61 protein-coding genes, 1 pseudogene and 1 riboswitch (1 of these 63 running past the window's edge) are annotated in these 55,670 nt (G+C 73.2%); of the genes and pseudogenes, 38 read left to right on the top strand and 24 right to left on the bottom strand.

The genetic code is table 11. The annotated features are described in order from the left end of the window. Together lpdA and ELR47_RS19355 are read right to left on the bottom strand one after the other, a co-directional pair. On the bottom strand, positions 1-1,402 hold the 5' portion of the coding sequence (lpdA, locus tag ELR47_RS11300) for a dihydrolipoyl dehydrogenase (protein ID WP_370469421.1). Its footprint begins 23 nt before the window's first position; only the first 1,402 of its 1,425 coding nucleotides appear in the window; its start codon is at positions 1,400-1,402; its stop codon lies off the left edge, out of view. Between the two features lie 222 nt (positions 1,403-1,624). Continuing rightward, positions 1,625-1,840 (bottom strand): annotated as a pseudogene (locus ELR47_RS19355) (biotin/lipoyl-containing protein); the annotation flags it as partial. 312 nt (positions 1,841-2,152) lie between these two features. On the opposite strand from ELR47_RS19355, the gene gcvT reads away from it, so the two are divergent. Then, complete coding sequence (gene gcvT, locus ELR47_RS11295) at positions 2,153-3,253, top strand: glycine cleavage system aminomethyltransferase GcvT (RefSeq protein WP_205745208.1); 1,101 nt, start codon at positions 2,153-2,155, stop codon at positions 3,251-3,253. A gap of 16 nt (positions 3,254-3,269) precedes the next feature. Here gcvT and ELR47_RS11290 read toward each other — a convergent pair whose 3' ends face one another. Then, the gene (locus ELR47_RS11290; RefSeq protein WP_130649988.1) at positions 3,270-4,415 is read right to left on the bottom strand and encodes a phospholipase D-like domain-containing protein; all 1,146 of its coding nucleotides are present in this window, start codon (positions 4,413-4,415) and stop codon (positions 3,270-3,272) included. Positions 4,416-4,573: 158 nt separating this feature from the next. After that, positions 4,574-5,503 carry a YihY/virulence factor BrkB family protein gene (locus ELR47_RS11285; protein ID WP_165404024.1) on the bottom strand — a complete coding sequence of 310 codons (930 nt, stop codon included), beginning with the start codon at positions 5,501-5,503 and terminating at the stop codon, positions 4,574-4,576. Between the two features lie 222 nt (positions 5,504-5,725). Between ELR47_RS11285 and ELR47_RS11280 the strand changes: the two genes are divergently transcribed. Then, positions 5,726-6,547: an SDR family NAD(P)-dependent oxidoreductase gene (locus ELR47_RS11280; RefSeq protein WP_130649986.1), complete on the top strand. Its 822-nt coding sequence runs from the start codon at positions 5,726-5,728 to the stop codon at positions 6,545-6,547. Positions 6,548-6,589: 42 nt separating this feature from the next. Here the strand turns inward: ELR47_RS11280 and nadA are convergent, their stop codons facing one another. Beyond that, positions 6,590-7,849, bottom strand: a complete 1,260-nt coding sequence (gene nadA / locus ELR47_RS11275) for a quinolinate synthase NadA (protein WP_130649985.1) — start codon at positions 7,847-7,849, stop codon at positions 6,590-6,592. A 200-nt stretch (positions 7,850-8,049) separates the two neighbouring features. Between nadA and ELR47_RS11270 the strand changes: the two genes are divergently transcribed. Together ELR47_RS11270 and ELR47_RS11265 are read left to right on the top strand one after the other, a co-directional pair. Continuing rightward, positions 8,050-9,087 (top strand): glycerate kinase, encoded by a 1,038-nt coding sequence (locus tag ELR47_RS11270; RefSeq protein ID WP_165404023.1) that lies wholly within the window; start codon positions 8,050-8,052, stop codon positions 9,085-9,087. A 165-nt stretch (positions 9,088-9,252) separates the two neighbouring features. Beyond that, positions 9,253-9,603, top strand: coding sequence for a HesB/IscA family protein (locus ELR47_RS11265; RefSeq protein WP_130649983.1), 351 nt, complete (start codon positions 9,253-9,255; stop codon positions 9,601-9,603). Between the two features lie 83 nt (positions 9,604-9,686). On the opposite strand, the gene ELR47_RS11260 is transcribed toward ELR47_RS11265, so the two are convergent. Beyond that, positions 9,687-11,798: a heavy metal translocating P-type ATPase gene (locus tag ELR47_RS11260; protein ID WP_130649982.1), complete on the bottom strand. Its 2,112-nt coding sequence runs from the start codon at positions 11,796-11,798 to the stop codon at positions 9,687-9,689. 202 nt (positions 11,799-12,000) lie between these two features. On the opposite strand from ELR47_RS11260, the gene ELR47_RS11255 reads away from it, so the two are divergent. Next, entirely contained in the window at positions 12,001-12,507 is a 507-nt protein-coding gene (locus tag ELR47_RS11255; protein ID WP_205745207.1) for a DUF305 domain-containing protein, read from the top strand. 12 nt (positions 12,508-12,519) lie between these two features. Here the strand turns inward: ELR47_RS11255 and ELR47_RS11250 are convergent, their stop codons facing one another. Beyond that, on the bottom strand, positions 12,520-12,795 hold the full coding sequence (locus ELR47_RS11250) for a hypothetical protein (protein WP_130649981.1): 276 nt from the start codon (positions 12,793-12,795) through the stop codon (positions 12,520-12,522). A gap of 214 nt (positions 12,796-13,009) precedes the next feature. Between ELR47_RS11250 and ELR47_RS11245 the strand changes: the two genes are divergently transcribed. Beyond that, positions 13,010-13,549 carry a hypothetical protein gene (locus tag ELR47_RS11245; RefSeq protein ID WP_130649980.1) on the top strand — a complete coding sequence of 180 codons (540 nt, stop codon included), beginning with the start codon at positions 13,010-13,012 and terminating at the stop codon, positions 13,547-13,549. Here the strand turns inward: ELR47_RS11245 and ELR47_RS11240 are convergent. After that, positions 13,543-13,794: a sulfurtransferase TusA family protein gene (locus tag ELR47_RS11240; RefSeq protein WP_130649979.1), complete on the bottom strand. Its 252-nt coding sequence runs from the start codon at positions 13,792-13,794 to the stop codon at positions 13,543-13,545. The two genes, ELR47_RS11245 and ELR47_RS11240, sit on opposite strands and share 7 nt — an antisense overlap. 63 nt (positions 13,795-13,857) lie before the next feature. On the opposite strand from ELR47_RS11240, the gene ELR47_RS11235 reads away from it, so the two are divergent. The 3 genes from ELR47_RS11235 to ELR47_RS11225 all read left to right on the top strand — a co-directional run bounded on the left by ELR47_RS11235 (position 13,858) and on the right by ELR47_RS11225 (position 16,125). Further along, positions 13,858-15,078: a recombinase family protein gene (locus ELR47_RS11235; protein WP_165404022.1), complete on the top strand. Its 1,221-nt coding sequence runs from the start codon at positions 13,858-13,860 to the stop codon at positions 15,076-15,078. Continuing rightward, positions 15,048-15,689, top strand: a complete 642-nt coding sequence (locus ELR47_RS11230) for a hypothetical protein (RefSeq protein WP_130649977.1) — start codon at positions 15,048-15,050, stop codon at positions 15,687-15,689. Before ELR47_RS11235 ends, ELR47_RS11230 begins: the two co-directional genes overlap by 31 nt. Positions 15,690-15,903: 214 nt before the next feature. Continuing rightward, positions 15,904-16,125: a hypothetical protein gene (locus tag ELR47_RS11225; RefSeq protein ID WP_130649976.1), complete on the top strand. Its 222-nt coding sequence runs from the start codon at positions 15,904-15,906 to the stop codon at positions 16,123-16,125. On the opposite strand, the gene ELR47_RS11220 is transcribed toward ELR47_RS11225, so the two are convergent. The 9 genes from ELR47_RS11220 to ELR47_RS11185 all read right to left on the bottom strand — a co-directional run bounded on the left by ELR47_RS11220 (position 16,109) and on the right by ELR47_RS11185 (position 23,945). After that, on the bottom strand, positions 16,109-17,170 hold the full coding sequence (locus ELR47_RS11220; protein ID WP_130649975.1) for a hypothetical protein: 1,062 nt from the start codon (positions 17,168-17,170) through the stop codon (positions 16,109-16,111). The two genes, ELR47_RS11225 and ELR47_RS11220, sit on opposite strands and share 17 nt — an antisense overlap. A 250-nt stretch (positions 17,171-17,420) precedes the next feature. After that, complete coding sequence (locus ELR47_RS11215; protein ID WP_130649974.1) at positions 17,421-18,065, bottom strand: hypothetical protein; 645 nt, start codon at positions 18,063-18,065, stop codon at positions 17,421-17,423. A gap of 116 nt (positions 18,066-18,181) precedes the next feature. Beyond that, positions 18,182-18,928, bottom strand: a complete 747-nt coding sequence (locus ELR47_RS11210; protein WP_130649973.1) for a hypothetical protein — start codon at positions 18,926-18,928, stop codon at positions 18,182-18,184. A gap of 495 nt (positions 18,929-19,423) precedes the next feature. Beyond that, positions 19,424-19,669 carry a hypothetical protein gene (locus tag ELR47_RS11205; RefSeq protein WP_130649972.1) on the bottom strand — a complete coding sequence of 82 codons (246 nt, stop codon included), beginning with the start codon at positions 19,667-19,669 and terminating at the stop codon, positions 19,424-19,426. Further along, a complete protein-coding gene (locus tag ELR47_RS11200) occupies positions 19,666-20,154 on the bottom strand; it encodes a hypothetical protein (RefSeq protein ID WP_130649971.1) in 489 nt (162 codons plus the stop codon). Before ELR47_RS11200 ends, ELR47_RS11205 begins: the two co-directional genes overlap by 4 nt. 601 nt (positions 20,155-20,755) lie before the next feature. Then, positions 20,756-20,905 (bottom strand): hypothetical protein, encoded by a 150-nt coding sequence (locus ELR47_RS18385; RefSeq protein WP_165404021.1) that lies wholly within the window; start codon positions 20,903-20,905, stop codon positions 20,756-20,758. Beyond that, positions 20,902-21,126 (bottom strand): helix-turn-helix domain-containing protein, encoded by a 225-nt coding sequence (locus ELR47_RS19350; protein WP_130649970.1) that lies wholly within the window; start codon positions 21,124-21,126, stop codon positions 20,902-20,904. Before ELR47_RS19350 ends, ELR47_RS18385 begins: the two co-directional genes overlap by 4 nt. Before the next feature lie 416 nt (positions 21,127-21,542). Then, the gene (locus ELR47_RS11190; protein ID WP_130649969.1) at positions 21,543-22,655 is read right to left on the bottom strand and encodes a universal stress protein; all 1,113 of its coding nucleotides are present in this window, start codon (positions 22,653-22,655) and stop codon (positions 21,543-21,545) included. 15 nt (positions 22,656-22,670) lie between these two features. Then, positions 22,671-22,780: riboswitch (cyclic di-AMP (ydaO/yuaA leader) on the bottom strand. Positions 22,781-22,787: 7 nt separating this feature from the next. Further along, positions 22,788-23,945 carry a cysteine desulfurase family protein gene (locus ELR47_RS11185; protein WP_130649968.1) on the bottom strand — a complete coding sequence of 386 codons (1,158 nt, stop codon included), beginning with the start codon at positions 23,943-23,945 and terminating at the stop codon, positions 22,788-22,790. 115 nt (positions 23,946-24,060) lie between these two features. On the opposite strand from ELR47_RS11185, the gene ELR47_RS11180 reads away from it, so the two are divergent. Then, complete coding sequence (locus tag ELR47_RS11180) at positions 24,061-24,516, top strand: response regulator (protein ID WP_165404020.1); 456 nt, start codon at positions 24,061-24,063, stop codon at positions 24,514-24,516. Between the two features lie 84 nt (positions 24,517-24,600). Here ELR47_RS11180 and ELR47_RS18380 read toward each other — a convergent pair whose 3' ends face one another. Next, positions 24,601-25,335: a response regulator gene (locus tag ELR47_RS18380; RefSeq protein ID WP_165404019.1), complete on the bottom strand. Its 735-nt coding sequence runs from the start codon at positions 25,333-25,335 to the stop codon at positions 24,601-24,603. Positions 25,336-25,545: 210 nt separating this feature from the next. On the opposite strand from ELR47_RS18380, the gene trpD reads away from it, so the two are divergent. From trpD to ELR47_RS11160, 3 genes are read left to right on the top strand one after another with little or no spacing between them, the layout of a single operon-like run. Continuing rightward, entirely contained in the window at positions 25,546-26,610 is a 1,065-nt protein-coding gene (trpD, locus tag ELR47_RS11170; RefSeq protein ID WP_130649965.1) for an anthranilate phosphoribosyltransferase, read from the top strand. Further along, a complete protein-coding gene (locus ELR47_RS11165; RefSeq protein WP_130649964.1) occupies positions 26,603-27,028 on the top strand; it encodes a tRNA-binding protein in 426 nt (141 codons plus the stop codon). The genes trpD and ELR47_RS11165 overlap by 8 nt, the downstream gene beginning before the upstream one ends. Further along, positions 27,025-27,495: a hypothetical protein gene (locus tag ELR47_RS11160; RefSeq protein ID WP_130649963.1), complete on the top strand. Its 471-nt coding sequence runs from the start codon at positions 27,025-27,027 to the stop codon at positions 27,493-27,495. The genes ELR47_RS11165 and ELR47_RS11160 overlap by 4 nt, the downstream gene beginning before the upstream one ends. 374 nt (positions 27,496-27,869) lie before the next feature. Here ELR47_RS11160 and ELR47_RS11155 read toward each other — a convergent pair whose 3' ends face one another. Then, complete coding sequence (locus ELR47_RS11155; protein WP_165404018.1) at positions 27,870-29,627, bottom strand: DEDD exonuclease domain-containing protein; 1,758 nt, start codon at positions 29,625-29,627, stop codon at positions 27,870-27,872. A 197-nt stretch (positions 29,628-29,824) separates the two neighbouring features. Further along, positions 29,825-30,082: a WhiB family transcriptional regulator gene (locus tag ELR47_RS18925; RefSeq protein WP_240730354.1), complete on the bottom strand. Its 258-nt coding sequence runs from the start codon at positions 30,080-30,082 to the stop codon at positions 29,825-29,827. Between the two features lie 190 nt (positions 30,083-30,272). Between ELR47_RS18925 and ELR47_RS18375 the strand changes: the two genes are divergently transcribed. After that, on the top strand, positions 30,273-30,911 hold the full coding sequence (locus tag ELR47_RS18375) for a TetR/AcrR family transcriptional regulator (RefSeq protein ID WP_229730606.1): 639 nt from the start codon (positions 30,273-30,275) through the stop codon (positions 30,909-30,911). A 55-nt stretch (positions 30,912-30,966) separates the two neighbouring features. On the opposite strand, the gene mutM is transcribed toward ELR47_RS18375, so the two are convergent. Beyond that, positions 30,967-31,800 (bottom strand): bifunctional DNA-formamidopyrimidine glycosylase/DNA-(apurinic or apyrimidinic site) lyase, encoded by an 834-nt coding sequence (gene mutM, locus ELR47_RS11145; RefSeq protein ID WP_130649961.1) that lies wholly within the window; start codon positions 31,798-31,800, stop codon positions 30,967-30,969. A 153-nt stretch (positions 31,801-31,953) separates the two neighbouring features. Here mutM and ELR47_RS11140 point away from each other — a divergent pair, with 153 nt between their 5' ends. The 12 genes from ELR47_RS11140 (at position 31,954) to ELR47_RS11085 (ending at position 43,567) form a co-directional block, all read left to right on the top strand. After that, the gene (locus ELR47_RS11140; RefSeq protein WP_130649960.1) at positions 31,954-32,556 is read left to right on the top strand and encodes a DUF309 domain-containing protein; all 603 of its coding nucleotides are present in this window, start codon (positions 31,954-31,956) and stop codon (positions 32,554-32,556) included. A gap of 21 nt (positions 32,557-32,577) precedes the next feature. Beyond that, on the top strand, positions 32,578-32,823 hold the full coding sequence (locus tag ELR47_RS11135; protein ID WP_130649959.1) for a hypothetical protein: 246 nt from the start codon (positions 32,578-32,580) through the stop codon (positions 32,821-32,823). 65 nt (positions 32,824-32,888) lie between these two features. Next, positions 32,889-34,055, top strand: coding sequence for an NYN domain-containing protein (locus tag ELR47_RS11130; protein ID WP_130649958.1), 1,167 nt, complete (start codon positions 32,889-32,891; stop codon positions 34,053-34,055). Positions 34,056-34,115: 60 nt separating this feature from the next. Beyond that, a complete protein-coding gene (locus tag ELR47_RS11125) occupies positions 34,116-35,441 on the top strand; it encodes a M48 family metalloprotease (protein ID WP_165404016.1) in 1,326 nt (441 codons plus the stop codon). Next, entirely contained in the window at positions 35,438-36,568 is a 1,131-nt protein-coding gene (locus ELR47_RS11120) for a glycosyltransferase family 4 protein (RefSeq protein ID WP_130649956.1), read from the top strand. Before ELR47_RS11125 ends, ELR47_RS11120 begins: the two co-directional genes overlap by 4 nt. Positions 36,569-36,635: 67 nt before the next feature. Next, entirely contained in the window at positions 36,636-37,421 is a 786-nt protein-coding gene (locus tag ELR47_RS11115) for an alpha/beta hydrolase (RefSeq protein WP_165404015.1), read from the top strand. Continuing rightward, entirely contained in the window at positions 37,418-37,909 is a 492-nt protein-coding gene (locus ELR47_RS11110) for an SRPBCC family protein (protein WP_130649954.1), read from the top strand. Before ELR47_RS11115 ends, ELR47_RS11110 begins: the two co-directional genes overlap by 4 nt. Before the next feature lie 87 nt (positions 37,910-37,996). Beyond that, a complete protein-coding gene (locus ELR47_RS11105) occupies positions 37,997-39,202 on the top strand; it encodes an ArsA family ATPase (protein ID WP_205745206.1) in 1,206 nt (401 codons plus the stop codon). Continuing rightward, on the top strand, positions 39,199-39,645 hold the full coding sequence (locus tag ELR47_RS18370; RefSeq protein WP_165404014.1) for a hypothetical protein: 447 nt from the start codon (positions 39,199-39,201) through the stop codon (positions 39,643-39,645). The genes ELR47_RS11105 and ELR47_RS18370 overlap by 4 nt, the downstream gene beginning before the upstream one ends. A gap of 27 nt (positions 39,646-39,672) precedes the next feature. Continuing rightward, entirely contained in the window at positions 39,673-40,638 is a 966-nt protein-coding gene (locus ELR47_RS11095; protein WP_130649952.1) for an ROK family protein, read from the top strand. Then, positions 40,635-41,420, top strand: a complete 786-nt coding sequence (locus ELR47_RS11090; RefSeq protein WP_130649951.1) for a hypothetical protein — start codon at positions 40,635-40,637, stop codon at positions 41,418-41,420. The genes ELR47_RS11095 and ELR47_RS11090 overlap by 4 nt, the downstream gene beginning before the upstream one ends. Next, positions 41,417-43,567, top strand: coding sequence for a prolyl oligopeptidase family serine peptidase (locus tag ELR47_RS11085; RefSeq protein ID WP_130649950.1), 2,151 nt, complete (start codon positions 41,417-41,419; stop codon positions 43,565-43,567). The genes ELR47_RS11090 and ELR47_RS11085 overlap by 4 nt, the downstream gene beginning before the upstream one ends. Before the next feature lie 20 nt (positions 43,568-43,587). Here ELR47_RS11085 and ELR47_RS11080 read toward each other — a convergent pair whose 3' ends face one another. Next, on the bottom strand, positions 43,588-44,040 hold the full coding sequence (locus ELR47_RS11080) for a hypothetical protein (protein WP_130649949.1): 453 nt from the start codon (positions 44,038-44,040) through the stop codon (positions 43,588-43,590). 211 nt (positions 44,041-44,251) lie between these two features. Here ELR47_RS11080 and ELR47_RS11075 point away from each other — a divergent pair, with 211 nt between their 5' ends. Then, positions 44,252-45,088, top strand: coding sequence for a lysophospholipid acyltransferase family protein (locus tag ELR47_RS11075; protein WP_130651345.1), 837 nt, complete (start codon positions 44,252-44,254; stop codon positions 45,086-45,088). Between the two features lie 27 nt (positions 45,089-45,115). Here ELR47_RS11075 and msrB read toward each other — a convergent pair whose 3' ends face one another. Then, the gene (gene msrB / locus ELR47_RS11070; protein ID WP_130649948.1) at positions 45,116-45,517 is read right to left on the bottom strand and encodes a peptide-methionine (R)-S-oxide reductase MsrB; all 402 of its coding nucleotides are present in this window, start codon (positions 45,515-45,517) and stop codon (positions 45,116-45,118) included. A gap of 26 nt (positions 45,518-45,543) precedes the next feature. Beyond that, a complete protein-coding gene (locus tag ELR47_RS11065) occupies positions 45,544-46,170 on the bottom strand; it encodes a hypothetical protein (RefSeq protein ID WP_130649947.1) in 627 nt (208 codons plus the stop codon). Between the two features lie 258 nt (positions 46,171-46,428). On the opposite strand from ELR47_RS11065, the gene ELR47_RS11060 reads away from it, so the two are divergent. From ELR47_RS11060 to ruvB, 11 genes are all read left to right on the top strand, one after another. Beyond that, positions 46,429-47,265, top strand: a complete 837-nt coding sequence (locus ELR47_RS11060; protein ID WP_165404013.1) for a CDP-alcohol phosphatidyltransferase family protein — start codon at positions 46,429-46,431, stop codon at positions 47,263-47,265. Continuing rightward, a complete protein-coding gene (locus ELR47_RS18365; protein WP_165404012.1) occupies positions 47,262-48,290 on the top strand; it encodes a phosphatidylinositol mannoside acyltransferase in 1,029 nt (342 codons plus the stop codon). Before ELR47_RS11060 ends, ELR47_RS18365 begins: the two co-directional genes overlap by 4 nt. Then, positions 48,287-49,426, top strand: a complete 1,140-nt coding sequence (locus ELR47_RS11050) for a glycosyltransferase family 4 protein (RefSeq protein ID WP_165404011.1) — start codon at positions 48,287-48,289, stop codon at positions 49,424-49,426. Before ELR47_RS18365 ends, ELR47_RS11050 begins: the two co-directional genes overlap by 4 nt. A gap of 103 nt (positions 49,427-49,529) precedes the next feature. Beyond that, entirely contained in the window at positions 49,530-50,435 is a 906-nt protein-coding gene (pdxS, locus tag ELR47_RS11045) for a pyridoxal 5'-phosphate synthase lyase subunit PdxS (RefSeq protein ID WP_130649944.1), read from the top strand. 86 nt (positions 50,436-50,521) lie between these two features. Continuing rightward, on the top strand, positions 50,522-51,127 hold the full coding sequence (gene pdxT, locus ELR47_RS11040; protein WP_130651343.1) for a pyridoxal 5'-phosphate synthase glutaminase subunit PdxT: 606 nt from the start codon (positions 50,522-50,524) through the stop codon (positions 51,125-51,127). Then, the gene (locus tag ELR47_RS11035) at positions 51,124-51,402 is read left to right on the top strand and encodes a hypothetical protein (RefSeq protein ID WP_130649943.1); all 279 of its coding nucleotides are present in this window, start codon (positions 51,124-51,126) and stop codon (positions 51,400-51,402) included. The genes pdxT and ELR47_RS11035 overlap by 4 nt, the downstream gene beginning before the upstream one ends. A gap of 6 nt (positions 51,403-51,408) precedes the next feature. Further along, positions 51,409-52,302: an AEC family transporter gene (locus ELR47_RS11030; RefSeq protein WP_130649942.1), complete on the top strand. Its 894-nt coding sequence runs from the start codon at positions 51,409-51,411 to the stop codon at positions 52,300-52,302. A gap of 100 nt (positions 52,303-52,402) precedes the next feature. Further along, on the top strand, positions 52,403-53,161 hold the full coding sequence (locus tag ELR47_RS11025; RefSeq protein ID WP_130649941.1) for a YebC/PmpR family DNA-binding transcriptional regulator: 759 nt from the start codon (positions 52,403-52,405) through the stop codon (positions 53,159-53,161). Positions 53,162-53,227: 66 nt separating this feature from the next. Then, positions 53,228-53,905, top strand: coding sequence for a crossover junction endodeoxyribonuclease RuvC (gene ruvC / locus ELR47_RS11020; protein ID WP_205745204.1), 678 nt, complete (start codon positions 53,228-53,230; stop codon positions 53,903-53,905). Further along, positions 53,906-54,535 carry a Holliday junction branch migration protein RuvA gene (ruvA, locus tag ELR47_RS11015; protein WP_130649940.1) on the top strand — a complete coding sequence of 210 codons (630 nt, stop codon included), beginning with the start codon at positions 53,906-53,908 and terminating at the stop codon, positions 54,533-54,535. After that, positions 54,532-55,626: a Holliday junction branch migration DNA helicase RuvB gene (ruvB, locus tag ELR47_RS11010; protein ID WP_130649939.1), complete on the top strand. Its 1,095-nt coding sequence runs from the start codon at positions 54,532-54,534 to the stop codon at positions 55,624-55,626. Before ruvA ends, ruvB begins: the two co-directional genes overlap by 4 nt. Positions 55,627-55,670 lie beyond the last annotated feature (44 nt).

Here is a 55,670-nt window from a genome sequence, read left to right as displayed (position 1 = left end):
CCAGGGCCAGGTGCGCCTCGCCGATCGCCTCGCTGAACGACGGGTGGGCGTGGATCAGGTGCGCCACGTCGGTGGGCAGCGCCTCCCAGTTGTAGATCAGCTGCCCCTCACCGATCAGGTCGGTGGCCCGGGGGCCGACGATGTGCACGCCCAGGATCCGACCGGCGCCGCCCTCGGCGTCGTCGTCCTTCTCCGCGACGAGCTTGAGCATGCCGGTCGCCTTGGCCATCGCCGCGCGGCCGAGCGCCTGGAACGGGTACTTCTCCAGCACCACCTCGAAGCCGGCGCCCTTGGCCTGCTCCTCGGTGTAGCCGACCGAGGCGACCTCCGGGTGCGAGTAGGTCACCCGCGGCACGCCCTTGTAGTCGATGGGCAGCACCTCGAGGCCGGCGAGCTGGTCGGCGACCAGGAAGCCCTCCGCGAACGACGCGTGCGCGAGGCCGAGCGTCGGGATCACGTCACCGACCGCGTAGACGCCCTCGACCGAGGTGCGGCAGTACTCGTCGACGGCGACGAAGCCGCGGTCGTCGAGCTCGATGCCGACGTCCTCGAGGCCGGCACCCTCGGTGACCGTGCGGCGGCCGACGGCGACCAGCAGCAGGTCCGCCTTGAGCTCCTCGGTGCCCTTCTTGGTCTCCACCTCGCACTTGACGGTACGCGAGGTCGTCTCCACGCCGGCGAGCTTCGCCCCGGTCATCGCGGTGATGCCGCGCTTGCGGAAGGCCCGCTCGACCTCCTTGGAGGCGTCGGGGTCCTCGAGCGGCAACAGGCGCGACTCGAGTTCGACGATGGTGACCTCGACACCGAAGGCGTTCCAGGCGGTGGCGAACTCCATGCCCACGGCCCCCGACCCGAGCACGATCGCCTTCTTCGGCAGCTTCGTCAGGTGCAGGGCGTGGTCGGAGGAGATGATGCGCTTGCCGTCGAACGGCGCGAAGGGGAGCTCACGCGGTGCCGAGCCGGTCGCGACGACCACGGCCGGGGCCTTGATCGTGCGGGTCTCGCCGCCCTCGAGCTCGACCTCGACGGTGTCCTTCGCGGTCAGCTTGCCGGTGCCGTGCAGCGTCTCGACCTTGCGGCCCTTGAGCGCGCCCTGCAGGCCCTTCCACATCTTGTCGACCACGGCGTCCTTGTGGGCGTTGAGGGCCTTGACCTCGATGCCCTGGTAGTCGAGCGTGACGCCGAAGTCGGCCGCCTCCTGGGCGAACTCCGCCACCTCGGCGGTCTGCAGGACGGCCTTGGTCGGGATGCAGCCCCAGTGCAGGCAGGTGCCGCCGACCTTGTCCTTCTCGATCAGCGCGACCTCGAGGCCGAGCTGGGCGGCGCGCAGAGCGGTCGAGTACCCGCCGGTGCCGCCGCCGAGGACGATGACGTCGAAGTCGTGGTCCTCGCCCTTGCGGATCCGCTCGGCGGCGGGCTGCTCGCCACCCGACGGACCCGACGGCGTGCCCTCGGCCCCGCCGACGTACTCCGCGCCGCCCGAGGCCGGCGCGCCCTGGGCCGGAGCGTCCTGGCCGCTGTCGGTCGGCTGGGCCTGGGGTGCCTGACGGTCCTCGCCCGTGGTGTCCGTGTCCCCACCGTCGCCGTCGCCGCCGGTGGCGGCGCCTTCACCGATGACGGCGATGACCTGACCGACCTCGATGGTGTCGTCGACCTCGGCGCGCAGTTCCTGCACGGTGCCGGCGACCGGCGAGGGGATCTCGGTGTCGACCTTGTCGGTCGAGATCTCGACGATCGGCTGGTCGACGTCGATCTCGTCGCCGACCTCGACCAGCCAGGCGGTGATGACGCCCTCGGTGACGGACTCGCCCAGCTGGGGCAGTTCGACCTCGGTGGCCACGTGGGGCTCCTCGTGTACGCGGCGACGCTGCTGGTGGCCGCAGGGGGACGGGACGGAGGAGGAGCGGCGCGCTCCCCCCGTGCGGGAAGCTTGCGGGCCTCGGCACGGTCCGTGGTGCACCACGCCGATCGGGGATCGTTCGTGGGACCGCGGTGGGCCGACGCCCGAGCGTGGGGTCCGCGACCGGGTGGCGCGCGGACCCGCGCGACTGCCCGGAACCTAGCCGACGGGGCCGGGGGGCTGCAGACGACCGGGTGGCCGCGCGACGGACTACCGTCGTCGTCCGCCGACGCCCGCCCGTCAGGAGCCTGCGTGACCGACCTGCGTCCGACGCCGCTGACGCCGCTGCACGAGGCGGCCGGGGCCAGGCTCGCTCCGTTCGCCGGCTGGTCGATGCCGATGCGGTTCGCCGGCACCGTCGCCGAGCACGAGGCCGTCCGCGTCGACGTGGGCGTGTTCGACGTCTCGCACCTCGGCACGGTGTTCGTGACCGGGAGCGGCGCCCGCGACGTCGTCGCGGCCAGCTTCACCAACGACCCGGCGCGGTTGGGCGACGGGGACTCGCAGTACACGCTGTGCTGCGACGAGCGTGGTGGGATCGTCGACGACCTGATCGTCTACCGGCTCGCGGCCGACCGGTGGCTCGCCGTGCCCAACGCCGCCAACACGGCGGCGGTCGCGGATCGGCTGCGTTCCCGGGCCGGCGAGGACGTCGAGGTCCTCGACCAGAGCGCCGACTGGGCGATCCTGGCCGTCCAGGGCCCTCGATCGCTGTCCGTGCTGCACGAGGCCCTGACCGCGCTCGGTGGTGACCTCGACCCCGCCGCCGTACCCCACCTCGGCATCGTGCGCACGCCGGTGGGCGACGCCGAGGCCTACGTGTGCCGGACCGGCTACACCGGGGAGGTCGGCGCCGAACTGGTGGTGCCCGCGGTCTCCGCCGTCGGCCTGTGGCAGGCGCTGCTCGTGGCCGGTGCCACGCCCTGCGGTCTCGGTGCCCGCGACACGTTGCGCCTGGAGATGGGGTACCCGTTGCACGGCAACGACCTGTCCACCGAGGTGCTGCCCGGCGAGGCGCGGCTGGGCTGGGCCGTCGAGCTCGACCGCGACGACTTCGTCGGTCGCGATGCGCTGGTGGCGGCGAGGGAGGCCGGCCCGGCCCGGCGGCTGTGGGGGCTGCGGGGGACCGGCCGGCGCCCGCCCCGTGCCGGCATGTCGGTGCTCGACGGGGACCGTGAGGTCGGTCGGGTCACGTCCGGGTCGTTCTCACCCACGGCCGGGATCGGTGTCGGGCTGGCGCTGCTCGACGCGTCGATGGCGCCGGGCGACCGCGTCGAGGTCGACGTGCGCGGCACCCCGGTGCCCTTCGAGGTCGTCCGTCCCCCGTTCGTGGAGCGCGACCCGAAGGGCTGAGCCGGCGGCGCGGGCGTCAGGTCCAGTGGTCGATGAGTGTCACGAGCTTCTGCGGCGCCCAGCGGGCCGGGCTGCGTTGGTTCCAGGTCTCGTCGACGCGTTCGGCCCGGGTGAGGTCCTGGTCGGTGTGCCGGTCGAGTTCGGCCGTCAGCGCGGCGTCGAACAGGACCACGTCGACCTCCTCGTCGTGGGACAACGAGCGGGTGTTGAGGTTCGACGAGCCGACCACGCTCAGCTGTCGGTCGACGGTGAGCACCTTGGCGTGCAACATCGTGGGCTGGAACTCCCACAGCTCCACCCCGCCCGCCAGCAGGTCGTCGTAGACGCTCTCGGCGGCGAGCCGGGCGATCTCCTTGTCGGTCTGCGGGCCGGGGTGCAAAATCTGCACCTGCACGCCGCGGGCGACCGCCCGCGTCAGCGCCTCGATCATGGCCGGATCGGGGGCGAGGTAGGCCGTGGTGATGCGGACCCGTTCCTGCGCGAGGTCGAGCAGCGCGCGTCGCAGCAGCGCACCGTCGGACCAGCCGTGCTCGGACTCGCCCCGTATCACCATCGCGGTCGTGTCGCCGTCCTGCGGTTGCTCGGGGAAGCGGTCGGCGTCGTCGAACAGCACGTGCTCGGCGTCCATCCAGTCGTCGACGAACGCGGCCCGCAGTCCGTCCACGACCGGTCCCTGCAGGCGGACCTGGGTCTCCCGCCAGCCCGTGCCCTCGTCCGAGGAGCCGTCCCACTCGTCGGCGATCCCGACGCCGCCGGTGAACGCGACCTGTTCGTCGCAGATCAGCACCTTGCGGTGCGTGCGGTGCCCGGGGTCGTTGCCGGGAACCAGGGGACGGAACCAGTGCAGCAGCACGCCGGCGTCCTCCATGGAGGCGATGACGTCCTTCTCGACGTGCCGGGCGCCGAGCGAGTCGAGGATCACCCGGCAGCGCACACCGGCCCTTGCCCGGCGGCACAACGACTCGGCGAAGTGCTCGGCGATCTGCCCCTTCCAGTACACGAAGGTCAGCAGGTCGACCGTGCGCTGCGCGGTGTCGATCGCCTCGAGCATGGCCGGGAAGATCTCGACGCCGTCGCGCAGCAGCTCGACGACGTTGCCCTCGGTGGCGGGTACCCCGAGCAGGCCCTCGAGGGCCCGGCGGTACCGCTCCAGCGACTCCACGCCTCGTCCTCGTCGCCACGCGCCGGGCGGCGGTGCTCACGACCGGCGCACGCTACTGCGGCCGGGGCCGGCACCGGAGCCGGCCGCGAGAACGGGCCGACCCACGGACGCTGGCCGCACCGGTCCGCAGCTCGGCTGGGCCATCGGCGCCACGCTGCTCAGCCGCCGTCGCCGTCGCCGGTGCCCGCCTCGGGGTCGAGGGCCAGCACCCCCTGGTAGCCGGCGAGCAGCAGCGCGTTGGCGACGAACAGCCACAACCCCAGCAGCACCACGATCGCGATGGTGCCGCCACCGAAGCGCTCCTCGGTGTCGGCGACGTTGAGGTAGACCACGAAACCCACCGAGAACAGCGCCGTGAGCGCGGCGGTGAGCACCGCCCCGCCGGCGGTCCCGCGCCAGCCCAACGACGCGGGGGCGAAGGTGCGATAGACCGTCGCGGTCACCACGCCACCGAGCACGGTCGCCCCGAGCAGGGCCAGCACCCAGCCGAGCAGCGTCGCCAACGTCCCGTCCCCGGACAGGGTGCTCAGGACGAAGGCGAGCGGCAGGCCGGCCAGCATCAACGTCGGCAGCAGCAGCACCAGTGCCAGTCCGCGCAGACGTCCGCGCAGGCCGGGGGCGGACTCGTCCTCACCGCTGGCGCGCAGCAGCGCCCGTCGGAGTCCCGCGCCGTAGGCCGTGGCGGGCCAGAGCGTGAAGACGATGGTGGCGATCGTGAACGAGCCGCCGTTGTCGGCCAACTGCTCGAGGAACTCGCCGCTGCCCTCGGGGCCCGACTCGGCAGCCTGGTCCAGGAAGGTGTCGAGCGCCTCGTCGCCCGCGACCGCCTCCACCGCGGCGAAGGTGAGCAGCAGCAGGGGCAGGGCCGACACCAGGCCGAAGAACGCGAGGCTGCTGGCCTGCGAGATCAGGTCGCGGTCGGCGAGTCGCTGCACGAGGTTGCGCACCCGTCGCGGCAGGCGATCGAGCAGCCCGGACACGGTCGAGCGTGCCCGCGAGGTCGCCGTCCCGGCGGGGCCGCCCGCCGATGCGTCGTCGTCCGCGTTGCGGTGTTCCCGTCCGCCCACCGTCGCCTCGCGTCCCTCCATCGTCGACGTCGTGTCCGCCGCCCGACGTCGTGTCCACCGCCCGGGGCTCGCGGCGGCCATGGGCGCACGCTAGGCCAGGGGCGGGCGCATCGACGGGCTCCCATCGTCCGGACGGCATGGCCGTCGGCGCCGTCGGCCGTCACTCGGGACACTGATCGGTCCGCGACGCAGATCCGACCGCAGGTCCGACCTCGGGTCCGACCTCCAAGCCCAGGAGCCCCCATGGCCGGTCCTCACGTGTTGATCACCGGTGTGGGTTCCGGGATCGGTCGCGCCACGGCGCTGCACCTGGCCGGCCGCGGGTTCACGGTCACCGGCGCCGTCCGCGACCCGGCGGACGGCGACGGGCTGCAGGCGCAGGCCGCAGCGGCGGGCGTCGCCGTCGAACCGGTCGTGCTCGAGTTGACCGACCCCGAGGCCTGCGAGGAGGTCGCCGGCCGTCGCCCCTGGTTCGGACTCGTCAACAACGCCGGCTACTTCAACGCCGGTCTGGTCGAGGACGTCGCTCGCAGCGACGCCCGGCGACAGCTCGAGACGATGGTGCTCGCGCCCCTGCACCTCGCGCAGGTGGTCCTGCCCGCGATGCGTGCCCAGGGGCAGGGACGGATCGTCAACGTCAGCTCCGGCATCGTCCACCTGGCGGCGGCGGGCACCGGCTGGTACCAGGCCAGCAAGCAGGCGTTGTCGGCGGCGAGCGACGCGCTGCGCGCCGAGGTCGCGGGTGACGGCATCGAGGTGGTGCTGATCGAACCTGGCGGCATCAACTCGGAGATCTGGTCCAAGGCCGAGCGTGACCTGATGGAACGACGCGGGGGCAGCGCCCGGCCGCAGGGCTACGAGCGGGCGCTGCGCCTGCTGCGTGCGCTCGACGGGCGCATGCACCCGCCGACGCTGGTGGCCGAGGCGATCGGGGACGCCCTGACCGCCCGGCGGCCGCGCACCCGCTACCGGGTCGGTCGGGAGGTGGCCCTCATGCGGGCGACCCGGTACCTGCTGCCCGACCGGCTGCGCGATCGGGCACTGCGGACCCTGCTCGGGATGTGAGCGCTCGAGCGCGGCGGGCGCGGCGGTCCGGTCCCGGTGGGCTCAGGACGCGGTGCCCACGACGGCCGTCAGCGACGCCCCGTCGCCGGGCAACGCCAGCATGCGCTCGAGGGCGACACGGGCCCAGCGTCGGGTGGTCGCGTCGACCCGGACCTCGTTGACGACCTCGCCGGCGACCAGTGCTTCGAGCACCCACACCAGGTGGGGCAGGTCGATGCGGTTCATCGTGGCGCAGAAGCACACGGTGTCGTCGAGGAAGACGACGTCCTTGTCCGGGTGCTCCTCGGCGAGCCGCTTGACGAGGTTCAGCTCGGTCGCGATCGCGACGGTCGCACCGGCCGGGGCCTGTTCGACCCAACGGATGATCTGCCCGGTCGAGCCGACGCGGTCCGCCTCGAGCACCACCTCGTGGCGGCACTCGGGGTGGACGAGCACCTCGACGCCCGGACGCTCGGCGCGGATGCGCTCGACCATGCTCGGCTGGAACCGCGCGTGGACCGAGCAGTGTCCCTTCCACAGGATCACCCGGGCCTCGCGCAACTGCTCGTCGGTGAGCCCACCGTCGGGCTGCCACGGGTCGTACACCACGCAGTCGTCGAGCGACAGACCGAGCGAGAGCACGGCGGTGTTGCGCCCGAGGTGCTGGTCGGGCAGGAACAGGACCTTGCCGTCGTCCCCGCCACCGGGTGCCTGTTCGAAGGCCCAGCGCATCGCCGCCGGGGCGTTCGACGAGGTGCAGATCGCGCCACCGTGCTCGCCGCAGAACGACTTGATCGCCGCCGTCGAGTTCATGTAGGTGAGCGGCACCGTCTGCGCCGCGACACCGGCGCGCTCCAGCCGGGCCCAGGCGTCGACGACCTGCCGGCCCTCCGCCATGTCGGCCATCGAGCAGCCCGCGGCCAGGTCCGGCAGGATCACCGTCTGGTCCTCACGACCGAGGATGGAGGCCGACTCGGCCATGAAGTGCACGCCGCAGAACACCAGGTAGGGCGCTTCGGCCGTGGCGGCCTGCCGGGAGAGCTCGAAGGAGTCCCCCCGCGCGTCGGCGAACTCGATCACCTGGTCGCGCTGGTAGTGGTGCCCGAGAACCATGACACGCTCGCCGAGTGCCGCCTTGGCGTCCCGGGCCCGCGCCGCCAGCGTCGGGTCGTCGGGCGCCGGCAGGTCACCGGCGCAGACGACGCCGCGCTCGGCGCCTCGATCGGCGCCGCGGCCGAGCAGCAGCAGTGGCGAGCCGATCGGGATCGTGGGCACGGAGGTGGTGTTGCGCGCGGGCGCAGCGGCAGGGCGGGCAGCGGTCACGGCAGGTCCTCTCGTGGCGCGCAGACGCCGCAGGCAGCAGCGAGGGAGGCGCTGGGGGGCGGTCGCGCAGTTGTGGTCAAGTTGACCATTACCGGCAGGGTACCGGAAGGTCGCCGATCGGCGAGAAGCGGCGCGTGAGTAGGCTGACGGGTCGGTGCCGCCCCGTCGGGGCCGGGCCGGTCGGCGTCGGTGGAGGGTCCGTGAAGGTCGGTGCGCAGGTCGGTGCACGGGTGGTGTTCGTGACCGAGTCGATCGCCGGGGTGTCCGCACCCGCCGTTGCCGCCGCCCTGGCGGAGGCCTGGCGGGAACGCCGCCCCGACGACGACGTGGCGACCCTCGCCGTCTCCGACGGCGGACCGGGGCTCATCGAGTCGCTCGCCCGGCCCGGCGACACCGAGCTCGTCACGGAGGTCGCCGGCCCGCACGGGCACCCGCTCGAGGCCCCGTTGCTGCTGCGCGAGGACGCGACGGCGGTCGTGGAGGCCGCACGGGTGGCCGGCGCGGGGCTGGCGCCGGAGCCGGAGCAGCAGGTCCGGACCGCGCTGGCCACCACGTACGGTGTCGGGGAGTTGCTGCGGGCCGCGCGTGACGCCGGCGCGCGGCGGATCCTGGTGGGCGTGGGCGGTGTGGCCGCCGTGGACGGCGGCACCGGGGCCCTGACCGGCCTCGGGTTCCGGCTGCGGGTCACCGACGGCTCCGGTCTCAAGATCGGCGCCGACGACCTGCACCGGGTGGCCGCGATCGAGCGGGGCTGGTCCGAGGACGTCGAGGACCTCGAGGTCGTGGTCCTCACCGACACGGACGCGACGCTGGCGGGCGCGGCTCCCGAGGTGGCGCCCCCGACCGCCGACGACCTGGTGAACTGGGCCGCGGTGGCCGAACGCGACCTCGGGCGGCCCGGTCTCGCCGGACGGCCCGGCACCGGTGCGGGCGGTGGTACGGCCTTCGGGCTGGCCGCTGGCCTCGGCGCCCGTCTGGCCGACGGCGTCGAGGTCGTGTGGGAGGCGATCGACGGGGACGCCGCGCTCGCCCGCGCGGACCGGGTCGTGCTCGCCACGGTCGCGGGCAGCAGGTGCGACCGCGGGGTCCGGGCCCGGCTCGCGGCCGCTGGACGGCGGGCGCTGGTCGTCGCGCCGCCGCAGTCGCCGCCGGCGGCCGACGCCCGGGAGTTGCTCGCGGCCGTCGGAGCGGCACTGGACGCGTCGGGAACGACCGTCGCCGAGAGCGTGGCGGACTGACGCCGCCAGCGGCTGGTGCCGCAGGCCGCAGACGCACCGCCCCCGCGTGAGCCTCTGCGGCCGGCCCGGCGGGACCGCGTCCACCGTCGATACACTCGACGCCGTGCTGCCCGCCGTCGAACTGGCCGGCAGGTCCCATGCCTTCGAGCAACAGGAGTAACGCCGATGAGCGCCGACACCGTCGAGAGCTCGATCGTCCTCACCGAGACGGCCGCGGAGAAGGTGCGCAGCTTCCTCGCCGACCAGCCGGACGTCGACGACGTGGCGCTGCGCGTCGCGGTGCAGGCGGGCGGCTGTGCGGGCTTCCGCTACGCCCTGTTCTTCGACGACCGTCAGCTCGACGGTGACGTCGAGGAGCAGCAGCACGGCATCCGCATCCGCATGGACAAGATGTCGACCCCGTACCTCGCCGGGGCGGTCATCGACTGGAAGGAGTCGCTCGAGGCCTCCGGGTTCTCGATCGAGAACCCCAACGCCTCCGGCTCCTGTGCCTGCGGCGACAGCGCCACCTTCTGATCGCGCGGCGGCGCGGCTCCCGTCGACAGGGAGCCGCGCCGCCGTCGAACCCGGCCCTCTCGAGCGGCGTGGGCCCGGGCCGCTCAGGCATCGAGTTCGTGCAGACGCACGCGGCGCAGCAGCTGGGCGTTGAGGGCGACGACGATGGTGGAGGTGCTCATCAGCACCGCACCGAGGGCCATCGGGAGCACGAGCCCGGCCCAGGCGAACGCGCCGGCCGCGAGCGGGATGGCCACGAGGTTGTAACCGGCGGCCCACCACAGGTTCTGCACCATCTTGCGGTAGGTCGCGGCGGACAACGTGCGGATCGCGACGACACCGCGAGGGTCGTCGGATGCGAGCACGATGCCGGCGGACTCGATGGCGACGTCGGTGCCGGCACCGATGGCGATGCCGACGTCGGCGCGTGCCAGCGCGGGAGCATCGTTGACGCCGTCGCCGACCATCGCGACGGTCAGTCCCCGCGCCTGGAGTCCCGCCACCTCGGCGTCCTTGTCCTCCGGGAGGACCTCGGCGAACACCTCGTCGATGCCGAGCTCGGCGGCGACCGCCTCGGCGACCGGGCGGGCGTCACCGGTGATCATCCCGACGGTGATCCCGGCGGCGTGCAGTCGATCGACCGCCTGGCGCGAGACGTCGCGGATCTCGTCCTCGAGGCTCAATGCCCCGATGACCCGGCCGTCCCGCACGACGTGCAGCACCGCGGCGCCGCGTCCGGTCCAGCCGTCGGTCGTCGCGGCCAGGTCGTCGGGGACCACGAGCTGGCGTTCACGCAGCAGCGCCGGGCCACCGACGGCGACCCCGACGCCGTCGACCACGGCCTCGACGCCGCGGCCGGTCCGGGAGCGGAAGTCGGTCGCGGTGGGCAGGTCGCCGACCTCGGTGCGTGCGTGTCGATGGATGGCCCGGGCGAGTGGGTGTTCCGAGTCCGCCTCGACCGCGCCCGCCAGCCGCAGCACCTGCTCGGGCTCGACCCCGTCGATCGTCGCGGTGTCGGTCACGACGTGTTCCCCGCGCGTCAGGGTGCCGGTCTTGTCGAACAGGACCGCATCGACGGTGCGCATCCGTTCGATCGCGAGGCGGTCCTTCACCAGGATCCCGGAGCGGGCGGACTTCGCGGTGGAGATGGAGGTCACGAGGGGGATCGCCAGGCCGAGTGCGTGCGGGCAGGCGATGATCAACACCGTCACGGTGCGGTCGACGGCGAATGCGGGCTCGCCGAGCGCGACCCACACGGTGGCCGTGATCGCCCCGGCGACGAGCGCGACGTAGAACAGCAGTGCCGCGGCCCGGTCCGCGAGCGCCTGGGTGCGGGAACGGGACGCCTGCGCCTGCGTGACGAGTCGCTGGATGCCCGCGAGCGCGGTGTCGTCGCCGATCGCGTCGACCGCGACGCGCAGGGACGCGTCGGCGGAGACGGTGCCAGCGACCACCCGGTCGCCGGAACCGCGAGGGACGGGACTCGACTCGCCCGTCAGCATCGACTCGTCGACGTCTCCCGCGCCGTCGACGACGGTGCCGTCCGCCGGGACGCGGGCACCGGGGCGGACCAGGACGATGTCGCCGGGCCGCAGGTCGGCGACCCCGACGGTCTCGACCTCGCCGTCGGGCCCGACCCGCTCGGCGTCGTCGGGCAGCAGTTCGGCGAGCGCGGCCAGGGCGCCCTGGGCCTGACCGATGGCCCGCATCTCGAGCCAGTGGCCGAGCAGCATGATCACGATCAGCAGGGCGAGCTCCCACCAGACCTCCTGGGAGAACCAGCCGAGGAAGGTGGCCAGGGACGCGGTGTAGGCGACCGTGACCGCCATCGAGATCAGCAGCATCATGCCCGGCCGACGGTCGCGGGCCTCCTGCCATCCGCCGATCAGGAACGGCCACCCGCCGTGGAAGAAGATCACCGAGCCGAGCACCGGAGCGAGCAGCTCCGAGCCGGGGAAGCTCGGCGCGGTGTAGCCGGCCCACTGCTGGACGGGCTGCGACCAGACCACGACCGGGACCGACAGCAACAGCGTCAGCCAGAACCGGTCGCGGAACATCGCGGCATGATCACCGTGAGCGTGGTGTTCGTGTGCCCGACCGGGTCCGGCCGGCCGCTGGCGTTGCGTCGTGTCCGCGTGGCTCGTCCCGTCATCGACACCGGCGTCGTGGTCGTGGCCGGCGATCCCAGGCGTGTGGCGGGGGGTTCGGGTGCTCATGCGCGCCTCCGGTCATCGCTCATACACTACCCCTGTAGGGTATGCCGTCAAGATCGTGGCACTTCCCCGTACGCGAACGAGCGCCGGCACCAGCCGGCGGAAGGAGACGATGATGGCGACGAACGGGCACGAGGATCGCGAGGGACGCGCTCACGGGCACGGGGGCGGACACGACCTCCGGACGTACCTGCGCTTCGGCGCGATGATCCTAACCGCCATGGTGGTGATGTACGGGGTGATGTTCGTCAGCTCGTGGGAGCTGAGCCACGTCCGGTTCAGTCAGAGCCGCGTGTTCATGGTGCTGACGATGGGCGGCACGATGGGGCTGATCATGTTCGCCTGGATGCTCGACATGTACCGCAACACCAGGGCGAACGTGGCCATCGTCACCGCGAGCGTGGTGTTGCTGGGGGTCGGCGTGACCCTCGACCGGAGTCAGGTCACGGTCGATGACACCGCGTTCCTGAGCGCGATGATCCCGCACCACTCGATGGCCATCACGCGGTCCGAGCGGGCCGGTCTCGAGGACGTCCGTGTCTGCGAGCTCGCGATCGAGATCAGCGAGGCGCAGCGACGCGAGATCTTCGAGATGGACTGGTTGATCGAGGACATCGAACGCCATGGCATCGCGGCCACCGCCGACGAGGCCACGCAACGACCGCTCCCGCCCTACCGCGAACCCGCCGAACGTTCGTGCCCCACCGACTGAGTCCGGGCACGGTCAGTTGCGCCATCCCAGCAGGGCGGCGGTCAGTCGACCGTTACGTTCGGTGAGCCGCGCCCGCGTCTCCGAGGGCACGTCCCGCCACTGCAGCCGCCGCAACCGTCCGACGTTGTCCTCGAGTTCCCGACGAGCGGCACGGACACAGTCCAGGGAACAGCAGCCCGGGGTCTCGAGCGGCGCGCCACAGGCCACACAGCCGGCCGTGTCCCGCGCATCCGCGTGCGCTGCCCGAGGCTCGGCCGAGCCGGGAACGTGCGGACGCGACAGGGACATGGAGGCGGGCCTTCGAACAGCCGGACAGATCCGGTCAGGCCCCCCGTCTCGACGCCCGTCCATCGCGCAAGATATCGGCCGACCGGTCGGGTGACCACGAACAGTGGTCTGCTGACCGCACGATCGGTAGGGTCGGCTCGGGAGTGCGGGAATCCGCGTGGCGCGGCCGCGGCGGCCGACGCCGGACGGCCCGTGCGACCGTGAGGACACGCGCGTGGACGACGACAGCGGCTGGAACGACCTGCTCGTGGGTGGGTGGCACGCCGGTGTGCGTGACGCGGTGGTGGTGCGGGTGGAACGGGCCAGCGTCGGTCACCACGGTGAGCTCGTGCGCACGCTCAGCGATCCCGACGGCGCCCGCTACGCCTGGGTGGAGTCGCTGCACCGTCGGGTGCTCGGCGCGATCCGCGCCGAGACCGGTGCCGACCTCGACGAGCTCGGGTCGCAGGCAGCCTGGGCGTGCTACGAGGACGTGTGGGAGCGCCTGCGGGTGCGCTGGGGCCGGGGAGGCCGGCTCGCCCGGGTCCCGCTGGGCGGCGAGCCCGACGTGGTACGCCTGCTGCACTCGCTGCCGCCCTCGGCCGCGGAGGCGGCCGGGGCCGACATCTCGTGCGAGCCGCCCGACCCGTTGTGGTTGCACGGACGGCTGCTGGTCGACCTCGAAGGTCTGGCCGGACACGTCGCCGCCAGCCCGGACGACACCGACCTCCGGATCCTGGCCGGGCTGCTGCGGGGAGCGTGCCGACGTCAATGAGCCCGACGGACCTCGAAGTGCCACACGCGGTCCCGCTCGACCTGCCCGGTCAGCTCCTGGCGCTGCATCCGGCACCACACCGGGACGTCGACCTTCGCGGCCGGGTCGGTCGCGAGCAACCGCACGATCTGCCCGACCGCGACACCCTCGACCGCCTTGGCGAGCTCGATCACCGGCATGGGGCAGCTCATCCCGCTCGCGTCGACCTCGACGGCGACCTCGCGTCCGGTCGGGGCGTCGGTCATGGCGTCGTCTCCTGCGGTCACCCGTGATCGACTGTGGCACACTACCGATCGCAGGAGGCGCCCGTGGCCAGCATCAGAGCAGGAATCTACGTCCGGATCAGCCAGGACCGAGACGGCACCCAGCTCGGCGTCGAACGGCAGCGGGAGGACTGCGCACGTCTGGTCCAGCGGGAGGGCTGGGAGGTCGGCGAGGTCTACGTCGAGAATGACACGTCGGCGTCGGGAAAGAAGCCTCGGGAGCAATACCAGCGGATGATGGATGACCTGGCTCGCGGGCGTATCCAGGCCGTAGTCGCGTGGCATGCCGACCGTTTGCACCGCCAGCCAAGGGAACTCGAGGACTTCATCGAGGCGATCGAAGCGTCAGGTGCGGCCGTTCGCACGGTAACCGCAGGAGACCTCGACCTCTCGACGTCTGCAGGGCGCCTCCTAGCGCGCATGTTGGGAAGCGTCGCTCGCCACGAGTCGGAGCGGCACGCGGAGCGTGTGTCGCGGAAGATGCTGGAGCTGACGAAGGCCGGGAAGTACACGGGCGGTTCGCGATTGTTCGGTTACCACACCGGCCTGTGCTGCCCAGGCCCCGACTGCACGAAGCCGGACGCGCGGGTGCACGGTCCGCGCCGCTCGGCGACACACGAGCCCTGCGGGTGCGCTGGTGGAGGCTGCCGCGCCTTCGACGTCGTCCCGGAGGAGGCCGCCGCGATCCGTGAAGCCGCCCGTCTGCTCCTGGCCGGCAGTTCCCTGTTCGCGACGTCCCGCTGGCTCAACGAGCAGGGCTTCCGGACGACGTCGGGCAGCCGCTGGTCCACCGACGGTCTGAAACGGACGATCACGAATCCGCGCCTGTCCGGGCAATTGGTTTACAAGGGCGAAGTGATCGGTGACGCGCCGTGGGAGCCAATCCTCGACCGTGCCGCCCACGAGCAGCTGAAGGTAAGGTTCGCCCCGGCGAAGCGGAGTCGTCCCGCGCGCAGCCGTCTCCTGACCGGCATCGCGGTATGCGGCATCTGTGGTGCTCGCCTGGTCGGCAGCTACAACGCCCGCCGTGTGCCGATCTACCGGTGCCCGCCTGAGGGGGACCAGACGGTGCGGGAGAACTGGCGCGGCTGCGGCGGCGTGTCGATCGTCGGCCCGCAGACGGACGACGAAATCCGAGACCGCCTTTTGTCGGTGCTAGAGGGGGACGGGCTGACGGCGGCGATGGCGGCGGCGTCCGCTACTCGGAGTGGAAACAGCGGCTGGCAGACCGGCTGGTGGCGGACGAGGCGGCGCTGGTCGAGCTGACTAACGACCACTACGTCGAGCGCGCTATCGGGAAGGCAGCCTTCCTGGCGGCGAAGGCCAAGTTGGACGGGCGGATCGCCGAGGCCAGGCGGGAACTGTCAGCGGACGACCACACGTCGGCGCTGGTCGGGCTGCCGTCGGACGCGGAGGGGCTGCGCCGGGCCTGGAACGAGGGCGGCATCGGTCCGGACCCGGACGGCCTGGACGACGAGCAGGCGGCGAAACGGCAGCGTGCCCGGGTCGCTTGGCGTCGTGCGGTCGTGGTTGCGATGTGCGAGCAGATCACGATCCGGAAGGCCGAGAAGAAGGGCCAGCCGTGGAAGCGCAACGGATCGCGGTCACCTGGCGTGTCTGACTGGTGTGCGGCGGGCGTAAGGGTCCCCTGGCGTCGGCATCGCACATCAGCGGTCTGTTCCGATATGGGGCGAAAAACGCTTGCGATGCTGGTCGGCGCACCAAAGGCTGCAGAACTTCACGCCTTGGTCGATAAGTCCTCCACCGGAGATGGTGGTGGATCCGCACTGGACACATCTCGGGAGGACGAATGTCCCCCCGAAGTGGAGAAGGGCCAGAAGGCATACGACTTGCGGCCAACCGGAAAGGCTGTCTAAGAAGGTTATTGCCGCTGCAACCGCGACCAAGATGCTGAAAATCTCAGCAACTCCCTTCGCGATCTCGGACGCGCTCAACTGCGGAACCTCGACTCGACACAGACGTCTTGTGTGCGACGCCAGCCGACATCCGTCCGACGCGCGCAGCCTTGTGTCGCGATCAGTCGGCGTGTTTTCGTCCGACGTAAGGGGATATACGACGAAAGGCACCCCGGTGACTGAGAAGACCGAAAAGAAGACGGCCCGGACCCCGCGCGACTGCGAGTGCAGCTGCGGCGAGCAGACGAAGGGGGGACGCTTCCGCCCTGGCCACGACGGCCGGCTGAAGGGGCACCTGATCCGGGACTACCGGGAAGCCACCACGGCGGCTCAGCGGAAGAGGGTCGCGGCGAAGTTCGAGGCGCTTGGCTGGTCGCACTTCATCCCGAAGGTCTGACCGGCCGTGATGCGGGCACTCCCACCGACGCTGGCGGGGGCGTCGCTGTGTCACCCTCGAAGCCGTACGCGATCGGTGCGACCAGCGTTCCGGTCCCCGCCGGGGCCTCGGCCGAGTAGGGCAGCGCGGAGAGATCGCGCGCGTCGGTTTCGAGGAGGTGCGGTTGAGCGAACTTGGCGGTTGACTCGATAGCGTCCTTTACGCTGAGGTCCCGCCGCTCAGCAAAGATCTGTGCGACTTGACGATGCTCGGGGGCAGGGAGATCTCGGTCCGCTGGTAGTCGAAAGTCGGACTCCATGAGGGACTGTACGATCCTCCAGCCTTCCCAAAAGATCAACATGAACGTCGGGTCATACGGCACCGGGCAGACGATCAAATTTCGTGATTCATCCTTCCTGAGTGCGTCAGACCTGCCGTACTGGGCCGGAACGATCGCTACCCGCAGTCCGTGGGCCCCTTCCAGCTTGCGTGGGTTGATCCGGACGCTGGTGCCAACCCAATGCTCACGCTCGGGTGCGCCTAGGAAAAGGTCCGCTTTCCACAGCCCGCGGATGCTCTGCGGCAGATTTGGGCGTGTGCTCGGCCGTCTGAAGGCTGCAGCCAGTTGGTTTAGATAGTTCTTCAGCTTGACCGGCTGACCCCGATTCCCCGAAAGGACGCGCGAGTCATCCGTGATGAGATCGAGCTGCGTGTTGATGAGCCGTTGCGATCCTGCCTTCTCCATCGCGAAGAAAATCGATGACGGCCGGTCAGTCTTGATTCGACACAAGGAAAGCGCGTCACTCACCCGGTCGAGGATCGCCTCGTTGCCGTTCGCCATGGCATCGTGTACGGCGTACTCGAAAGCTACCCCGACATCCCCGTCACCTTCGTTACGGAGAACTCCTAGCATTCGGAGTGGGATGTCCTCCCGCGATTCGACACCTTGAAGGCGCTCAGCCGAGATCGAGTGCAGTACGGAGGCGATGATCGGTCGGGCCACTGCTGTGAGAGCCGTCACCGGCTCGGCGACCTCATTCCGTTGCTTCTCTTCACGTACCTGCACGGCCCCCACGCTCCTCGCCTGCCCGAGGAGCACGATAGCGCGTGCGGTGTGCCACGTCGCTGCAGGGGTGCCTTCGGGCGGCGTACACACCACCGACGGGCGCGCTGACGGCGCCCGGCGGGCCGGCGGCGCGGCCGCCCCGCCCGGACATATGTCTCCGACTTAACGGGATAGCCCTCCCTTGAGTCGGAGCGGGCGCTCAGCTATGTACGCCCCGGCCGGGGGGTCGAGCGCAAGGGAAAGCAACCCCTTAAGTCGTCAGTCCGCTGACGAGCAATGTCAGCAGTGAACTAACGACTGCAATGATGGCGCCGACGACTATTCGGTCGCTGTTTCTTCTCCAGAAGGAAGGACGCGTCGGCCGCTCCTGCATGTACACAGCAGATCCGCGCAAAGTGAAGTAATTGAAGACCGAAATCAAGATTGTGAAGGTAACACCGAAGATGGGGAAGAAGCCCGCGCCACCCCAATCCTGCGCAGCAAGCGCTATGAGAGCAGCTAGCGAACCAAGAAAGTAAGGGTTCAGCAGAGATCGCACCCACTCAGGCCGCTGGCTTGATTGCATTATGGTCTGGATGCGGAACGCGGCGGCGCCGAAAGCATCATTGTTGCCGCCTGTGACGCTCAGCCGGCCGCCGAATCCCGTCACTCTGAGGTATACATTTTCGAGTCTATCGCTAAGTGAGAACGTGATCGACTTGACCTTGAAGCGCGTTTCCGCATCGACAATTTCATCAATAGTGTCACCTTCAAACTTGTCAGTCTTGATCGTCAGCTTCCCACGGTCCGATTTGGCCGACTGCAATATCGACTCGATCTCGCGTAGGTCGGCAGGCCAAAGACGGACTTGGTCGTACATCCGTCCTAAGCCATCGTCATGAGGTCGCGTCGCCATGCGCGAACCCTAGCCGCCGAGGACAGCGACGCGCCCCGGCCGGAGCAGGAGGGGCCGGGGCGCGTGCCGCCGTCAGCCGCCCGAAGGACGAGGCGGTGACGGCAGGTCAGTTGCGGCTAGCTCAGACCGAGCCGGTAGCGCGAGGCCACCAGGCGGGCGTCGATCTGGCCGGCGATCTTGTGACGGCGGAGGCCGACCCAGGCGCTGGCCGCCTGACGCTGAGACCCCTGGCCGTGCGTGGCCAGACCGGCGATGGCAGCCGTCTCGATGTCGGCGAAGTCGCGGACGTTGTCGAAGCCGCGCGACTGAAGGTAGGCGCGGCCCCAGCGGCCGAGCAGCTCGCTCGCCAGGTCGCCGTTACGGCCGGCGAGATCGACTGCGGCGGCAGGTACCTGCGTCGGGTCGAGCTGGTCGAGGGTCAGCCGGATTTCGTCGCGGGCCAGCTGCCGGGACGTCGGGTTGGCGTCCGGGCTGCCGACGGCAGCGGCACGGAGGTTGGCCTCCAAGACGGCCAGATGGGTGCGTGCCCGCTCGATGGCGTCGTTGACCTCCGACTCGCCCTGGTCGCGGGTTTCCCGGACCACCCGCTCGCGGTGCTCCTTCGGCAGCGCATCGTTGCTGGCCGTGTCGCGGATTCGGCTGTGCGCGCCGTTGGCCTTCAGCTGCGCGGCGTTGAGCGCGCCGGTCATTGCCCGCCACGCCTCCTGCACCGGCTGCGGCATGCCGGCCAGCGAGCCGGTCTCGAAGGCGCCGAGGGCCTGGCCGACCTTGCTGTCGATGTCGTCGAACATCCGGTCGAAGCGGTCCTGCTCGGCCTTCAGTGCGGCCTCGGCGTCGTGCGGGACGAGGGTGTCAGTGTTCACGATGGGTCTCCTTACGTGGTCTCGGTTGGGTCCGGCCGCAGCCGGTGCAAGGGGGCGGTTCTGCCTTCAGGTCGACGGGGAACTGGCAGTAGGCGCAGGTCAGGCGGCTCACGCTGTCCCTCCCTGGCCGTGGTACTTGCAGGGCGCCTCAGGGCCGACCTTCTGGCGGCACGGGCGCCCGTCGCGGGTCGCCGCGCCACACCGGCTGGTGGTGGGCCGTTCCGACACGTGGGGGCCTTCGACTCGAGGCCGCACACCACGGCGGCGGCGCTTCGACTTCACGGCCGGGCAGCCGGGCTGGTGACGCCAGCGAGGTCCGCTGCCCCGAAACGTCAGGTCGAGCGGGCACGCGCAGCCACGTTCCCGTGACCGGACCAGCTGCCGGGCCATCCGCCGCGACGTCGCCGCAGCGGCCGACTCCGACGGCTCGTACGCCGCGTTCTCGTGCACGCGCGATTTTGTGGCGCTCTCTGTTTCGCTTCCGCTGGCCATCGCTCAGTTCCTCTGTTGGAGGCTGGCGAGCCGGCGGCAGCGGTGCTCGTGTCCGTAGCTGACGACCCAGGTGCCGTGCACGAAGGCGATGTCGACGTCGGGTGTGCAGGTGCAGCCGCCGAAGGGGGCGAGCTTGCGGGCGATGGTGAGCCGGTCGCCGTGACGGCCGTCGGCGTCGGAGGGGCCGAAGGTGTCGCTGGCTTCGCCCGCTGGCATTTCCAGCAGGTCGGGGAGGGGCGGTGTGGTCATCGGCCTGCTCCTGGGACGGCGTCGGCGAGTTGCCGTCGCAGCTGGTCGGGGTCCTGGTCGAGGATCAGTTCGGCTTCGGCGAAGGGGTTGGGAGGCGAGAAGTTGCGCTCGATCCAGGTGAGGGCGTGGGCCAGGTGGGCGGCGTTGACGAGGCCGAGTTCGCGTCTCAGGCGTTGGCTGAGGGCGACGCGAGACCGGGTTTGGTCGCTGAGTTCCCGAGCCGGTGGGTCGACGAACTGCAGGTGCGCGACTTGGGCCTGGCGCTCGGCACGCTCGGCTGCTTTGGCGGCGGCCTGACTGGCGGCTGCGGAGATGCGCTTGGCGAATGCGGCGATCGGGAAGCGGACTCCTTCGGCGTCGAGCGGGGTCGGCTTGTCGTGGAGCCGTCGAAGTTCGCTGTCCCGCAGTCCCGCTCGGGTTGCAGCGGTGAGGGCTTCGGTCATCTGACTTCGAGCCTTGCCGTCCGTTTCGAGGGCGGCGGTCATTCGGCGACCGAGGGCGCCGGACGGCCGGATCGCATCCCAGCGGTTGCTGAGTTCTGACTGGTCAGCCCCCCCTGCCTTTGCCTGCTCGCACGCAGGCGTGGGTGTGTCCGCAGGCGCGGGCGCGGGGGGGGTCTTCTCGGAGAACTCCTCGGGAAACTCCTCGGTGGGGGGTCCCGGGACCCCCACCCTGGGGGTCCCCCCACCCCCACCCTGGGGGTCCGGGGACCCCTGGTCCGCCGTACGGGGGTCCGGGGACCCCCGCCCTGCCCATCCCGGATCGAGCGGGTCGACCCAGTTGTGCGGCGCGGGGAGGAGGGCGAGCCGCCCCGGCCGTCCCTTCTGCCCCTTGGTGGCCGCCACGCCTGGCACGTGCTCGATCAGGCCGAGTTCCGTGAGGCGGCGCAGGCTTCGCCGGACGTCGCTTCTGTCGGCACCGCACGCGGCGACGACCTGACTGAGGGAGACGTCGTCGGCCAGGCGCGACCAGGAGGCTGTCGTAGCGAGCACGCCGAGCAGCGCCCGATGGTCAGCGACGGTCAGCCGTGCAGACCCAGCCTGTGCGATCAGGTACCGCGTGGCGCGTCCGACCTCGGCGATCCGGTCACGCGGCACGTCGGGCCTCCACGAAGTAGCCAGTCGCGTCAGCAGCGAGGAACAGCGCGGCGAGGCGGGCGAGGGTGGCCGGGTCGGACACCTTCTCGGGCAGCCCTTGGGTGGCCCGCTCGGCGGCAGCGAACTCGGCGGCCGTCATCGGACCGCCTCTCCGGGCACCAGCCGCCGAACTCGCTTCGCCAGGGCAGGGCCGCCACGCTGCGCGATGGCGTCCCAGAGGGCCGGGCGGGGGCGCGTGTCGCCTCGAAGCCAGTGCTGGACCGTCCGCTCACTGATGCCCAGGTCGCGGGCGAGGTCGGCGGCGGAGATACCGGCCCCGTGGAGGGCGCGGACGGCGGGGGAAAGGGACAACAGACTCATCGCAGATGGTCCCCGGTCCGAGGCCGTAGCCTCGTCTCAGCGACCCCTCTGCGCGTCCCAGCCTCTGCGCGCCCCGTAGGGTTTCGGGAGATTCCCCCGCTTTTGGCGGGGCGTCGGGGCAGAACCGACTACCCCATGGAAGCACCCGCTGTCGGGGCACGCAATGTGGCGTATTACTTCTCGCACGGCCCTATTGCGGGCCGCTCAGCGTCCGAGACGGCCGCGTCGGCGCGCGACGGACGCCCGTCAACAGTGGTGTGCTTGCCACGCATAGGGCCACCCGTCCTCATGGTCGCCCGGTCTGCTGCTCGCCGGTCCTGATGTGGCCCGGCGCAGGCGCCACCGGTCGGTGTCGACCGGGTCGCGACGGGGCGTTCCCCGCGAGGCGCAGGCTACCGAGCGCGCACGGTGGGGGATCAACCGCGTTCGACGACAGGTTCCACGTCGTAGCTGATCTCGGCGCCGCGGAAGGCCGGCGCGTCGTGCACCGCCTCCATCACGCAGGCGATGGCGGCGTTCACGTTCGGCGCCTCGACCGTCACGGTCGCCCGCACGTGCGGATGGGGATCACCTGCCGGCCACCACGCCATCACCTGGTCGGTGGCTCCTGCCGCGCGCAGTACCCGTCCGAGGTCGTCGGGGCGGACGCCGTCCCCCGGGAGGCGGGCGGTGACGACGATGCGCACGGCCCGCAGGTCGTGCGGTCCCGATGGGACCGGCGCCGGGACGCCGGCAGCGTCCACCGCCTCGGCCAGCCCCTCCTCCCGCGTCGGGCCGGCGTCGATCGCGACGAGCAGGGTCGCCTCGGGTGCCGCCCAGGCGAGATGGGTGGTCGCCGCGCGCAGGCCCGACACCGTCGGGGCGACCGGCGCCACGATCACGTCCTCGGCGCGGGCGAACGCCCCGACGGCCTGGTCGGTCCGCCGTGGGTCGTGATGGATCCGGTCGCCGAGGCGTTCGAGCTCGGGTGGCAACTGCACCGCTCGGGCGCCGGTCCGCAGCACGGTCGCGGGCTGCGGGGTCGTGGCGTCGAGCCGCGCCGCGAGCCGCGCGGCGAGGTCCAGGCCACGGTCGCCACCCGGAAGCAGGTGGTCGGCGCTGACGGGCAGCAGCACGCGCCGGAAGGGCACGACGCCGAGGCGGACGACCGCCAGGGGAGCGGCACAACGGCCCACGATGGTGTCGAGCAGTCGCCCGAAGACGTTGGTGGTCGAGCTCTGCCCACGCCAGCCCATCAGCACCAGGGCGGTGGCGTCCGCCGCGACCGCGGACAGCACCCCCTCGGCCACGTCGTCGGCCTCCAGCACCCGGCCCGCGACCCGATGGGCGAGCTCGGCACCGACCTCCTCGGCTTCGGCCACGCTCGCCAGTGCCTCGGCCCGCTCGCCGGAGGACGCCGAGGGGCGGACCACGACCAGGGGCACGAGCGTCTCGCCGTCGGTGGCCAGGGCTGCGGCCAGGGCGAGCAGTGGTCGAACCGACGCGGGATTGGCGATCGGCACCAGGATGGAGCGTGCGGGCGCGGGCACGTCGGCCTCCTCGCTGCCTGCGGGGTTAGCTGACGGGCTCGGGCCGGAGCAGCCCTACCCGACGGGTGTGTCGGGACTCGCCCCACGTGCGTGGTTCCCCCGCCCCGGCGATCGCCGGGTTCGGCGCAGCCCTCAGCCTAGCCCGCCGCGTCGACGCAGCGCCCGGACCGTGTCGGCGTAGGTGGCGACGAACGCGTCGGCCTGGGCGAGGTCGAACGACGGGCCGAACGACAGCCGGACGTGACCATGGGTGAGCACGCCCATGGCGACCAGGACGTGGGACGGCCGTCCGGAGTCCGACGCACACGACGACCCGGAGTGCACGGCGTACCCGGCACGGTCGAGCTCGCCGACCAGCGCCTCGCCGTCGACGTACAGGGCACTGACGGCGACGATGCCGGGATGGGCGTCGGCCAGCGGCCCGTGGACCTGCAGATCCTCGACGGCCGCGGGAAGGCGCTCGCGCAGCCGGCGTCGCACCACCTCCCGGCTGGAGTACGCGGTCTGCAGTTCGGCGCGGGCCACTTCGAGGGCCACGGCCGTCGCAGCGATGCCGGCGACGTCCTCGAGCCCGGCCCGGCGTCGACGTTGCCGCTCGTCGCCCTCCTGCAGGGCGGCGATGCGTCCGCGGGGGCCGAGCACGAGCAGCCCCACTCCTCGCGGACCGCCGAACTTGGCGCCCGAGGCCGACAGCAGGTCCGCGCCGAGCTGGTCGAGCGTGACGCCGAGCTGGCCGACCGTCTGGCAGGCGTCGACGTGCAGCAGTGCGCCGACGCGGTGGCACGCGTTCGCGAGTTCGTGGGTGGGCTGCAGCGTGCCGATCTCGTGGTTGGCGTGCTGCACGTGGACGGCCAGGGTGTCGTCGCGCACCACCGCGGCGACGGCGTCGGGGTCCACCGCCCCGGAGGCGTCCACGCCGACCACGTCGAGGTCGTAGCCGTGTTCGGTCCGTAGCCGTTCGCAGGCGCGCAGCACCGAGGAGTGCTCGACGGCGCTGCACACGACGTGGCGTCGCCGCTCGCCGCGCCGCTCGGCCGCGCGGGCCGAACCGAGGACGGCGAGGTGCACCGCTTCGGTCCCGCCGGAGGTCCAGACCAGGTCGCGTTCGTCCGCGCCGAGCGCGAAGGCCACGGTCGCCGAGGCGCGGTCGAGCAGGTCGCGGGCCGCCCGCCCCTCCTGGTGGCCACGCGTGGGATCGGCCCAGGCCATGGTGGCCGCATCCGCCAGCGCCTGACGGGCCTCGGGACGCAGGGGCCAGGCGGAGGCATGGTCGAGATAGATCCGGTTCATGGCGCCCACCGTAGGCGCTGCGGACGAGTGCGCCGTGTCGGGCGCGGGCCCGCCGCGCGGTACGGTTGCGGTCCGAGTCCGTCCCGTCCGGCCGAGCGAAGAAACGGAAGTCCGCGTGCGTGTCCTGGTGGTAGCCGAGAACGTCTCCGAGCGCCTGCGGGCCGTCAGTGCCCTGGCGCTGCATGCGGATGCCGTGGTCACCGAGGCAGCGAGCGGCGAGGAGGCGCGCCAGGAGTTGCTGGCGGAGCACGATGCCTACGACGTCGTGGTGGTCGACGGTGACCTGCAGCCGCGCGGAGGCTTCGCGATCCTCTACGACCTGCGCCAGCAGGCGACGCTGCAGGAGCTGACGCCGCTGCCGTCGCTGGTCCTGATCTCTCGTGAGCAGGACCGGTGGCTCGCGGACTGGGCCGGTGCCAACGACACGATGCTCAAGCCCGTCGACTCGTTCCGCCTGTCGAAGCGGGTCAAGGAACTCGTCGGGCAGACGGCGCCGCCGTACGGCGGCTCGGGCGGCACCGCCCAGCAGGTCGCTGCGGCGCTGGGCGAGACCGGCGACGGCGGGCGCTGAGCACCGGTCCGCCGAAGCCGCACCTCGCTCGTCGTCGCGTGCCCCGGCCGTGTCGGTCGGTCGCGGGTGCAGGCCGGGAGGTGGTCACGGCCCGTCGCGGCGACCCAGCTCCCTGGCCGTCGCCGCGACCTCCTCGGGTTCCACGCCGAGTCGGTGGGCGATGCGCTGGCGTGCCGCGTAGACGTTGCTGCGCGAGGTGCCCAGCCGGTCGGCGATCGCCCGTGCCTCGACCCCGTCGGCGAGCAGGAACGCGATCTCGCGCTGACGGTCGGTCAGCGAGGCGAGCAGCTCCCGGCCACGTTCCTGCGGGGAGGTGGGTCGGGGCGGCGACTCCAACCGCGACAACGTGACCCGCGGGCCGGCCGCGTGCCGGCCGGCGTCGAGTTCGGCCAGCCGTTGCACGAAGCCGCGCAGCTGTCGACGGCGTTGCGCGCGCTGCTCGTCGGTCTCCGGTTGCAGTGCCTCGCTGATCGTCGACAGCAGACCTTCGAGGTCGAACGGCTTGGTCAGGTAGCGCACGGCCCCGGAGAGGTGGGCACGGATCACGTCCCGTTCGCCGGACAGGGCGGTCAGCATCACCACGGGCAGGTCGGCGAGGCCCTCGTGCGACTGCAGTTCGGCGAGCACGCCCCAACCGTCGAGCGAGGGCATCATCACGTCCAGCAGCAACAGGTCCGGGCGCTGCTCACGGAGCAGGTCCAGCGCTTCCCGGCCGTCCGCCGCGGTTCGCACGGTGAAGCCGGCCTGCTGGAGGTTGAGCCGGATGAGCTGGGTCAGTTCGCGCTCGTCGTCGACGACGAGCAGGTGCGCCCCCTCCACGACATCCCTCCCGTCGGCGCGGTCGTACGGCGTCGTCGGCACGACATCGGTCGACGCTAGCACCGGCGTGCGGTACCGGCCCGTGGCGCCGTCGGCCGCCCGTCGGTGCCGACGGTCACCGGCGTGCCCGGTGACGGGCGTCGGCGCTACCGTCTGCGGCCCGTTCGCGTCGTGGCGCGAGGCCGCGCGCCCGGACGAGAGGACCGAGCCATGACCGACGAGCCCTTCCGGTGGTCCGAGGTGTTCAGCCGCCTGCTGCACGGTGAGCACCTCGACGAGGCCACCGCCGCCGAGGTGATGGGCACCCTGATGCGCGGCGAGGCGGAGCCGGCCCAGGTGGCTGCCCTGCTGGTGGCCCTGCGGGCCAAGGGCGAGTCCCCGGCCGAGATCGCCGGATTCGTCCGGGCCATGCTGGCCGAGGCCGAGCCGATCGACCTCGACCCCGGCGTCGCCGAGCGTCTCGTGGACACCTGCGGCACCGGGGGGGACGGCGCCAACACGTTCAACATCTCGACCGTGGCCGCCGTGGTCACCGCCGCCGCCGGCCAGCCGGTCGCCAAGCACGGCAACCGGGCCGCCTCCGGCGTCTGCGGCAGCGCCGATCTGCTCGAGGCATGGGGGGTCGCCATCGAGCTCCCGCCCGCAGCGGTGTCGCGCTGCGTCACCGAGCTCGGCATCGGGTTCCTGTTCGCCCGCTCGTTCCACCCCGCGATGCGCCACGTCGCCCCGGTCCGGGCCCAACTCGGGATCCGGACGGCGTTCAACGTGCTCGGGCCGTTGTCGAACCCGGCCGGCGCGCCCTTCCAGGTCGTCGGTGTGAGCGATGCCCGGCTGGCGCCGGTCATGGCCGAGGCGCTCGTCAGACTCGGCAAGCGGCACGTCCTGGTCTTCCGCGGCGCCGACGGCCTCGACGAGCTGACCACGACCGGACCGAGCACGGTCTGGGAGGTCCGCGACGCCCGGGTCGCGCAATGGGAGCTCGATCCGGTCGCGTTCGGCTTCGCCGCCGCGACGCTGGCCGATCTGCGCGGCGGGTCGGTCGAGGAGAACGTCGCCATCGCCGACGCGGTGCTGGCCGGGGAACCGGGGGCACCCAGCGACATCGTCGTGCTCAACGCGGCCGCGGCCCTGTACGCCGCGGACGCCGTCGCGGACCTCGCGGCGGGAGTCGAGGCGGCCCGGACGGCGATCGACTCCGGGGCCGCCCGCGAGCTGCGCGACCGCTGGGTGCAGCGCACCAAGGAACTGTCGACCCAGGGACGCGCGCATGGCTGACCCGAGCTCCCCGGCGGTACACCCCGACCGTCACCACCTCGACGCCGCCTCCCGCCCGTTCGACCCGGCACGGCTGCCGCCGAAGGACGAGGTCGGCGCCGCCGGCTTCTTCGCGCTCGACCTGCGCGTGGGCCGGGTCACGGACGTCGAGGCGTTCCCCGAGGCGCGTGACCCGGCCTGGAAGTTGACGGTCGACTTCGGCCCGCACCTCGGCACGCTGCGCACCAGCGCCAAGGTCACCAACTACCCGGCCGAGGACCTGCTCGGCCGGCAGGTCGTCGGCGCGGTCAACCTCGGCCGCAAGCGGATCGCCGGGTTCGTCAGTGAGTTCCTCGTCCTCGGTGGCCTCGAACCCGACGGCACGGTGCGGCTGCTCGAGGTCGACGGTGATCTGGCGCCCGGATCGGTGGTCGGATGAGCGAGACACCGCCACCGGAGGTCCCCTTCCGCATCGACCTCGAGCCCTTCGCCGACTTCGAGGTCGGGGTACTTGTCGAGCGGCCGGCGTACGCGCCGGACGAGACCGTGCGCATCACGGTCACCGCGACCAACGCGGGCGACCGCTTCGTCGAGCACCGCTACCCGGGCTGGCAGCGCTACGTCCTCAGCGTCCGCGACGAGTACCACCGGGTCGTCGCCGACGACACCGTGCACCGCGGCGCCGACGGTCCGGCGCTCGACCGGTGGCTGCCGGGGCAGATGCTCGTCGTGCCGACCTACTGGAACCAGACCACCGGTGCGGTCGTGCCTGGCTGGAGCGACCAGCCACCGGGCCCGCGTGCCGAGCCGGGACGCTACCGCGTTCGCGTCACCTGGCTCGGCCGCGAGCCGAACTCCGGCGCCGGACTACCCGACGCCTTCAGCCGTTGGTTCACGCTCACCTGAGTTCGTCAGCGGTTCTGCCGAGACCGGCGCAAGTGGTGCGCGGAACGGGCGTCGCTCGACGGTCCGGCCCGGCGGTCGCGATCCGTGCCTCCCGACCCAGCAGCACGTTCGGTGCGACGCACGTGCGTCGGAAGCCGGCGCTGTGCAGGTGAGCACGCACGGATCGATGGACGCGGTGGCACTGAGCGCGATCCGTGCGTCCGCACGTCGGGCGGTGCGGATCCGGGCGCACGGATCGCTCGGCGAGACCCTGCCGGCGGCACCCGGGCGACGACCGCCGAACGCACGCGCACCAGGGTCCGGCCTCGCTCGTCGAGGTGACGTCGATCGGGCCGCCGCCGCGAGGGCGTCCCCGACGGGTCGCTGGGTCACGCTCAGCCGGACGCGACGAGCGGCGCCTCGGCCCGCCGCACGACCTTCGCGCCGTTGAGCACCTGCCGGTCGCGGCGCAGCTGGCGACCGAGCCGGCGCGCCTCCTCGACGGCGGCGTGCAGCGCCGCGCCGCCCGCGATCCGGCTGTCCCAGACGCCCTCGACGGCGACGACGCGGGTGTCGGGACGCTCGAGCCAGTCGAGCACGAGCTCGATCTCCTCGGCGTCGTCGCGCTGCCACGGACCGGCGCAGTCGTCGAGTGTCGCCTGCGCCCGCCACGCCAGCGCCTCGGCGTCGCCGGCCCGGCGATCCAGCCGGGCGGTTCCGGCGAGCCGACCGCGGCGCACGACCGCGACCTCGCAGGCGTCGGCGAGTTCGCGGCGCACCACCAGCTCGTCCACGCCGGCCAGGGCGTCGCGACGACGCGCACCGTGGACGGCCCTCGCCGCGGTGTGCAGCCGGCTGCGCGCCTCGCCCGCGCGTTCGAAACGCCCGTCCTGCCCGAACCGGCGCATGCGGGTGCGCAGCCGTTCGAGCAGCTCCGTCGGGTCCTCCCAGGCGGTCTCGACCGCCGCGACGACCGCGTCGTAGTCGTCACCGGTCTGCGTGCCGTCGCACGGGGCGCCGCAGCGACCGAGCTCCTTGAGCACACACGCGGCATGGTCCTGTGCCCGCCGCAGTCGGGGTGTGCAGGTACGCAGTGGATAGGCGTCCTGGAGCGCCTCGACCAGGTGCTGGGCCAACTGCCGCGACGGGATCGGTCCGAGTGTGCTGCGGTGTCCGGGGCCGGGGGAGCGCACGACCGACAGGCGCGGGAAGGCCTCGCGCGTCAACGCGACGTGGACCGCCGCCTCCGGGCGGTTCGACCGCCGGTTGTACCGGGGCCGGTGGCGGTGGATCTCCCGCAGCTCGCGGACCTCGGCCTCGAGCAGTGTCGGGGTCGGCGTCCAGGTGACCGAGCCGCACTCGCGCACCAGGTCGGCCACCCGGCGGCGCCGGTCCTGGCCGAAGTAGGTGCGCAACCGCGACCGCAGGTCGGTGGCCTTGCCGACGTAGAGGACCTCACCCCGGGGATCGAGGAACCGGTAGACGCCGCAGGTCGACGGGGCGTCGCGGACCAGATCGATGCGGCGGAATGCCCGGTCGGAACTCGACCGTGACAGGTCGCGCAGGTCCTCCAGGGTCGTGGCACCCAGGGTCCCGGCGCGCTCGATCAGCCCGTGCAGGACGTCGACGGTCGCGCGCGCGTCCGCCAACGCACGGTGCTCGGGCAGCGTGCGGGCGCGCAGGTGCCGGGCCAGCGTCTCCAGCCGGCAGTTGCGCACCTCGTCGGCGAGCAGGCGTCGGGCCAGTCGCGCCGTGTCGACGACCACGGGGTCGAGCTCGCCGGCACCGGTGACTGCCCATGCCGCACGGAGGAACGACAGGTCGAACCGTGCGTTGTGGGCCACGAACACCGCCGAGCCCAGGAACTCGCGCAGCACCGGCACGACCGTCGCCACGGACGGCGCGTCGCGGACCATCGCGTCGGTGATCCCCGTCACGGCCGTGACCGCCGGGGGGATCGGCCGGTCGGGCCGCACGAAGGTGCGCAGCTCGCCGAGGACCTCGCCGCCGCGGACCTTCACGGCGCCGACCTCGGTGATGCGGTCATGGCCCGGTTGCAGCCCGGTCGTCTCGAGGTCGAGCACCACGAACGTGGCGTCGAACAGCGGCGTACCGAGTTCCTCGAAGCCGAACTGCGTCGCGGTCGCCGTCACTGTCCATCTCCGGATCGAACACCCGTTCGTGTGAACGCGTGTTCTACCAGCTGGGCGTGACAGGACCTCCTCCGGTGCGCCGACGATGTCCGCGGCCTGCCGCCGGTCGCTCTGCGGCGTACCGCCGATCGCTCTGCGGCGTACCGCCGGTCGCTCTGCGGCGTACCGCCGGTCGCTCTGCGGCGTACCGCCGGTCGCTATGCGGCGTACCGCCGACGATCCCGCATCAGGCGGCGGCGCTCCTGTTCGCGGGTGCCGCCCCAGATGCCGTACTGCTCACGGTTGACGACCGCGTACTCGAGGCACTGGGGGCGGACCTGGCAGCCGTTGCAGCGAGCCAACGCTTCGCGCTGGTCCTCTTCGTCGAGGGAGAAGAAGACGTCGACCTCGACGTCCTTGCAGTTGGCCTCTTCGTGCCAGGAGCCGGGGACGACCAAGGGAAGCGGCGAGGACACTGGAACTCCGTGGGGTCGAGGGGACGGGGGCACCCGTGGCGGCAGCGCTGCGGCGGGCGGATGCTCCTTCCGCGGTGGCGCTACGGTGTGCCGTTCCGGGCGTCCGCAGCGTGGTCGTCGATGGCCCGGAGCCGGCACCGTCGTCCGGACGGTCCCGGACAGGGCAGACGGCGACGAGGTGGACGAACGGGTGACCAGCACGCACGACGAGTCCCCGGTCCCGCCCGCCGACGCGGTGTCCGACGGCCCCCGACGCCGCCGCGACCGTCGTGAGGACCTGCTCGCCGCCGCCGCGCGGTGCTTCGTCGCCAACGGCATCCGCCGGACCACCATGGAGGACGTCGCCCAGCAGGCACGCGCGGGCAAGGCGACCCTGTACCGCCACTTCGCCAACAAGGACGCCCTGATCGACGCGCTGCTCGAGCGCGAGGCCGACCGTCTCGACCGGCGCCTGCGTGCCGCCGTCGACGACCACGACGACGCCCCGGGACGCATCGAGGCCGCCTTCGTCGCCGGCGTCACCTTCTTCGTCACCCACCCGGTCATGACCCGCGGTCGCGACGAGGAACCCGGCATCCTGCTGCCGCGCATCACCGCCAACGGCGGGCCGCTCGTGGGGCGGGGCCTGGAGCTGTTCACCGACCTGCTGGCGTGCGGCGTCGCGTCCGGCGAGCTACGGCGGGTGGATCCTCCCGCCGGGGCCGAGGTCATCATGCGGCTGATGCTGTCCTACTTCAGCATCCCGCCGCTGCACGTCCGCGTCGACGACGAGGACGAGGCCCGGGCCTTCGCCCACGCGCTCGTCGCCGGTGGCTTCCGAGCCCGATGACCGACGCCCTCTCGGGTGGTCGGGCGCGCCGGCCCTCCTCAGCCGTTGCGCCGGTTCAGTGCCGCTGGCAGCGCGGGCAGGACGTCGTCCCCCGCTGGGCCACCATCGAGCGCACCAACGGCGTCCCGCACCGGCTGCACGGCCGGTCGGCCTGGCCGTAGGCCTCGAGGAACTCGGCGTTGCGGCCGGACTCGCCGTTGACCATCTGGTAGTCGCGGAAGGTCGTGCCCTCCCGCTCGATGGCTGCCGTGAGCACGGTCCGGATCGCGGCGTGCAGTTCGTGGGCCCGCGACCGTCCCACCCGCCGCGACGCCGGATGGATCCTCGCCAGCCACAACGCCTCGTCGGCGTAGATGTTGCCGACCCCGGCCACCAGTCGCTGGTCCAGCAGGCGTGCCTTCACCGGGGCCCGGCTGCGTGCCAGCGCGGCCGCGAACGTCTCCGCGTCGAACGCCTCGGACAGCGGTTCGGGACCCAGCGTCGCCAGCGTCGGCACGACGCGGCCGTAGTCCCCGGCCGGCACGACCGACGCGCGACCGAAGCGGCGCGGGTCCCGGAACAGCAGCGCCCGGCCGTCGTCGAGGACCGCTCGCACCCGCACGTGGGAGATCCCGCCGTCGCCCGTCGGCGCGGGCACGAACCGGAAAGAGCCCGTCATGCCCAGGTGCAGGACGAGTTCGAGCTCGTCCCCGTCCGGGCCCGGGTCCAGTGGACACAGCAGGAACTTGCCCCGTCGCCGCACCGCCTCGAGGCGGCGACCGACGAGCAGGTCGAGGTCCGACAACCTCGCGTGCGGGTGCGCGTCCCACCACACGTCCACGACCCGCCGACCCGACAGCTCCGGTGCGAGCTGCCGGCGCACCGACTCGACCTCCGGCAGCTCTGGCATGCCGTGACGGTACCCGGCGCTGCGGCCCGTACCCGAGGCCGGAGCGACCGACGTCCACGACGAAGGGGTGCCGGCCGGGCGGGCCGTCGGCCGTCGGAGGCGGCGGTTACGCTCGCGGTCGGTGCACGGACGGCAGCGGACGAGGATGCGCGGATGAGTCAGCAGGAGCGCGACCGCCGCGACGACGGCCGGCCCGAACAGGCTCGGCCGCGCGATCGCACCGGACGACCGCTGCCCTACGGCACCACCGACGTGCCCCTGGCGCAGGAGCACGAGCCGCGCTCGGTCGAGGAGGCGCTGCTGCTCGGCGTCGCGCTGTGGAACGACGAGCGCTTCTTCGAGGCGCACGAGTGCCTCGAGCACGTCTGGCACGCCGCACCGGAGGCCGATCGGGAGTTCTGGCAGGGCGTCATCCAGGTCGCCGTGGCCGGAGTCCATCTCCAGCGTGGCAACCTCGCGGGTGCCACGGCGTTGTTCGGACGTGCGGCCGACCGCCTGGCCGGCTATCCCGACGTCCACCGCGGGATCGACGTCGAGCAGCTGCGGGTCGCCTGCACCGGCGCACGCGCCGCGCTGCAGGACGCGGACGCCGTGATCGAGATCGGCTTCCCCGAGTTCCCCGCGATGGACGGCGGGCCGTGGTTCACGCCCGACCCCTCGGCACTGCGGCCGCCCGAGCTCCCGACACCCCTGTCCGACGAGCCGGTCTGGCTCACCGCGGGCCGCGCGCGTGCCCCGCGGCGTCGCACCACCTGACGACCCAGGAGTTCCTCCACCGTGTCCGAATCCCTCGCCCGTGGCCTCGAGTCCGGCGCCCGGTTCCGCTGCGACGGCTGCGGCAACGTGACCCGCTTCGACGTCGTGGCCACGACCCGCACCCGCCGCTTCCACCACTTCGACCTCGGTGGGGATGGCCGGGTCGAAGAGGAGGAGATCCTGGAGCAGACCGTCGAGTCGGTCAGCTGCCGCTGGTGTGGCCGGACCGACGCGGTGCAGGTGGAGACGTCGCCGGCCGGTACCTAGTGCCGGCCGACGGTTCGACCGAGGCACGGTCGGCGTCGCCACCGGGGCCGCCGTCGACGGCGGCGTTGACCGAACTGCCGGCCGACGCGTGGGCGGCGTTGCTGCCCACGGTCCGCCACGCGCTGCACGACGTCGACGACGCCGTGGCCACGCCGGCCCTGCGGCGGTTGAGGGCCGCGCCGACGGGCCGGCTCGCCGGTGGGCGCGTCCGTCGGGAGGTCTGCGCACTGATCGCCGAGGGCGGTCCGCTCTGGGAGGCCCTGCGCGAGCGGCTGCAGGACGCCGAGCTCGCCCGCACCTGGGCCTCGGCGCTCGAGGCGCGCTCCGTCCCCGCGGAACCTTCCTCCCACGAGCGATCCGTGACCGCGCAGCTGCAGGCCACCCGGCGGGAGCTCGAGCGCGCCCGCGAGCGGCTGCGCGCGACCCGCGAGGAACGTGACGCGTTGCGCCGGCGGCTGGACGCGGCGCAGGCGGAGCTCGAGCGCCGCGACGCGGCCGCGGTCGAGCTCGCCCGCGGCCGGCAGACGGCCGACGAGGAGGTCGCGCGCCTTCGCGACCGTCTGGCGCAGCTGGAGGTCGAGCGCGAACGCGCCGTCGCGCGGGAACGCCGACGTGGTGAGGCGGCACAGACCCGCCTGCGCGAGGAGCTGGCCGAGCTGCGCCGACGCGAGGACGAGCGCCGCAACGAGCGTCGCCGGGCGGACGAGCGTCGCGAGGCGCAGCAGGCCGAGGCCCGACGCCTCGAGGAGGAACGGCGTCGGAACCGACGTGCGCGTGCGCCCCGCGTCGTGCCCGGGCGCCCGAGCACCCTGCCGTCAGGGGTGGTGCCGGGTACCGCCGAGGCGGTGGGCATGCTGTTGCACGCCGGCCGGCTCGTGCTGGTCGACGGCTACAACCTGACCCGGCGGCACCGCGACCACCTCGACCTGGAGACGCAGCGGTCGTGGCTGGTCCGGCTGCTGGCGACGGCCGCCCTGCAACGACGGATCCGCCCGGTCGCGGTGTTCGACGGCGAGCGCGCCAGTGTCGCCCGCCCTGCGCTCGCCAGCCGCGAGGTCGAGGTCCGCTTCACGCCGGCCGGCATCACCGCCGACGACGAGGTGGTGCTGGCGGTCGAGGCCACCGACGAGCCCGTGCTGGTGGTGACCGACGACCGCGAGCTGCAGGCCCGCGTGTCGGCGTCGGGGGCCGACGTGACCGGCACGGACGCCTTCGTGTCGGCGCTCGGCTGAGCGATGCGGAACACGTCGACGGGTACCGGGCGGTCGAGCCGACCGCGCGAGCACACGCGGGTGTGGGCGCTGGCCGCGGTGGGGCTGGCGGCCCTCGGCCTGGCCGCGTCCGTCTGGCGACCGCTCGCACCGGCCGTGCCGGCGACCACCGGGCAGCTGGCGACGTTCGGTGACGGCGTGCTGACGGCCGTCGCTGCCTACCGGGCACCACGCTACGTGGTCTCGGCGATCGCGACGGTGCTCGGCATCGCCGTGCCGCTCGGCTTCGTCGCCACGCGGTGGGGGCGGGAACGGGTCCGGGTCTGGGCCGGTGACGCCGCCGGCCCCTGGCGGGCGGGCCTGGTGGCGCTGCGCCTGTCGATCCTCGGCTCCCTCGCGGTCCTGCCCCTGGCGGTCTACAGCGGCGTGCTCCACGAGGGGCGCTGGGGCTTCCGCACCCGCTCGGTCCCGGGCTGGTTGCTGGACTGGGGCGTCCGTGCCGGCAGTCGGTGGCTGGGAATCGCCGTCCTGGTCGTGCTGCTGTTCGCGGTGGTCCGGCGATGGCCGGACTCGTGGCCCTTCCGCGCCACCGTCGGCGGCACGCTGCTCGTCGCCGGGGCGGTGTTGCTGCACCCGGTCGTGGTGCAGCCGTGGACGTTGCCGAGCGTGCCGTTGGCCGCCGGGCCCGCGGCCGACGCCATGGCCGACGTGCTTGACCGTGCCGGCGACCCGCCGGTGGACGTGCGGGTGGGGGAGGCGAGCCGGCGTACCACGCGGGTCAACGCGCTGGTGACCGGACTCGGCCCCACCCAGCGGGTGGTCGTGTACGACAACCTGCTCGAGCTGCCGCCCGCACAGGTCGCGTCCGTGTTCGCCCACGAGCTGGCGCACCAGGAGCACGCCGACCTCACCCGCGGGGTCGCCCTGTCGGGTGCCGCGCTGCTGACCGCGCTGGTGCTGTTGCGGTTCGTGCTGTCCAGCCGTCGCCTCCAGCGTGCTGCCGGGGCGGACGCTCCCGGTGACGGCCGCATGGTCGCGGTCGTCCTGCTGGCCGCGGCGGTCCTGGAGCTGGTGGGTACCCCGATCGGCAACGCCGTGTCCCGTCGTGCCGAGGCGGCGGCCGACGCGCGCGCCGTCGAGCTGACCCGGGACCCGGCGCTGCTGCTGTCGACCACCCGCGTGTTCACCGTGCGCGACCTGGCCTCGCCGACCCCGCCGCGTTGGGTCCGTCTGCTGCACGGCACGCACCCGACGGTCACCGAACGCATCACCTACCTCGAGGGGTGGGCCGAGCGCGAGGGCATCGAGCTGCCGACGCTGGCCGAGCTCGAGCGGGCCGAGGAGGACCAGCACCACCCGGCCGTGTCCGACGCGCCGCCGCGGGAGCCGGGAGGAGCCCGACCGTGAGAGTCCTGTGGGTCACCAACGACCTGCCACCCCGTGCCGGTGGCATCCAACAGTTCGTCGGCAACCTGCTCGAACGGGTGCATCCGGCCGAGACCCTGGTGGTCGGCCCCGCCGGCGACGCCGAGGCGGCCGCCCACGACGCCGGGCAGCCGTACGCCACCGTGCGCCTGCCCGGTGCGGTGCTTCCCACCCCACCCACGCGGCGTCGCGTGCTCGCCCATGGGCGCGTCCACCGGCCCGACGTCGTCGTGCTCGGCGCGTCGTGGCCCCTGGGGGAGCTCGCCGCCGGACTCCGCGACGGGCTGGGCGTGCCGGTGGTGTCGCTGTCGCACGGACTGGAGGCGGGACTGCCCGGCGTGGGGCTCGGACGGCTCGTGCGTCGCGCCACCCGCGACCTCGCGGCGCTGACGACCATCAGCGACTGGGCCGAACAGCGCCTGGTCCCGCACGTGGCCGCAGGACGCGTCGTGCGGATCCCCCCGGGCGTCGATGTCGCCCGTTTCACGCCCGACGTCGACGGCAGCGCGATGCGTCGTGCCTGGGAGGTCCCCGCCGACGCCCCCCTGGTCGGCTGCATCTCCCGACTCGTCCCGCGCAAGGGGCAGGACCAGTTGCTCGCGACGTGGCCGCGCGTGCGCGAGCGGCACCCCGACGCCTGGCTGGTGCTGGTGGGCGAGGGGCCGCTCGAGCCCTCCCTGCGACGCCGCGCGGAGGCCCTGGGCGGCCGGCGCGCGGGCATCGTGCTCGCCGGGCGCGTCGGCTGGGAGGCGTTGCCCGCCTGCTACGCCGCGCTCGACGTGTTCGCCATGCCGTGCCGGACCCGCCGGGCCGGGACGGACGTCGAAGGGCTCGGCATCGTCTACCTCGAGGCGCAGGCCTGCGGCGTGCCCGCGATCGCCGGGCGCAGCGGTGGCGCGCCCGAGGCCGTCCGCGACGGGGAGACGGGCACGGTGGTCGACGGCCGCGATCCACAGGCGTTGCTCGCCGCGCTGGACTCCTGGTTGGGGGACCCGGCCGCACGGGCCCGCGCCGGCACGGCCGGCCGCGCGTGGGTCGAGCGGCAGTGGTCCTGGGACGCGATCGCTGCCGGCTTCGCCCGGGTGCTCGACGAGGTTGTCGGGGCCTGAGACGCCGCGTGGCGCGCTACCGTGCGCCGCGGGGGGCATGGAGGGCGACGAGGCGGAGGAGCGGGTCGTGAACGCGGTGGTGGCGATCGAGGGTGCCGAGCCCTGGGGCTCGCTGGGGAGCGGGGAGCGCGCCGACATCGGGGTGGTCGTGACCCACGGGTTCACCGGCAATCCGCGGGCGACGCGGCCCATCGGCCTGTGGTTCGCGGCCGAGGAGTACGCCGTCGAGGTGCCCCTGTTGCCGGGACACGGCACCTCGGTCCGCGAGCTGGGCCGGACCCGGTACGCCGACTGGTACGCCGCGCTCGAGCGCACCGTGGACCACCTCGCCGGTGGCTGCTCGCGCATCGTGCTGGTCGGTCACTCGATGGGTGGCACGCTCTCGCTCGACTTCGCCAGCCGGAACCCCGGGCGCGTCGCCGCCGTGGCGGCGCTCAACGCCCAGGTGTCGGACCCGGTCCAGCCACTGGCGCGGCTCGCCCCGGTGCTGCAGTACGTGGTGCCCTACGTCCCACGTGACCTCGCCGGGCTGCCCGCCGACGACATCGCGCGTCCGGGCACGGCCGAGGGCGCCTACCCCCTGGTGTCCACGCGCGCGGCACAGTCGCTCATCGGCCAACTGCCGCGCCTGCGTCGACAGCTCGAGCGGCTGACCATGCCGCTGCTGGTCGCTTGGTCGCCGGACGACCACACCGTCCCGGCCGCCAACGCCCGCGCGTTGCGTGACCTCGTGGGCAGCGAACAGGTCACCGAGGTCGTCTGCGAGCGCTCGTACCACGTGCCGCAACTCGACTACGACGCCGACAAGCTGCGGGCGTCACTGCTGGCCTTCGTGGCGGAGCACGTCGGTTGAAGGGGTCGCCGCTGCTCGAGCTGCACGTCGACGACGACGGTTTCGTCCGCGCCCCGGTCGCGCTCGTCCACCGCCGGTTGAGCGCCGTCGACGACTGGCCGACGTGGTGGCCGGGCCTCCGGGTGCGCGCGATGCCGCCGGAACGAGCCCCGGGCGCCGGGGCGGACGGGCCCGCGCAGGAGGTGTGGGCACTGGAGCTGCCGGCGGCACCGTTGCGGCGGTTGCGGGTCGCCGCGCGCCTGCACGACCGGCGCCACGAGCAGGGCTTCCTCCTGGCACTGCGCGGGGAGGTGAACGGTCGAGCGGAGTTCTGGCTCGAGCCGACCGGCGGCGGCACCGTCGTGCACCACCTGCTGACCGCAACCGTCCCGTCCGCGTCGTCGCGGCGGTTGCAGCGCGACTACCGTCGGGCGGTACGCCAAGGCCTGTGGGGACTCAAGGACCGCCTCCACCTCGAGGCCCGGACCTCGGCCGGTCTGGTCCCCTGACGTCCCGCGGACGAGCCCCACGGCAGGGTTCGCTAGCCTCGGACCGTTCGTGTCACCCACCGTCGTATCGAGACGATCCTGACCCGCGTGCTGCTGTTCACCGGCAAGGGTGGCGTCGGCAAGACGTCGGTCGCCGCGGCGACCGCGGTCCACGCCGCAGCCGCCGGGGCACGTGTGCTGGTCACCTCCACCGACCCGGCGCACTCGCTGGCCGACGCCCTGGCGCAGCCGCTCGACGACCGCCCGCGGGCCGTGGACGTCCCCGGCGCTCCCGGTCGGCTCACCGGACTGCAGATCGACGCGCAGGCGCGGCTCGAGCATCACTGGAGCGACGTCCGCGACTACCTGGTGTCGCTGCTGGGGTGGGGCGGGATGGGCGCGGTCGCGGCCGAGGAGCTGATCCTGCTGCCGGGGATCGACGAACTGTTCGCGCTGATCGACCTCGAGCAGCAGGTCGCCAGCGGGGAGTACGACCTCGTCGTGGTGGACTGCGCACCGACCGCGGAGACGTTGCGGCTGCTGGCCCTGCCCGACGCGCTGGGCTGGTACGTCGAGCGCATCGCCGGACCGGGAAGGCGGATGGCCCGCGCGCTGGGCCCGCTGGTCCGTGGCGCCGGCCTGGGAGCGCTACCGATGCCCGACGAGCCGGTCTTCGCCGCCGTCGAGCGGATCCAGGACCAGCTCGCCCGCGTGCACACGCTGCTGCAGGACCCGGCCCGGGCCGCGATCCGCCTCGTGTGCACCCCCGAACGGCTCTCGGTCGCGGAGACGGAGCGCACGGCGACGTCCCTGTCGCTGTTCGGCTACGGCGTCGACGCGCTGGTGGTCAACCGCGTGCTGCCCGACGAGGTCACCGACCCATACCTGGCCCGTTGGAAGGACCGGCACGCCGCCCAGCTGGCCGAGTTGCGGACCTCGTTCGCGCCCACCCCGGTGTTGCGTGCCCCGCTGCTCGACGACGAGGTCATCGGTGTCGACGGGCTGCGCCGGCTCGCCGACGCCCTCTACGCCGACGCGGACGCGACGGGGTGGCGCGAACCGGTCCGACCCGTCACCGTCGAGCGCACGGCCGAGGGGCACCTGCTGCGGATCGCGCTGCCGTTCGCGACCCGTGGGGAACTCGACCTGCACCGGCGCGGCAGCGACCTGCACGTGCGCGTCGCCGGTGTCCGCCGGACGGTCGCCCTGCCGGGATCGCTGCGACGCGACCGGGTGGCCGGCGCCGCCCTCGCCGACGGCTGGCTCGAGGTCCGGTTCCGTCCGCAGGCGGCCGGTGTGGAGGTGGGCTCGTGAGTGCCGCGTCCGACCCCTGGTGGTCCTCGCCGCCGGGCACGGACGGGCTGGACGACGCCGATCCCGTCGATGCCCACCGCACCGCCCGCCGTGGCACCGGCCCGGTGGACGGCGCCGCTGGCGACGAGCGTGTCGGCCCGGACCCCCGTGCGGCGGGCGGGCAACCGGGTGATCACGACCCGGCTGCGGGCGCACGCCCCGGTGCCCCGGACGGCCACGATCCCGACGTCTGCGGGGTCTGTCCGTGGTGCGTGGGTCTGCGCCTGCTCGCCACCACACACCCCGAGGTGGTCGGGCACCTGACCGAGGCCGCCCGTCACCTCGCCGACGCCGTGCGCGCCCTCGCGGGCGACCTGCACCGCACGGAGCCCGGTCGATCACCGTACGACGCGACGACCGGCGACCCGGACGACGAACCGTTCGAGCACATCGACCTCGACTGACCTGCCCACCCCCGAAAGGCCCTCTCCGTGTCCGACCCCGTCGCCATCGGCATCGACATCGGTGGCACGAAGCTGGTCGCCGCCACCGTCGCGGCGGACGGTCGTGTCCTGGACCGTCAGCGCCGCGAGACGCCCGCGCACGACAGCGCCCTGTTGCTCGACACGCTGCGGACCTCGATCCGCCAGCTGTCCGGTGACCGGACCGATCTGCCGGTCGGCATCGGCATCGCCGGGCTCGTCAGCCCGGACGGCGTGATCCGCTACGGCCCGAACATCGGCGTGCGGGACGTGGCCATCGCCGAGGAGTTGGGCGAGGTCACCTCGGGGCCGGTCGCCGTCGTCAACGACGCGTCGGCCGCGACGCTCGGCGAGCAGCGCGCGGGGGCCGCCCGCGGTCACCGTGACGTCGTGATGTTCACGCTGGGCACCGGCGTCGGCGGTGGTGTGGTCGTCGACGGGAAGCTCCTGCTCGGCGCGCACGGGTTCGCGACCGAGATCGGGCACGTGATCGTCGAGGAAGGCGGCCGCCGTTGCCCCTGCGGCAACCGGGGCTGCATCGAGGCCTACGCCTCCGGGAGTTCGATCGGACGTATCGCCGCCGAACGGTTGGTGGCCAGCGACGGCGACAGCCCCCTGCGGGTCATCGAGGCGCCCACCGGCCGCGACGTCAGCCAGGCGGCGCTCGGTGGTGATGCGCTGGCCGTCCAGGTGCTGGTGGAGGCCGGGACCTGGTTGGGAGTGGCGGCGGCCAGCCTGGTGAACCTCCTCGACCCCGAGGTCGTGCTCCTCGGGGGCGGGGCCGCACTGGCCACGTCCCGCTGGATCGTGCCGGCCGCCAGCGAGGCACTCGAGGCCCGCATGATCGGCCGGGAGTGGCGCACGCCGCCCCCGATCGAGCTGGCGGCGCTCGGGGACGACGCCGGGATGGTCGGCGCCGCCCAACTGGCGGCCGACCGGGCCGGTGAGGTGACCGGACCGAGCAGCCTGGCGTGATCCGCGTCGTCGCCTACGACCTCGGCGTCGGACTCGACCTCGACGCCGCTGGACGCGTGCTCACCCAGGTCGAGCCGCGACTGGTGTGCCTGACGTCGGCGCCGGACCCGGTGCGACTGCGTCGACTGGCGACCAGCGCCGGTCTGGAGGTCGCCGCCCGCTGCGGACGCCACGACGCCGCCACCGCGGTCCTGGTGCACCCGGACGTGCGCGTGGACACGGCCGCGTCGGTGCCGCTCCGGGACGGGGCATCGACGGACGGCGCAGGCAGGGACGGGTCGGCCGGGGACGAGGCGGCCGCGGTCGTGTGCCGGGTCGGCGGGCTGCGTCTGTCGGTCACCGCGGCCCGGCTCCCGGGGCGTGCCGAGGACCGGAACGTGGGTGTCGCGGCACTGGAGGCCTTCCTCGACGGCGTCGACGCCGCCCGGATCGTCGCCGCATCCCTCGACGAGCCGGTCGGTTCCGGGGTGCTCGCGGTGCTGACCGAACGCTTCCAGGACGCACACCTGGTCGGCGGCACGGGTACCGGCGCCACCCGTCCCAGCACGGACCCGCGCACGCGGCAGGACCTCGTGCTCGTCGACCGTTCGCTCGACGTGCTCGGTGCGTTCGTCGCCACCGCGGTGCCGGCACCACTGGCCAGCTCCTGTCTGCCGGTCGTCGCCGATCTCGCCGGCCGGGACGACGACGCGACGCGCCTGCCCGTCGCACGGGCCGACGCCGCGCGCGACACCGGCGACGGACACCACCCGCCATCTGCGCCCCGACGGAGACCCGCGTGAGCAGTTTCCCCCGCCAACACGCCCGGACCCGACGCTTCACCCTCGGGGTGCCACGGGGGTTCCGGTTCGACCCGAGCGGCCGGCACCTGCTGTTCCTGCGCTCGCACGGTGGCGAGGACCCCGTGACGGCCCTGTGGGAACTCGATCTGTCCGAGGACGGTGGCACGCAGGAGCGGTGCCTGGTCGACCCGGTCACGCTCGGTGACGAGGACCCGGCCGAACTCCCGCCCGAGGAACGGGCCCGACGCGAGCGCGCCCGGGAGATGGCCGGCGGTATCACCTCGTTCGCGACCGACCGGGACGTCGAGCTGGTCGCGTTCGCGCTCGGCGGTCGACTGTTCACGTTCGACCGCGGCTCCGCGACGCTCGTCGAGCACCCGTCGGCCGGCGCCGTCTTCGATCCGCGTCCCTCTCCCGACGGTCGGCGGGTCGCCTACGTCAGCGGTGACGCCCTGCACCTGCTCGACCTGGTCGGCGGGCCGACGCAGCCGGGCGTCACCCGTCCACTGGTGGTCGACGACGGCATCGCCTGGGGACGCGCGGAGTTCGTGGCCGCCGAGGAGATGGGGCGCGGACGGGGCACCTGGTGGTCGCCCGACGGGGAACGTGTCGCCGTCTGCCGCGTCGACGAGTCGCCGGTCGCGACCTGGTGGATCGCCGACCCCGCGCATCCCGAACGCCGCCCCCAGCGGCTGGCGTACCCGGCGGCCGGGACCGACAACGCCGACGTCCGGCTGTCGCTGCTCGCCGTGGAGGGGGGTCGGCGTGTCGACGTGGTGTGGGACCGTGCGCGACTGCCCTACCTGGCACGGGTCGGCTGGGACGACCACGGTCTGCTGCTGCTCGTCCAGTCCCGCGACCAGCGGACCGCCCAGGTGCTGACCGCCGATCCCGACACGGGGACCACCACGCTCGTCCGCGAGCTCGTCGACGACGCGTGGGTCGAGTTGGTCGACGGCGCCCCGGCCTGGTCGGACGGTCGGCTCGTGACCGTCGAGGACCGGTCCGAGCACGGACCCGTCGGCTCCCGGGCGCTCGTCGTCGACGGCCGACCGGTCACCCCACCCGGACTCCAGGTCCGGGCGCTGGTCGCCGCCGACGCCGAGGTGGTGGTCTTCACCGCCTCGGACCGGGACCCGACCCAGGTGCACGTGTGGGCGTGGCAGGCGGCCGACGGGGAGCTCGTCCGGTGGAGTCCGGCCACCCCGGGCGTGCACGGGTGCGGGGCGGTCGCCGCCGGTCGGGCCGTCGTGACGAGCCGCGAGCTGACCTCCACGGCGCCGCGCGTGCGCGTCGTGGACGCCGGGGGAGCGGAGCTCGCGGAGGTCGACGTGCTCGCCGCACACCCCGACGTCCGGCCGCACGTTCGCCTGCTCGAACTCGGGCCGCGGCAGTTGCGCGCGGCGCTGCTGCTGCCCACCGACGCGGCCGCCGACGCGCGGCTCCCGGTGCTGCTCGATCCCTACGGCGGCCCACACGCCCAACGGGTGTTGCAGAGCGGTGCCGCCCACCTCACGTCCCAATGGCTGGCCGACCAGGGCTTCGCCGTGCTGGTCGTCGACGGGCGCGGGTCACCCGCACGCGGGCCACGCTGGGAGCGCGAGATCGCCGGTGACCTCGCGACCCCGGTGCTCGAGGACCAGATCGACGCGCTGTACGCCGCCGTCGAGCACGAGCCCCGGCTGGACCTCTCGCGCGTCGCCGTCCGCGGATGGTCGTTCGGGGGCTATCTGGCCGCGCTGGCGGTGCTGCGCCGTCCGGACGTCTTCGCGGCCGCGATCGCCGGCGCACCCGTGACCGACTGGCGTCGGTACGACACCCACTACACCGAGCGCTACCTCGGGCATCCGGCGACCTCCCCGGCCGCCTACGAGGTGTCGAGCCTGGTCGACGCCGACGGTCACCTGCTCGGTGCCGCGCCCTGGGACCAGCGGGTGCCCGAGCTCCTGCTCGTCCACGGACTGGCCGACGACAACGTCGTGGCCGCGCACACCCTGCAACTGTCGGCCGCGCTGCTCGCCGATGGGCGGCCGCACCGGTTCCTGCCCCTGTCGGGGGTCACGCACATGACCCCGCAGGAGGTCGTGGCCGAACAGTTGCTGCGGCTGCAGGTCGACTTCCTGCACCGAGCGTTGCGCCCGGCCTGACCGGCGACCGGGCCGCGGCGTCAGTCGTCCTGCTCGCGTTGGGTCTGCTTGCCCAGCAGCCAGACACCGGCGATGACGGCCCCCAGGATGATCGGGAAGGCCAGCTGGCGCACGAGGCCGGCGACGAGCAGCGCGACCAGCAACAGCACGATCACCGGACCCGCGCGCAACAGGCGCTCGCTGGTGAGCCGGGCGTCCGTGTCACGGTCCGGCTCGCGACGTGGTTGTGGCGACGGCCGTGCCGTGGAGCGACCGCGGCGACGTGCGCCCGGGCCACGGGGGCGGGCGGCCTGGGCGATGACGTCCATGTTCGCGGCCAGCACCTGATGGGCCTGGTCCGACTGCTCGTCGGGAACCGTGACGAGGATGCCCTCACGTGTGCGCTTGGCCTCGGGCTGCAACCCGTCGCGCTGCAGCACCTCGACCAGGACGGTGGCCTGCTCCGCCGGCCAGGCTCCGAGGTCGCTCGCCAACTCCAGCTCCTCGTCGTCGTGGTCGACCGGCGTCGGACACCGGCACCCGCACACTGGTGCGAAGGGAGGTGCGTCGGACGCTCGACGCCTCCCGGGGGCGACCGTAGGCTAGCGGGGTCGGGAGTGTCGCTGGTCGCCCGGGTGGCTCGCGCAGCGTCCGCCGGGACGGGCGGCCCCCGGCACCCCCATCGAGGAGAGCGCAGTGGCCGGGATGGCACAGGCACCGCTGATGTACCGCATGATCAAGCAGGGACTGCCACCGGTCGCCGACCGTTACCTGCGGTTGCACGTCGAGGGGCTCGAGCACGTGCCGACCACGACGCCGGCGATCCTGGCCAGCAACCACCTGTCCTTCGTGGACTCGCTGATGCTGCCGCTGCACGTCACCCGGCCGGTGTACTTCCTCGGCAAGGCCGACTACTGGGACTCGTGGCGGACCCGTTGGTTCTTCTCGAGCACGGGCGTGGTGCCCGTCCACCGGGGCGGCGGGGAGAAGGGGCAGGACAGCCTGCGCACGGGCGTCGACATCCTGCAGCGCGGCGACCTGCTGGGCATCTATCCCGAGGGCACACGCAGCCCCGACGGTCGGCTCTACCGCGGCAAGACCGGGCCGGTGCGCATGGCGCTGGAGGCCGGTGTGCCGATCGTGCCCTGCGCGGTCGTGGGGACCGACCGGGCCATGCCGACGGGGACCTACGTGCCCAGGCGCGAGCCGGTCACCGTTCGCTACGCCCCGCCCCTGGACCTGTCGCGCTATCGCGAGCAGCGCGACGACCCGTTCGTGCTGCGCTCGGCGACCGACGAGCTCATGTACGAGATCATGCTGCTCAGCGGCCAGGAGTACGTCGACGAGTACGCCTCGAAGGTGAAGTCCGGCGCGGTCGACCTGACGGTCGAGCCCGGCGCGTCCCCGACGCGCGCGGCGGAAGCCGACGTCGCGACCCGGGGGCCGGCGCACGACCCCGTCGAGCTGACGGGGGACGAGACGCTGTCGCTCCCCGAGACCACGGACGCGGACCGGCGCGGCTCGGGGCGGGCGATCGGCTGAACCGCTGCGCGTGGCCCGGTCCGCCCCTCAGTCGGCGCGTTCGAGGTCGAGGCTGACCGAGTTGATGCAGTAGCGCAGGCCGGTGGGCTGGTCAGGCGCGTCGTCGAAGACGTGGCCGAGGTGCCCGCCACAGGTGGCGCAGGTGACCTCGATGCGGCGCATGCCGTGGCTGCGGTCCTCGTGCTCCTCCACGGCCGACGCGTCGAGGGGCTCGTAGAAGCTCGGCCAGCCACAGTGGGCATCGAACTTGGTGGTCGAGGCGAACAGCGCCGTACCGCACCCGGCGCAGCGGTAGGTGCCCTCGCCGTGCTCGTCCCAGTAGGCCCCGGTGAAGGGACGTTCGGTGCCCTGTCGGCGCAGGACCTGGTACTGCGCCGGACTCAGGCGTTCCCGCCACTCGGCGTCGGTGAGTTGCCGTTGTTCCGCCATGCCACCTCGTCGTTCGGGCTGACGGCTCAGGGTAGGGCGACGGTGTCGGCCAGCAGTTGCTCGACCCGACCGTCGGTCACCGAGACCCGGTGTCCGAGCAGCAGCACGCGCGCGTACTGGGTGGCGAGTTGGTGCGGGCGGCGGGTGCCGAGCAGCCGTGCCCGGCCGTCGAGCAGTGCCTGCAGCGCGGCGCCGGTCCGACCCTCGGGCTCGTCCGTGGTCCGGACGGCGGCGCCGAGTCGCCAGGGGCCCTCGGCGCTCGCGCCGGGAACGGATTCGATCGGGTACAGGACGCCCGACAGCCGGCACCGTCCTCGGTGCGCGTCGGCACGCAGCACGACCAGGACCCGTTGACGCAGGTCACCGGTCCGGCAGACGGGGACGACGGGGTCGTCGAGCGACCAGGCCCGTCCGACCACGGCGAGCGTGAGCCGGTCGGCGCCCAGGGGCAGGAACAACGCCAGCAGTTCGAGCAGTGGCGGGACGACGTCGGCGGCGTGCGGTCGCAGCTCGGCGAGGCCGAGGCCGTCCCCACCGGCGTGGGCGGTGAGTCGGGGGCGGGGCAGCGACCCGGCCGTGAGGTCCCTCCGGGCCAGGTCGAGCAGCACGGCGGTGGCCGAGGACCACGGCACGGGCGGGAGGGCGGCGAGCAACGGGCGGCTCCGGCGACGACGGCAGGTGGCCACCGTGCCAGCTCGGCGGGGAACCGTCGTCGTGCGGTGGCGAGCCGGCTGTGGACGACGGGTGTCGGGCACCGCTGGCGGACCGGCCGGGTCCCGCGCGCCCGGTGGACGTCGGGTCCGGAGCGGCGCGGGAGGAGGTTGCTAGCGTGAGGGTGCCGTCGACGGGCCGTGTGCGCCGTCGCGGCGTCGAACGTGGACGACGCGCCCGTGCGGGCGAGCGAGGACGACGTGGCACTGCGGTCTCGGTTCCCGGGCTACGTCGACGCGGTGACGACACCGATCGGTCGTGGTCTCGCCAGGACGGGGGTCACCCCGAACTGGTTGACGACGTTCGGTCTGGTGCTGACCGCCGTGGCGACGTGGTTCGTGGCCAACGGCGAGCCGATGGTCGGCGGATGGGTGCTGGTCGCCGGTGGGTTGATGGACACCTTCGACGGTGCCGTCGCCCGGGCCACCGGTCGTTCCACGCCCTTCGGCGGCTTCTACGACTCGGTCAGCGACCGCATCTCCGACGGTCTGATCCTCGCGGGCGTGGCCTGGTGGGTCCGCGACGAGCCACGCGTCTTCGTGCTCGCCGTGGTCGCCCTGGTCGCCGCCGAGGTCACCAGCTATGTCCGGGCGAAGGCCGAGTCGATCGACCTCACCTGCGACATCGGCATCCTCGAGCGCGCCGAGCGGGCGATCGCGCTGATCCTCGCGCTGCTGCTGCATCCGCTGCTCCTGGAGCCGGTGATGTGGCTGCTCGCCGTCGGCGGCACGGTGACGGTCGTCCAGCGCATCCATCACGTGTGGTGCCAGATCGACCGCGACATCCCGGAGGAACTGCTGGAGCTCGCCGTCGCCGACCGCGCCTGGAGCCGCGCCTTCCTGCGGGCGGCCCGCCGCTTCTACGGCGAGTACAACTTCGACCCGGCGGTCGACTCCGCCCAGCGCGCGGCCCAGGTCACCGACGAGCTGCCGCGTCCGGAGCCCGACGGGGGCGGCGGACCGGACCGTCTGCAGCAGGCCCGCAGTGCGCCCTCGCGGCGCGGCGAGGTCGGCGGTGGCGACGAGGCCGGGACGTGAGACGGTCGGCGACGCTCGCCGACCTGCCACCCGCTCCGCCCGAGACGCTGCGGCAGCGGGCCGCCTACTGGCAGTACCGCTCGGTCTGGGACGCCGCGGCCACCCTGCCCGGGCCGCTCGCGCGACGTCTGCCCGCCCAGCTCGGTCCGCTCTGGTTCCGGGGCGCGTCCGAGCGGCAGCGCGACCAGGTCCGTCGCAACCTCGCCCGCGTCGTTCCCGGGGCCTCGCCGTCGGAGCTGACCGAGCTCGTCAGGCAGGCCTACGTGTCCTACGCCCGCTACTGGCTCGACAGCTTCCGGCTCCACCGGATGGACGGCGGGCAGGTCGTCGCGGCCTCGACGTCCGAGGGGTTGCACCACGTCGACGCCTTTCGGGACAGCGGGCGTGGTGGGATCTTCGCCACCGGCCACCTCGGCTCGTGGGACGTGGGGGCGTTGTTCACCAGCCAACGGCGGTGGGGCATGGTCGTGGTCGCCGAACTGGTCGAACCCCGCCGCCTGTTCGAGCGCTTCGTCCGACTGCGCGAGCAGGCCGGCATCGGCGTGATCCCGCTCGTGCGCGGCGGTGACATGCTCGACCAGCTCGAGCGTCGCGTCCGCGACGACGGGGCGCTGGCGACGTTGCTCGCCGACCGCGACCTCACCCGCAAGGGCCCGATCGTCGCGTTCTTCGACGAGCCGTGCCGCCTGCCTCCGGGGACCGCGGCACTGGCCCGACGCACCGGTCGGCCGGTGTCGGCCGGCGCCTTCTTCACGCGCGGGGACGACGGCTTCCACGGCTACGTCCGCGCGCCGATCGCGGTGGCCGACCTCGACGTGTACGCCGGAACGCAGGCGGTGGCCGCCGAGCTCGAGCACCTCGTGCGCTTCGCGCCCGAGCAGTGGCACGTGTTCGTCCCGAACTGGCTGGCCGACCGTGAGCCGGACCACCCGGTCGTCACGGCGTGGCGGGCGGGGGAGGACTGGCGCGCACTGGCACGAGCGGACTGGCAGCAGCGGCGTGGCCGCCAGGGTGGTGCGCGGTGAGCGGACCGGACGTCACGGGTCCATCGTCGTCACCGCCGCTGCGGATCGCCCTGGTGTCGCCCTACGACCTGCAGGTACCCGGTGGCGTGCAGTCCCACGTGGCCCAACTCGCGGCGGCGCTGCGCGCCGGGGGCGACACGGTGCACGTGCTGGGGCCTGGCAGCGACCAGGCGCCGTCGCTCGGACGCGCCCTGCGGGTGCCGTTCAACGGCTCGGTCGCCCCGATCGTGCCCTCGCCACGCAGCCTCGGCCGACTGCGCGCCCAGCTCGTCGACGCGCGACCCGACGTGGTGCACGTGCACGAGCCGGTCGTGCCGTGGGCGGGGACGGCCGCGGTGCGGGCCGCGGTGGCGCCGGTGGTCGGCACCTTCCACGCCTGGTCCGACCGCACGCGTGCGTACCGGTCGGTGCGGCCCCATGCGCGTCGAGTCCTGGACCGGCTCGCCGCGGCGGTGGCCGTCAGCGATGCCGCCGCGGGCTACCACGCCGAGGCGTTGGGCGTCCCCGTCGGTCGGTTCCGGGTCGTCCCCAACGGCGTGGACGTGGCCCGCTTCGCCGACGCCGAACCGCTGCCCCAGGTCGTCGACCCGGAGCGGCCGACGCTGCTGTTCGTCGGGCGCCTCGAGCCCCGCAAGGGACTCGAACCCCTGATCCGCGCGTTCACGCTGCTCAAGACCCGACGGCCCGAACTGCGCCTCCACGTCGTCGGTGACGGGCCCGAGCGCGACCGCTGTCAACAGCTGCTGCCGGCCCGCCTGCGTGCCGACGTCGTCTTCCTCGGACGCGTGTCCGCCGAGGAACTGCCCCGGTTCTTCGCCTCGTGCGACCTCTACGTCTCGCCGGCGCTGGGCGGGGAGTCGTTCGGGATCGTGCTGCTCGAGGCGATGGCGGCCGGTCGGCCGCTGGTGGCCTCCGACCTGCCGGGCTACCGCAGTGTCGCGCGGGACGGCGTCCAGGGGCGGCTCGTGACGCCGGGTGCGCCTCGCGAGCTCGCCGAGGCCATCGCCGCCCTGCTCGACAACCCGAACCTGCGGGCGGCGATGGGGGCCGAGGGACGCCGAACGGTCGCCGCCTACGACTGGCCGGTCGTGGCCTCCCGGCTGCGCGCCATCTACAGCGCGGTCCAGTCGCGCTGACGAGGGACCCGCACGGGTGACGGGACGCGTCGGACCGGTCTCCCTGTCGCTCGTGGGCAGGCAGTACGCTGCTGGTCACTTCCTCCACCTCGCGAGAACGCCCATGACCGACACGAACCAGGCCCGGCAGACCACCGCCACGACCCGCGTGAAGCGCGGCCTCGCGGACATGCTCAAGGGCGGCGTCATCATGGACGTCGTGACGCCGGAGCAGGCACGCATCGCCGAGGAGGCCGGGGCGGTCGCCGTCATGGCGCTCGAGCGCGTACCCGCCGACATCCGCCGCGACGGCGGCGTGGCCCGCATGTCCGACCCCGACATGATCGACGGCATCGTCGAGGCCGTCTCGATCCCGGTGATGGCCAAGGCCCGCATCGGCCACTTCGTCGAGGCCCAGGTCCTGCAGTCGCTGGGCGTGGACTACGTCGACGAGTCGGAGGTGCTGACCCCGGCCGACGAGGCCAACCACATCGACAAGTGGGCGTTCGACGTCCCGTTCGTGTGCGGTGCGACCAACCTCGGCGAGGCCCTGCGTCGGATCGCCGAGGGCGCGGCGATGATCCGCTCCAAGGGCGAGGCCGGCACCGGCAACGTCGTCGAGGCCGTCCGGCACATGCGCTCCATCACCGGCGCGGTGCGCCGGCTGGCGACCATGGACGAGACCGAGCTGTACGCGGCCGCCAAGGAGCACCGCGCACCGGTGGAGCTGGTGCGGGAGGTCGCCGACACCGGCCGCCTGCCCGTCGTGCTGTTCACCGCCGGCGGCATCGCGACGCCGGCGGACGCCGCGCTGATGATGCAGCTCGGCGCGGACGGCGTGTTCGTCGGCTCCGGCATCTTCAAGTCGGGCAACCCCGAGCAGCGCGCCCGCGCGATCGTGGAGGCCACCACCCACTTCGAGGACGCCGGCGTGGTCGCCAAGGTGTCGCGCAACCTCGGAGAGGCGATGGTCGGCATCGAGATCCAGTCGCTGCCCGAGGGGCAGAAGTACGCCGACCGCGGCTGGTGAGCGTCGCCGGCGACCTTCCGAGGGGGCGATCGCGCGGGGCGTGGGTGCCCGGTGACCGGCTCGTGCACCGCGAGCCGGCCCCCGACGTGCCCGCGGACGCGCCGAGGATCGGGGTGCTCGCGCTCCAGGGCGACGTGCTCGAGCACCTGCGGGCGCTGCGGCGCTGCGGCGCCGAGGCCGTCGAGGTCCGCACGGCCGAGCAGTTGGCCGCGGTCGACGGGTTGGTCCTGCCGGGCGGTGAGTCGACCACCATCGGCAAGCTCCTGGAGCGCTTCGGCCTGATGCCCCTCCTCCGGGAACGCATCGTCGACGGGCTCCCCGTCTTCGGTACCTGCGCCGGGATGATCCTGTTGTCGGACGAACTCGACCAGGACCGGGCGCAGCCGTTGGTGGGCGGCCTGGCCGTGCGCACCCGCCGCAACGCCTACGGTCGGCAGGTCGACTCGTTCGACACCGCGCTCGAGGTGACCGGCGTCGAGGGCGGACCGCTCGACGTGTCCTTCATCCGCGCACCGCGCGTCGAGGCGGTGCTCGGGACCGACGTCGAGGTCCTCGCCGAGGTCGACGGCCACGCGGTCGTCGTCCGGCAGGGCCGGCTGCTCGCCGCCGCGTTCCACCCGGAGGTCACCGGCGACGACCGCCTGCACGCCGCGTTCGTCGACACGGTACGCCAGGTCCGTCGCGCCCCGTGAGGGATCCCTTCGTCCCGGCCGCCGTCCTGGTCGCGATCGGGCTCGGGACCCTCGCCCTGGCGGCGGCGCTCGGTCTGCTGCGCAAGCCCGCCGCGACCGGCTCGCCGGCGCCGCCGGCCGCGGCCCCGCTGGTCCCCTGGCTCGGGACCGTGCTGGCCGTGGTGCTGGCCGTGCGTGGCTCGCTGCTGGTCGCCGGCATCGTGCTGCTCGCGACGCTGGTCTACACCGTGCGCGTCCGGTGGCGGCTGCAGCGCCCACCCCGCCCGCGGCGCTGAGCCGCCGTGCTGGCCGTCCTCGTCCTGCTGGTCGTCGGCATCGTCCTGGGCAACCTGCGTTGGCTTCCGGCGTCCGTGGGACCCGCGCTCGACCTCGTGCTCGTCCGGGTCTCGCTCCCGGGCCTGATCCTCGCGGTGGTCCCACGGATCCCGGTGGACGCGTCGTTGCTGCTGCCGGCCGTCGTCGCCTGGGCGGTGCTGCTCGGTTCGGTCGCGGCGGTCTGGGTCGGGTCACGACTGGCACGCCTCGACCGCCGCACCACCGGCACGTTGCTGGTCGTCGTGCCGCTGAGCAACACCGGCTTCCTCGGGTTCCCGGCCGTCGAGGCGCTGTTGGGACCCGAGTTCCTGCCGCCGGCCATCGTCTACGACCAAGTCGGCTCCTTCCTCGCACTCGCGACGCTGACCTCGGTGGTCGCGGCCCGGTACGGGCGCGGCGAGCCCCCCGGCCCGCGCACCATGGCGCGTCGGGTGGCGACGTTCCCACCGCTCGTGTTCCTGGTGATCGGGCTGGCGCTCGCGATGGCAGGGACGGCCCTGCCCGCACCGTTGCAGGAGGTCGCCGACATCGTGGGCGCGACGGTGACGCCACTGGCGATGCTCGCGGTCGGTCTGCGGCTCCGCCTGGCGGGAGGCGGCTGGCGTCCGGGGATGCTGGCGGCCGGCCTCGGTTGGTCGATGCTGCTCGCGCCCGCCCTCGTGTACGTCCTGGCCCGGGCGGTCGGCATGGACGCGGTCTGGCAGGTGTCGGTGCTCGAGACGGCGATGCCGCCGATGGTGATGGGCGGGGTCATCGCCGCCGCGGCCGGTCTCGACGACCGGCTCGCGGCCCAACTCGTCGCGATCGGGGCCGTCGCCTCGATGGCCACGCTGCCGGCCTGGGCGCTGCTGCTGACGTGAGCACGTGCTCGGACGGCGGCGGTGACCGGCGTCCTGTTCGCTACGCTCGCCGGTCGAGTTCACCGTCCCAGCAGTAGCGCGAGCGCGCGCGGAGGCACGCATGGCCGGCCACAGCAAGTGGGCCAACATCAAGCACCGCAAGGCGGCGCAGGACAAGAAGCGTGGCAAGACGTTCGCCAAGCTGATCCGCGCCATCGAGTCCGCCGCCCGCGAGGCCAGTACCGCCGATCCCGAGCAGTCGGCCTCGTTGGCGCTGGCCGTGCAGAAGGCCAAGGACGCCGACGTCCCTAAGGACACGATCGAGCGGGCGTGCAAGCGCGGGTCGGGGGAGGACGCCGGGGCGGCCGCCTACGAGATCGCCCAGTACGAGGGCTATGCGCCGGGTGGCGTGGCCGTGCTGGTCGACTGCCTGACCGACAACCGCAACCGGACGGCCTCCGACGTGCGCAGCGCCTTCAACAAGGCGGGCGGCAACCTCGCCGAGCCCGGTTCGGTGTCGTTCCTGTTCTCGCGTCGGGGTCAGGTCGTGGTCGAGGCGAACGGACACGGCGAGGACGACCTCATGCTGGTCGGGCTCGACGCGGGACTCGAGGACCTCGACCACAGCGGGGAGCAGTACACCGCCTGGTGCGACCCGACCGACGTCGCCGGCCTGCGCAAGGCGTTCGAGGACGGCGGGTTCGGCATCGTCGAGGCCGGATCGACCATGGTGCCGGCCTCGACCGTCCCGATCGCCGACGCGAGCGAGGCGAAGAAGGTGTTGCGCCTGCTCGACACGCTCGACGACAACGACGACGTGCAGGACGTCTACGCGAACTTCGACATCCCCGAGGAGCTGATCGAGTCGCTCGAGGAGTGACCCTCCTGCGCGGCCGGTCGGGCCGGCGCTGCTAGGCTCGGGCGAACGCCTGTTCGAGGAGGTGGCGTGGCGGTCGAAGCGACGCCGGGACCGGCACGGGCGACGACGGTGCTCGGGATCGACCCCGGACTCACGCGCTGCGGGTTGGGCGTGGTGTGCGGTCCCGACCGTCGACCGCGGGTGGTCGCCGCCACCTGCGTGCGCACCGAGCCCGACCAGCCGCTCGAGCAGCGGCTGTTGGTCGTGCAGGACGCCATCGAGGCCGTCATCGCCGAGCACCGCCCGGACGCCGTCGCGGTCGAGCGGGTGCTGTTCTCCGCCAACGTGCGCTCGGCGATGGCGACCGGGCAGGCGGCCGGGGTGGCCCTGGTGGCGGCGGCGCGGGCGGGCCTCGCGGTGACGCCCTACAGCCCCAACGAGGTCAAGCAGACCGTCGCGGGGACCGGGGCGGCGGACAAGGCCGCGGTCGGGCGGCTGGTGGCCGCCCAGCTCGGGCTGGACGAGGTGCCCCGACCGGCCGACGTGGCCGACGCGTTGGCGGTCGCCCTCACCCACCTGGCGCGTTCGCGTCTGGCCGCCCGCGTGGTCGGCACCGCGTCCGCGTCCGTGCTCGCCGACGCCCACCGGGCCGCCGACGTGGCGGCGCGCGGCGGTTGGGAGGCGGTGCTCGGCGACCGGCTCCCACCGTCCTCGGCGCGACGCACCCCGACCCGCTCCGCCCGTCCGTCCCCGAAAGGTCGCTGAATGATCGCGTCGTTGCGCGGTCGCGTCGCCCACCGGGACACGACCACCGTCGTCGTCGACGTGGCCGGCGTCGGCTATCTCGTGCACGTCCCGTCGTCGGCCAGCATCCCGGCCCGGGGCGAGGAGGTGGTCCTGCACACCTCGCTGCAGGTCCGCGAGGAGTCGATGACGCTCTACGGGTTTCCCGAACGCGGGATGCTCCAATGGTTCGAGCTGCTGCTGACCTCGTCGGGGGTCGGACCCAAGCTCGCGCTGGCGGCCCTGGGCACGCATCGCCCCGACGTGCTGCGCACGGCCATCGGTGGAGCCGACCTGCCGACGCTCACGGCGATCCCCGGGGTGGGCAAGAAGGTCGCCGAGCGGCTCGTGCTCGAGCTCAAGGACAAGGTCGGTGGACCTGGTGGGGGCGAGCTTCCCGTGGCCTCCACCGGGGGCACGGCCGACCCCGGGGTCCTCGGCGAGGCGCGCGACGCCCTGCTGGCACTGGGCTACTCGTCCGGCGAGGTCCAGCAGGCCCTGACGGCCGTCACCGGCGAGGGCGGGCCCGACGCCGACGCTCCGGTCGGTGAGCTGTTGCGCGCCTGCCTGCGCCACCTCGGCACGGCGGCGTTCGACGGTGCGCGCCCGTGAGCGCCGGGGAACCGGGCAACCCGCTGCTCGACGGTGGGGCGCACGTCGACGAGGAAGGGCTTGAGGCCAGTCTGCGACCGACGCGGCTCGACGACTTCATCGGGCAGGACCGCGTCCGACGCCAGTTGCAGCTGGTGCTGACCGGTGCCCGGCGTCGCGGCCAGCCGGCGGACCACGTGCTGCTCTCCGGCGCACCCGGCCTGGGCAAGACCACGCTGGCGGCGATCGTCGCGGCCGAGGTCGGGGCGCACTTCCGCGCCACGTCGGGGCCGGCCATCGAACGGCCCGGTGACCTCGCGGCGATCCTGACCGGGCTCGAGGGCGGCGACGTGCTGTTCGTCGACGAGATCCACCGGCTGCCGCGGACCGTGGAGGAGGTCCTGTACTCCGCGATGGAGGACTTCCAGCTCGACATCGTGGTGGGCAAGGGACCCGGGGCACGATCGATCCGTCTGGACCTGCCGCGCTTCACCCTGGTGGGGGCCACCACCCGCACAGGGCTGATCTCGTCGCCACTGCGGGACCGGTTCGGCTTCGCGGCGCACCTCGAGCACTACGAGACCGAGGAGCTGCTCGCCATCGTCCGCCGCTCGGCGGGTCTGCTCACCGTCGACGTCGACGACGAGGGTGCGGCGGAGATCGCCAGCCGATCGCGGGGCACGCCCCGCATCGCCAACCGCCTGCTACGGCGCGTGCGGGACTACGCCGAGGTGGAGGCCTCCGGCCGCATCGACCTCGACGTCGCCCGCGCCGCCCTCGAGGTCTTCGACGTCGACGAACTGGGGCTCGACCGGCTCGACCGCCGGGTCCTCGAGGCCGTCGTCGACGCCTTCGGTGGGGGGCCGGTCGGCCTCAACACCCTCGCCACGTCCGTGGCCGAGGAGTCCGACACGCTCGAGGACGCCGTCGAGCCGTTCCTGCTGCGCTGCGGCCTGCTCCAACGCACGCCGAGGGGACGGGTGGCGACCGCCGGCGCCTACGCGCACCTGGGACGTCCGCTGCCGCCGCCGGGCCGCGCCCTGCCTCACCTTACGCCGGGTGCCGTGCCGTTGTTCGACGACACCGAGGGTGACGCTCCCGACGCCGGGTAGCGTGCCCGCGCCTCGGGCGGCACGGCCGCGTCGAGGTGCCCCGA

This window comes from Egicoccus halophilus, from assembly GCF_004300825.1.
GTDB lineage: Bacteria > Actinomycetota > Nitriliruptoria > Nitriliruptorales > Nitriliruptoraceae > Egicoccus > Egicoccus halophilus.
The sequence above is the reverse complement of the archived record's forward strand: the minus strand, read 5'-3'. Positions and strand labels throughout refer to the sequence as shown.

Bases quoted from the DNA above. Each gene is read 5' to 3' on its own strand.
- ELR47_RS11285 (WP_165404024.1), bottom strand. From the start codon at position 5,503: ATGGAGGGACGCGAGGCGACGGTGGGCGGACGGGAACACCGCAACGCG.
- ELR47_RS11280 (WP_130649986.1), top strand. From the start codon at position 5,726: ATGGCCGGTCCTCACGTGTTGATCACCGGTGTGGGTTCCGGGATCGGT.
- ELR47_RS11265 (WP_130649983.1), top strand. From the start codon at position 9,253: ATGAGCGCCGACACCGTCGAGAGCTCGATCGTCCTCACCGAGACGGCC.
- ELR47_RS11260 (WP_130649982.1), bottom strand. From the start codon at position 11,798: ATGAGCACCCGAACCCCCCGCCACACGCCTGGGATCGCCGGCCACGAC.
- ELR47_RS11255 (WP_205745207.1), top strand. From the start codon at position 12,001: ATGATCCTAACCGCCATGGTGGTGATGTACGGGGTGATGTTCGTCAGC.
- ELR47_RS11250 (WP_130649981.1), bottom strand. From the start codon at position 12,795: ATGTCCCTGTCGCGTCCGCACGTTCCCGGCTCGGCCGAGCCTCGGGCA.
- ELR47_RS11240 (WP_130649979.1), bottom strand. From the start codon at position 13,794: ATGACCGACGCCCCGACCGGACGCGAGGTCGCCGTCGAGGTCGACGCG.
- ELR47_RS11215 (WP_130649974.1), bottom strand. From the start codon at position 18,065: ATGGCGACGCGACCTCATGACGATGGCTTAGGACGGATGTACGACCAA.
- ELR47_RS11205 (WP_130649972.1), bottom strand. From the start codon at position 19,669: ATGACCACACCGCCCCTCCCCGACCTGCTGGAAATGCCAGCGGGCGAA.
- ELR47_RS11200 (WP_130649971.1), bottom strand. From the start codon at position 20,154: ATGACCGCCGCCCTCGAAACGGACGGCAAGGCTCGAAGTCAGATGACC.
- ELR47_RS18385 (WP_165404021.1), bottom strand. From the start codon at position 20,905: ATGACGGCCGCCGAGTTCGCTGCCGCCGAGCGGGCCACCCAAGGGCTG.
- ELR47_RS19350 (WP_130649970.1), bottom strand. From the start codon at position 21,126: ATGAGTCTGTTGTCCCTTTCCCCCGCCGTCCGCGCCCTCCACGGGGCC.
- ELR47_RS11185 (WP_130649968.1), bottom strand. From the start codon at position 23,945: ATGAACCGGATCTATCTCGACCATGCCTCCGCCTGGCCCCTGCGTCCC.
- trpD (WP_130649965.1), top strand. From the start codon at position 25,546: ATGACCGACGAGCCCTTCCGGTGGTCCGAGGTGTTCAGCCGCCTGCTG.
- ELR47_RS11165 (WP_130649964.1), top strand. From the start codon at position 26,603: ATGGCTGACCCGAGCTCCCCGGCGGTACACCCCGACCGTCACCACCTC.
- ELR47_RS11160 (WP_130649963.1), top strand. From the start codon at position 27,025: ATGAGCGAGACACCGCCACCGGAGGTCCCCTTCCGCATCGACCTCGAG.
- mutM (WP_130649961.1), bottom strand. From the start codon at position 31,800: ATGCCAGAGCTGCCGGAGGTCGAGTCGGTGCGCCGGCAGCTCGCACCG.
- ELR47_RS11140 (WP_130649960.1), top strand. From the start codon at position 31,954: ATGAGTCAGCAGGAGCGCGACCGCCGCGACGACGGCCGGCCCGAACAG.
- ELR47_RS11075 (WP_130651345.1), top strand. From the start codon at position 44,252: ATGGCACAGGCACCGCTGATGTACCGCATGATCAAGCAGGGACTGCCA.
- msrB (WP_130649948.1), bottom strand. From the start codon at position 45,517: ATGGCGGAACAACGGCAACTCACCGACGCCGAGTGGCGGGAACGCCTG.
- pdxS (WP_130649944.1), top strand. From the start codon at position 49,530: ATGACCGACACGAACCAGGCCCGGCAGACCACCGCCACGACCCGCGTG.
- ELR47_RS11025 (WP_130649941.1), top strand. From the start codon at position 52,403: ATGGCCGGCCACAGCAAGTGGGCCAACATCAAGCACCGCAAGGCGGCG.
- ruvA (WP_130649940.1), top strand. From the start codon at position 53,906: ATGATCGCGTCGTTGCGCGGTCGCGTCGCCCACCGGGACACGACCACC.